Origin of the sequence: Gallalistipes aquisgranensis (assembly GCF_014982715.1) — a bacterium.
Lineage (GTDB): Bacteria > Bacteroidota > Bacteroidia > Bacteroidales > Rikenellaceae > Gallalistipes > Gallalistipes aquisgranensis.
Window position 1 is genome coordinate 807,402 of the sequence record NZ_JADCJY010000001.1, and the last position, 57,671, is coordinate 865,072.

General features: G+C 55.8%; 48 protein-coding genes (2 of these 48 cut by a window edge). 32 read left to right on the plus strand and 16 right to left on the minus strand.

Annotation, left to right across the window (positions count from 1 at the left end):
- The 5 genes from INF32_RS02910 to xpt form a co-directional block, all read right to left on the minus strand.
- Positions 1 to 654, minus strand: partial view of a DUF169 domain-containing protein gene (locus tag INF32_RS02910; protein WP_226388086.1) — the 5' portion only. The gene continues 63 nt to the left of window position 1, outside the view; only the first 654 of its 717 coding nucleotides appear in the window; it begins with the start codon at positions 652 to 654; the stop codon falls past the left edge of the window.
- A gap of 14 nt (positions 655 to 668) precedes the next feature.
- Positions 669 to 1,481, minus strand: a complete 813-nt coding sequence (locus INF32_RS02915) for an SDR family oxidoreductase (RefSeq protein ID WP_226386916.1) — start codon at positions 1,479 to 1,481, stop codon at positions 669 to 671.
- A gap of 12 nt (positions 1,482 to 1,493) precedes the next feature.
- Positions 1,494 to 3,614, minus strand: coding sequence for a B12-binding domain-containing radical SAM protein (locus tag INF32_RS02920; RefSeq protein ID WP_226386917.1), 2,121 nt, complete (start codon positions 3,612 to 3,614; stop codon positions 1,494 to 1,496).
- A gap of 3 nt (positions 3,615 to 3,617) precedes the next feature.
- On the minus strand, positions 3,618 to 4,388 hold the full coding sequence (locus INF32_RS02925; protein ID WP_226386918.1) for an MBL fold metallo-hydrolase: 771 nt from the start codon (positions 4,386 to 4,388) through the stop codon (positions 3,618 to 3,620).
- Between the two features lie 68 nt (positions 4,389 to 4,456).
- Positions 4,457 to 5,026: a xanthine phosphoribosyltransferase gene (gene xpt / locus INF32_RS02930; RefSeq protein ID WP_226386919.1), complete on the minus strand. Its 570-nt coding sequence runs from the start codon at positions 5,024 to 5,026 to the stop codon at positions 4,457 to 4,459.
- A 152-nt stretch (positions 5,027 to 5,178) separates the two neighbouring features.
- Here xpt and INF32_RS02935 point away from each other — a divergent pair, with 152 nt between their 5' ends.
- On the plus strand, positions 5,179 to 6,624 hold the full coding sequence (locus INF32_RS02935) for a DEAD/DEAH box helicase (RefSeq protein WP_226386920.1): 1,446 nt from the start codon (positions 5,179 to 5,181) through the stop codon (positions 6,622 to 6,624).
- 140 nt (positions 6,625 to 6,764) lie between these two features.
- Here INF32_RS02935 and INF32_RS02940 read toward each other — a convergent pair whose 3' ends face one another.
- Positions 6,765 to 8,315, minus strand: a complete 1,551-nt coding sequence (locus INF32_RS02940; protein ID WP_226386921.1) for a peptide MFS transporter — start codon at positions 8,313 to 8,315, stop codon at positions 6,765 to 6,767.
- 140 nt (positions 8,316 to 8,455) lie between these two features.
- Here INF32_RS02940 and INF32_RS02945 point away from each other — a divergent pair, with 140 nt between their 5' ends.
- From INF32_RS02945 to INF32_RS03000, 12 genes are all read left to right on the plus strand, one after another.
- A complete protein-coding gene (locus INF32_RS02945) occupies positions 8,456 to 10,486 on the plus strand; it encodes an alpha-amylase family glycosyl hydrolase (protein ID WP_226386922.1) in 2,031 nt (676 codons plus the stop codon).
- A 62-nt stretch (positions 10,487 to 10,548) separates the two neighbouring features.
- Entirely contained in the window at positions 10,549 to 10,941 is a 393-nt protein-coding gene (locus INF32_RS02950) for a hypothetical protein (protein WP_226386923.1), read from the plus strand.
- Positions 10,942 to 11,043: 102 nt separating this feature from the next.
- Complete coding sequence (locus INF32_RS02955; RefSeq protein ID WP_226386924.1) at positions 11,044 to 11,394, plus strand: NADH-quinone oxidoreductase subunit A; 351 nt, start codon at positions 11,044 to 11,046, stop codon at positions 11,392 to 11,394.
- The gene (locus tag INF32_RS02960; protein WP_226386925.1) at positions 11,385 to 11,972 is read left to right on the plus strand and encodes an NADH-quinone oxidoreductase subunit B; all 588 of its coding nucleotides are present in this window, start codon (positions 11,385 to 11,387) and stop codon (positions 11,970 to 11,972) included. Before INF32_RS02955 ends, INF32_RS02960 begins: the two co-directional genes overlap by 10 nt.
- A 134-nt stretch (positions 11,973 to 12,106) precedes the next feature.
- Positions 12,107 to 13,603, plus strand: a complete 1,497-nt coding sequence (locus INF32_RS02965) for an NADH-quinone oxidoreductase subunit D (protein WP_449528473.1) — start codon at positions 12,107 to 12,109, stop codon at positions 13,601 to 13,603.
- A gap of 200 nt (positions 13,604 to 13,803) precedes the next feature.
- Positions 13,804 to 14,880 (plus strand): NADH-quinone oxidoreductase subunit NuoH, encoded by a 1,077-nt coding sequence (nuoH, locus tag INF32_RS02970; protein ID WP_226386927.1) that lies wholly within the window; start codon positions 13,804 to 13,806, stop codon positions 14,878 to 14,880.
- A gap of 12 nt (positions 14,881 to 14,892) precedes the next feature.
- On the plus strand, positions 14,893 to 15,366 hold the full coding sequence (locus INF32_RS02975; RefSeq protein WP_226386928.1) for a 4Fe-4S binding protein: 474 nt from the start codon (positions 14,893 to 14,895) through the stop codon (positions 15,364 to 15,366).
- A gap of 2 nt (positions 15,367 to 15,368) precedes the next feature.
- On the plus strand, positions 15,369 to 15,878 hold the full coding sequence (locus INF32_RS02980; protein ID WP_226386929.1) for an NADH-quinone oxidoreductase subunit J family protein: 510 nt from the start codon (positions 15,369 to 15,371) through the stop codon (positions 15,876 to 15,878).
- 19 nt (positions 15,879 to 15,897) lie between these two features.
- Complete coding sequence (nuoK, locus tag INF32_RS02985) at positions 15,898 to 16,197, plus strand: NADH-quinone oxidoreductase subunit NuoK (RefSeq protein WP_226388087.1); 300 nt, start codon at positions 15,898 to 15,900, stop codon at positions 16,195 to 16,197.
- A 21-nt stretch (positions 16,198 to 16,218) separates the two neighbouring features.
- A complete protein-coding gene (gene nuoL / locus INF32_RS02990; RefSeq protein ID WP_226386930.1) occupies positions 16,219 to 18,126 on the plus strand; it encodes an NADH-quinone oxidoreductase subunit L in 1,908 nt (635 codons plus the stop codon).
- A 19-nt stretch (positions 18,127 to 18,145) separates the two neighbouring features.
- On the plus strand, positions 18,146 to 19,639 hold the full coding sequence (locus INF32_RS02995) for a complex I subunit 4 family protein (RefSeq protein ID WP_226386931.1): 1,494 nt from the start codon (positions 18,146 to 18,148) through the stop codon (positions 19,637 to 19,639).
- 7 nt (positions 19,640 to 19,646) lie between these two features.
- On the plus strand, positions 19,647 to 21,068 hold the full coding sequence (locus tag INF32_RS03000; RefSeq protein ID WP_226386932.1) for an NADH-quinone oxidoreductase subunit N: 1,422 nt from the start codon (positions 19,647 to 19,649) through the stop codon (positions 21,066 to 21,068).
- Positions 21,069 to 21,171: 103 nt separating this feature from the next.
- Here the strand turns inward: INF32_RS03000 and panB are convergent, their stop codons facing one another.
- Positions 21,172 to 21,987, minus strand: coding sequence for a 3-methyl-2-oxobutanoate hydroxymethyltransferase (gene panB, locus INF32_RS03005; protein ID WP_226386933.1), 816 nt, complete (start codon positions 21,985 to 21,987; stop codon positions 21,172 to 21,174).
- Positions 21,988 to 22,050: 63 nt separating this feature from the next.
- Positions 22,051 to 22,605: an RNA methyltransferase gene (locus INF32_RS03010; RefSeq protein WP_226386934.1), complete on the minus strand. Its 555-nt coding sequence runs from the start codon at positions 22,603 to 22,605 to the stop codon at positions 22,051 to 22,053.
- Positions 22,606 to 22,771: 166 nt separating this feature from the next.
- Between INF32_RS03010 and INF32_RS03015 the strand changes: the two genes are divergently transcribed.
- Both INF32_RS03015 and INF32_RS03020 read left to right on the plus strand, forming a co-directional pair.
- Positions 22,772 to 24,988 carry a sodium-translocating pyrophosphatase gene (locus tag INF32_RS03015; RefSeq protein ID WP_226386935.1) on the plus strand — a complete coding sequence of 739 codons (2,217 nt, stop codon included), beginning with the start codon at positions 22,772 to 22,774 and terminating at the stop codon, positions 24,986 to 24,988.
- Between the two features lie 117 nt (positions 24,989 to 25,105).
- Positions 25,106 to 26,155 (plus strand): hypothetical protein, encoded by a 1,050-nt coding sequence (locus INF32_RS03020; protein WP_226386936.1) that lies wholly within the window; start codon positions 25,106 to 25,108, stop codon positions 26,153 to 26,155.
- Between the two features lie 78 nt (positions 26,156 to 26,233).
- On the opposite strand, the gene INF32_RS03025 is transcribed toward INF32_RS03020, so the two are convergent.
- On the minus strand, positions 26,234 to 27,625 hold the full coding sequence (locus INF32_RS03025; protein WP_226386937.1) for a type III PLP-dependent enzyme domain-containing protein: 1,392 nt from the start codon (positions 27,623 to 27,625) through the stop codon (positions 26,234 to 26,236).
- 174 nt (positions 27,626 to 27,799) lie between these two features.
- Between INF32_RS03025 and INF32_RS03030 the strand changes: the two genes are divergently transcribed.
- The 8 genes from INF32_RS03030 to INF32_RS03065 all read left to right on the plus strand — a co-directional run bounded on the left by INF32_RS03030 (position 27,800) and on the right by INF32_RS03065 (position 35,521).
- Positions 27,800 to 28,603 carry a hypothetical protein gene (locus INF32_RS03030; protein WP_226386938.1) on the plus strand — a complete coding sequence of 268 codons (804 nt, stop codon included), beginning with the start codon at positions 27,800 to 27,802 and terminating at the stop codon, positions 28,601 to 28,603.
- Positions 28,604 to 28,701: 98 nt separating this feature from the next.
- Positions 28,702 to 29,913 carry a sigma-54 interaction domain-containing protein gene (locus INF32_RS03035; RefSeq protein WP_226386939.1) on the plus strand — a complete coding sequence of 404 codons (1,212 nt, stop codon included), beginning with the start codon at positions 28,702 to 28,704 and terminating at the stop codon, positions 29,911 to 29,913.
- Entirely contained in the window at positions 29,903 to 30,430 is a 528-nt protein-coding gene (locus INF32_RS03040) for an LptE family protein (protein ID WP_394368316.1), read from the plus strand. The genes INF32_RS03035 and INF32_RS03040 overlap by 11 nt, the downstream gene beginning before the upstream one ends.
- A 3-nt stretch (positions 30,431 to 30,433) precedes the next feature.
- A complete protein-coding gene (locus INF32_RS03045) occupies positions 30,434 to 30,919 on the plus strand; it encodes a hypothetical protein (protein ID WP_226386940.1) in 486 nt (161 codons plus the stop codon).
- 25 nt (positions 30,920 to 30,944) lie between these two features.
- The gene (secG, locus tag INF32_RS03050; RefSeq protein ID WP_226386941.1) at positions 30,945 to 31,307 is read left to right on the plus strand and encodes a preprotein translocase subunit SecG; all 363 of its coding nucleotides are present in this window, start codon (positions 30,945 to 30,947) and stop codon (positions 31,305 to 31,307) included.
- Between the two features lie 115 nt (positions 31,308 to 31,422).
- Positions 31,423 to 33,885, plus strand: a complete 2,463-nt coding sequence (locus INF32_RS03055; RefSeq protein ID WP_226386942.1) for a TonB-dependent receptor — start codon at positions 31,423 to 31,425, stop codon at positions 33,883 to 33,885.
- 3 nt (positions 33,886 to 33,888) lie between these two features.
- Positions 33,889 to 34,695: a DUF5689 domain-containing protein gene (locus INF32_RS03060; RefSeq protein WP_226386943.1), complete on the plus strand. Its 807-nt coding sequence runs from the start codon at positions 33,889 to 33,891 to the stop codon at positions 34,693 to 34,695.
- Positions 34,670 to 35,521 carry a DUF5689 domain-containing protein gene (locus tag INF32_RS03065; RefSeq protein ID WP_226386944.1) on the plus strand — a complete coding sequence of 284 codons (852 nt, stop codon included), beginning with the start codon at positions 34,670 to 34,672 and terminating at the stop codon, positions 35,519 to 35,521. The genes INF32_RS03060 and INF32_RS03065 overlap by 26 nt, the downstream gene beginning before the upstream one ends.
- 2 nt (positions 35,522 to 35,523) lie before the next feature.
- On the opposite strand, the gene obgE is transcribed toward INF32_RS03065, so the two are convergent.
- Positions 35,524 to 36,525, minus strand: a complete 1,002-nt coding sequence (obgE, locus tag INF32_RS03070) for a GTPase ObgE (protein WP_226386945.1) — start codon at positions 36,523 to 36,525, stop codon at positions 35,524 to 35,526.
- An 86-nt stretch (positions 36,526 to 36,611) separates the two neighbouring features.
- On the opposite strand from obgE, the gene INF32_RS03075 reads away from it, so the two are divergent.
- Positions 36,612 to 37,553, plus strand: a complete 942-nt coding sequence (locus INF32_RS03075) for a DNA/RNA non-specific endonuclease (protein ID WP_226386946.1) — start codon at positions 36,612 to 36,614, stop codon at positions 37,551 to 37,553.
- A gap of 15 nt (positions 37,554 to 37,568) precedes the next feature.
- Here INF32_RS03075 and INF32_RS03080 read toward each other — a convergent pair whose 3' ends face one another.
- Positions 37,569 to 40,040: a TonB-dependent receptor domain-containing protein gene (locus tag INF32_RS03080; RefSeq protein WP_226386947.1), complete on the minus strand. Its 2,472-nt coding sequence runs from the start codon at positions 40,038 to 40,040 to the stop codon at positions 37,569 to 37,571.
- Positions 40,041 to 40,188: 148 nt separating this feature from the next.
- Between INF32_RS03080 and era the strand changes: the two genes are divergently transcribed.
- Complete coding sequence (gene era / locus INF32_RS03085; RefSeq protein ID WP_226386948.1) at positions 40,189 to 41,070, plus strand: GTPase Era; 882 nt, start codon at positions 40,189 to 40,191, stop codon at positions 41,068 to 41,070.
- Here the strand turns inward: era and INF32_RS03090 are convergent.
- Positions 41,058 to 42,362: an MATE family efflux transporter gene (locus INF32_RS03090; protein WP_226386949.1), complete on the minus strand. Its 1,305-nt coding sequence runs from the start codon at positions 42,360 to 42,362 to the stop codon at positions 41,058 to 41,060. The two genes, era and INF32_RS03090, sit on opposite strands and share 13 nt — an antisense overlap.
- A 219-nt stretch (positions 42,363 to 42,581) precedes the next feature.
- Between INF32_RS03090 and rplM the strand changes: the two genes are divergently transcribed.
- From rplM to INF32_RS03115, 5 genes are all read left to right on the plus strand, one after another.
- Positions 42,582 to 43,037, plus strand: coding sequence for a 50S ribosomal protein L13 (gene rplM, locus INF32_RS03095; protein WP_226386950.1), 456 nt, complete (start codon positions 42,582 to 42,584; stop codon positions 43,035 to 43,037).
- Positions 43,038 to 43,042: 5 nt separating this feature from the next.
- Positions 43,043 to 43,429, plus strand: a complete 387-nt coding sequence (gene rpsI / locus INF32_RS03100; RefSeq protein ID WP_226388089.1) for a 30S ribosomal protein S9 — start codon at positions 43,043 to 43,045, stop codon at positions 43,427 to 43,429.
- Positions 43,430 to 43,592: 163 nt separating this feature from the next.
- Positions 43,593 to 44,456, plus strand: coding sequence for a 30S ribosomal protein S2 (gene rpsB, locus INF32_RS03105; protein WP_226386951.1), 864 nt, complete (start codon positions 43,593 to 43,595; stop codon positions 44,454 to 44,456).
- A 28-nt stretch (positions 44,457 to 44,484) separates the two neighbouring features.
- On the plus strand, positions 44,485 to 45,303 hold the full coding sequence (gene tsf, locus INF32_RS03110; RefSeq protein ID WP_226386952.1) for a translation elongation factor Ts: 819 nt from the start codon (positions 44,485 to 44,487) through the stop codon (positions 45,301 to 45,303).
- Positions 45,304 to 45,411: 108 nt separating this feature from the next.
- Positions 45,412 to 46,836 carry a glycoside hydrolase family 28 protein gene (locus tag INF32_RS03115; RefSeq protein WP_226386953.1) on the plus strand — a complete coding sequence of 475 codons (1,425 nt, stop codon included), beginning with the start codon at positions 45,412 to 45,414 and terminating at the stop codon, positions 46,834 to 46,836.
- A gap of 61 nt (positions 46,837 to 46,897) precedes the next feature.
- On the opposite strand, the gene INF32_RS03120 is transcribed toward INF32_RS03115, so the two are convergent.
- Positions 46,898 to 50,098 carry a UvrD-helicase domain-containing protein gene (locus INF32_RS03120; RefSeq protein WP_226386954.1) on the minus strand — a complete coding sequence of 1,067 codons (3,201 nt, stop codon included), beginning with the start codon at positions 50,096 to 50,098 and terminating at the stop codon, positions 46,898 to 46,900.
- Positions 50,099 to 50,191: 93 nt separating this feature from the next.
- On the opposite strand from INF32_RS03120, the gene INF32_RS03125 reads away from it, so the two are divergent.
- Positions 50,192 to 50,887 carry a GIN domain-containing protein gene (locus INF32_RS03125; RefSeq protein ID WP_226386955.1) on the plus strand — a complete coding sequence of 232 codons (696 nt, stop codon included), beginning with the start codon at positions 50,192 to 50,194 and terminating at the stop codon, positions 50,885 to 50,887.
- A 200-nt stretch (positions 50,888 to 51,087) separates the two neighbouring features.
- Complete coding sequence (locus tag INF32_RS03130) at positions 51,088 to 53,760, plus strand: PD-(D/E)XK nuclease family protein (protein ID WP_317172663.1); 2,673 nt, start codon at positions 51,088 to 51,090, stop codon at positions 53,758 to 53,760.
- Between the two features lie 43 nt (positions 53,761 to 53,803).
- Here the strand turns inward: INF32_RS03130 and INF32_RS03135 are convergent, their stop codons facing one another.
- The 3 genes from INF32_RS03135 to INF32_RS03145 form a co-directional block, all read right to left on the minus strand.
- Positions 53,804 to 55,990: a glutamine synthetase III family protein gene (locus tag INF32_RS03135; RefSeq protein WP_226386957.1), complete on the minus strand. Its 2,187-nt coding sequence runs from the start codon at positions 55,988 to 55,990 to the stop codon at positions 53,804 to 53,806.
- A 133-nt stretch (positions 55,991 to 56,123) separates the two neighbouring features.
- Positions 56,124 to 57,083, minus strand: a complete 960-nt coding sequence (locus tag INF32_RS03140) for a M23 family metallopeptidase (RefSeq protein ID WP_226386958.1) — start codon at positions 57,081 to 57,083, stop codon at positions 56,124 to 56,126.
- 4 nt (positions 57,084 to 57,087) lie between these two features.
- Positions 57,088 to 57,671, minus strand: partial view of a M23 family metallopeptidase gene (locus INF32_RS03145; protein WP_226386959.1) — the 3' portion only. 382 nt of this gene lie beyond the right edge of the window; the window shows 584 of its 966 coding nt (coding positions 383–966); the start codon falls outside the window, past its right edge; the stop codon is at positions 57,088 to 57,090.

The window sequence follows — 57,671 nt, forward strand, 5'->3', positions numbered from 1 at the left end:
CTCACGCATGGTTTCGTACATGCGGGCGAAGCGGCAGCGCGGAATAACGAAACCGAGTTCGTATTCACCGACATACGGACGCACCGACGGGTCGAAGAGCCCGAGGAATGTCCGTGAACCGTTCCTCCGATTCTCATATACGGCATTGGTTACGACCGAACAGCATCCGGAACCGAACAGGGCGGTCACGGCATCGGCATCATTATTATCGTAGAAAGCCCATGCACAAAGACCGGAGAGCATGTCGGGCGTGGCGAAGAAGAGCACTCCTTCCATGCCATCGAAACGGTCGGCCCCGTCTATGCGGATGAAGTTCAGATACCGCTTTTCTGTCCGCCGGACGTCGGCCTGCCGGATGAAATCGGCCACCATTTCCGGAGACCGTTTGTATTTTTCCTGCAACGACACGAATCCGGGTACCCGGTCCGGCATCGGTGAGAATCCCGTATAGAATTTTCCTCCGCCGCAGCCGATGGTTTCCGCGTTCAGACTGATCGGACGGCCGTCGCGTACCTCCCGCAGTCCCTTGAAAAAACAGCCTTCGATTTTCGGAGTTTCGGTGACGGGCGTGTCGTCGTACCGGAATATAATGGGCAGCGGAGCCAGCTCCCCGAAGGCTTCCCGGTAGTTGTCGATAAACGTGTCGATGCGCATCTCCATGACTTTCGTTACTTGAACGGCGAGTCGGGTTCCTTGGCCATGTGGTTGTAGAAAAGCCGGTCGAGGAGGGAGGGGGCGAACTTCTTGATGAGGGTCGTGGCCCGGCCGTCGAACTCCATCAGCACCGTCCGTTTGCGGCGGGCGATGCCCCGTACGATCCGGTGGGCCACCTCTTCCGCCGTCATCATCTTGCCCTCGTCGCGCGGCGATTCACCCTGGCTCTGTCCGTGGGCAGTCAGGGCTGAAAAGCGTACGTTCGAAGCGGTGAAACCGGGACAGGCGATCATCACGTGCAATCCTTTTTTGAGGTTTTCGATGCGCAGGGTCTCCAGAAAGCCGCACATGGCGAATTTCGACGCCGAGTAGCCTGTGCGGCCGGGAAGGCCGTGGATGCCGGCCACCGACGAAACGCCCACGATCGACCCTCGGGTGCGGAGCAGATAGGGCAGGGCGTATTTGGCGCAATGGACCGTTCCCCAGAAGTTGACGTCCATCAGCCGATGAAGTACGGATAGGTCTACCTCTTCGAACAGGGCCCGCATGGAGATTCCCGCATTGCAAATGAGAATGTCCACGCCGCCGAAGCGTTCCGCAGCCAGTTCTACCAGCCGCCGACAGTCTTCCTCCCGTGTGACGTCGGTTACGGTCCATGCGGTCCGTTCACCCGCAGGGTCGATCTCCCGGGCCAGTGCCTCGAGCTTTTCGCCGCTTCGCGCTCCCATGACGACCCGGGCTCCCCGCCGGGCGAATTCCCGGGCCAGCGCCAGCCCGATACCGGACGATGCTCCCGTGATGATGACTCTCTTTTCCTTGAAATCCATGTTTTTTCGTAATTATATCTGTAACAGGCCGAATCCCCGCAGGATGTCCCATTTTTTCGAATGGTACAGGATGGCGAACGGTTCGCTGCCGTATTCGGCATAGATTTTCTGCACGTCGGCGAACGTGACGGTTTCGTTCAGGTTGCCGCACAGGGCAGTGATACGCATGAGAAAGTCCGCGTCTGCGTCCGGCAGTTTCATCCTTTTCTGCCCGGCGGGGCCGTACGCTTCGATTCCCTCCTCCGTCCGTCGCAGGGGGCTTCCGATCCATACCAGCCGGGCCTTTTCGTCGAAAATGCGGCAGGCATCCGGACGGATCAGATGGTCGGTGATCAGGGTGGGTTCCACGGCGGTCGGCGGTACTTTCCCCGCGAACCATTTGTGGACCGGGCGTTCCAGCCCTTCGCCCGCCATGTAGCACGCCAGGGCCTCCCGAAGGCCGTCGCCTACCAGATTGATGTTGTATCCGCGGTTTTCCGCGAAATAGATTTCATTGTTGGCGAATGGGTTGAGACCCGTCCCTTTGCGCCGTACTCCGAACTTTTCCGGTTCCCGGCCCGAAGGGCTGTGCAGGGTCATGGCATAGCGGTGCCAGAAAGCCGAGTCGATCAGCTGTGCCCGGAACATCTGGCGAACCACTTCCAGCGAATCGACGCTCTCCTGCAGGGTCTGTGTGGGCAGTCCGTACATGAGGTAGGTGTGTACCATGATTCCCGCGTAGAAGAAATTACGCATGGCCAGCGTGGCTTGTCCGATCGTGATGCCCTTGTTTATCATGGTCAGCAGCCGGTCGGAGGCCACTTCCAGTCCTCCCGACACGGCAATGCATCCTGCCGCCGCCATCAGTTGGCACAAGTCGCCCGTGTAGGCGGCCTCGAACCGTATGTTCGTCCACCACGAGAACTTCGCTCCCCGGCGCAACAGTTCCAGCGACAGGTCCTTGAGCAGGCGGGGAGGGGCGGCCTCGTCCACGAAATGGAATCCGCGCGACCCGGTCTGGGCCGCCACCTGCTCCATCCAGTCGGCGATCTGTCCTGCGGATGCCGCATCGAAGCGGCCGATGTAGTCGAGCGACGTATCGCAGAAGGCGCATCGGGCCCAGTAACAGCCGTGGGCCAGCATCATCTTGTTCCAGCGGCCGTCGCTCCAGAGACGGTGCATCGGGTTGGTGACCTCGCAGAGTGAAAAGTATCTGTCATGGGGAAGCCCTCCGAAATCGGGACAGCCCCGTTCCCGGTGCGAAATCCGTCCTTCGCCCTCGTGGTATCCCTCCCGGGTGAAGGTGCGGATCGGCTCTCCGCCGGTCACGATCCGTTCCAGGGCCAGTTCCCCGTCGTCGAGCGAAACGTAATCGAAATAGTCGAACAGCGCCCTGTCCGTCAGGTTCCGCAACTCCGTGGAAGGGTAGCCTCCGCCCAGAATGGTGCTGATTTCGGGAAAGACACGTTTGATGTATTGGGCACACCGCAGTGCCGAAAGCAGGTTGCCCGGAAACGGCACCGTGAAACTTACGAAGCGGGGGCGCTCCCTTTCGATCCGTTCGTGCAGCAACTCGGTCATCCGCTTTTCGATGCGGTTGAGCGGCCGGGCCAGCTCTTCGGCCAGCGGTGCGAAATCGGGGATCGAAAGTGCGATCCGTTCTGCGTATTTGACGATCTCGAAGTGTTCCGATACGGTGGCCCGCAGGAAATCGGCTATGTCTTGCAGGTAAAGCGTACAGAGGTATTTGGCGCAGTCGACCTGTCCCATCGAACCGAAGGCGGCATCCAGGTCGGCCAGCGTTTCGAACCGTCCGGCCTGCGGCAGGAATTCGGCTCCGCAGATCAGGCCTGCCAGTGTCGGGTCCTGGCCCCGCAGGAAGGTCAGTACGGGACCGACCGTGGCGAGGTACCGTCCTCTCAGTGCGTGGATACGCACGAGATTCGGATCGTCGGCGAAGCGGGCCGGGTCGCATCCGTCGAATACTTCCCGCAGAAACGTTGCCGAAAAAATTTCGCCGATCAGTTCGATCGACAGGTCGTACTGTTCGGCCGCAATGCCTTGTCGGGTGAGGTAGCCTTTCAGATAGGCCGTGGCCGGGTAGGGTGCGTTGACCTGTACGAAGGGAGGGGTGACGAGCAGGATTTTGTCCATCGGCTATTCGATTGATTCCACGACCAGTCCGTCGTATGCGAAATGCGTGTTCGGAGGAAGTTCCCGGTCTATCTGGGCGAAGCGGCCCATTTGGTGCGACACGTGGGTGAGATAGGTCTGCCCGGGCGATACCAGCCAACTGACGTGGAGTGCCTCGTCGAGCGTGAAATGGGAAACATGATGTTCCCTGCGCAGGGCATTGATAACCAGGATTTCGACGCCTTTGATCTTTTCGATCTCTTCGGGGACGATGTGGTTGAAGTCGGTCAGATAGGCGATTCCTCCGATGCGGAAACCCAATACGGGGAGTTTGAAATGCAAACCCCGGATCGGGATCACTTCCGTGTCTTTCACCCGGAAAGGGCGTTCGTCGATCGTGATGAGGTTGATTTCCGGCACGCCCGGGTATTTGTACTCCGCGAATGCGTAATCGAAATCCTTTTTGACGGTGCGCTGTACGCGCTTTTCGGCGTAGATGTCCACGGCATGTCCCGACGTGTAGTTGAATGCCCGCACGTCGTCCAGTCCGCCGATATGGTCCTTGTGCTCGTGGGTCAGCAGGATACCGTCGATCCGTTTGACTCCTTCCCGCAGCATCTGCTGGCGGAAATCGGGTCCCGAGTCGATTACGAGAGTCGTGCCGCCGTGCTCCACCAGTGCGGCCGTCCGCAGCCGTTTGTCCCGGCTGTCTTCGGAGGAACACACCCAGCACCCGCACGAAATGACGGGTACTCCCTGCGAAGTCCCCGTCCCCAGAAAGGTCAGCTTCGTCATGTCTTTTTCGATATACGGTCCATCAAAGATAATTGATTTTTCCTCCGTGGCCAAACGGCTGTCCGGACCTATTCCCGAAAGCGGATTATACAGTCGTCGAGGCTTTCGATCACGGCCAGCGATTCGACCCGGACGCCCATGGCCTGCAAACGGTCCGAACCGCCCTGGAATGCCTTTTCGATGATGAACCCCATCCCTTCGAGCGCAGCGCCCGCCTGTCCGATCAGCTCCATTGCGCCCACGGCCGCATTGCCGTGCGCCAGAAAGTCGTCGATAAAGAGAATCCGGTCGTCCGGGGTGAGGAAATCCCGGCTGATGCAGATTTCGTAGTCGCGGTCCTTGGTGAAGGAGTGTACGGTGGTGGTCAGTGCGTTGCGCATGGTTTTCGGTGATTTTTTCTTGGCGAATACCACGGGCAGGTCCAGCAGGAAACCCACCATGATCGCCGGGGCGATGCCGCTGGCCTCTATGGTCATTATCTTGTTGGCCGGCCGGGAGGCGAACCGGCGTACGAATTCCACCGCTACGGCCTTCATCAACCCCGGGTCCATCTGGTGGTTGATGAAGCTGTCTACCTTGAGAATACCTCCTTCGAAGCAGCGTCCGTCCTGCAGAATCCGTTTTTTGAGTAGTTCCATTGCGTTTCGTTTTGGTCGGTAAAGGTAGTGAAAAACTCCGGTACGCCGTTCGTTTTTTGCCGTAAAGTAAAATATAGGTGCCGGGGTGGGGCGGATTGGTGTAAAATCGCTATCTTTGACAAATTTTTCGGATGAAATAGTAAAGATTTGCGATGAGATTCGACGAACTGGAATTCAACAAGGATATTCTGCAGGGGCTCGAGGCCATGAATTTTCAGGAGATGACCCCCGTGCAGGAGCATACCATTCCCGTGATCCTCGAAGGGCGGGACCTGATCGGATGCGCCCAGACCGGGACGGGGAAGACGGCTGCCTATACCCTGCCGTTGCTCGACCGGCTGATGAGCGAAGGAAATCCCGACAACCACGTGAAGGCCCTGGTGATAGTGCCGACCCGGGAGTTGGCCCAGCAGATCGACATGCAGATGGAGGGGTTCGCCTATTTTCTGCCGCTTTCCCATACCGTGGTGTACGGCGGGGGCGACGGCAAAGGCTGGGATTTGCAGAAAAAAGGGATGCTCTCCGGGGCTGAGGTGGTGATCGCCACGCCCGGCCGTCTGATCGCCCATATCCAGAACAGCGGGGTCGATCTTTCGCATGTGGGGTATCTGATTCTCGACGAGGCCGACCGGATGCTGGACATGGGCTTTTGCGACGATATCATGCACATCGTGCGGCAGTTGCCCGAGAAACGTCAGACGCTGATGTTCTCCGCCACGCTGCCCCCGAAAATCCGGGAGCTGGCAAAACAGATCCTCCACGCTCCGGCCGAGATCAATATCGCCGTTTCGAAGCCGAACGAGGCGATCGCCCAGTCGGCCTATATCTGTCACGAGAACCAGAAGATGGGTATTATCCGCGAGTTGTTCGCCAAGCCTACGGGAACCAAGACCATCATCTTCTCTTCTTCGAAAATGAAGGTGAAGGAGCTGGCGTTCACCCTCAAACGGATGAAGCTCAACGTGGCTCCGATGCACTCCGACCTCGAACAGTCGCAGCGGGAGGCCGTCATGCTCGATTTCAAGAACGGCAAGACCGACATTCTTGTGGCAACGGATGTGGTGGCCCGGGGAATCGACATCACGGACATAGGTCTGGTCATCAACTACGACGTACCTCACGATCCCGAGGACTATATCCACCGCATCGGCCGTACGGCGAGGGCCAGTGCCGAAGGGGCGGCCATCACGTTCGTGTGCGATGCCGAGCAGGGCAAGTTCCATCGCATCGAACGATTCATTGAACGGGAGATCGAAAAGACACCGCTTCCCGAGTCGGTCGGTAAGGGACCCGAGTACAATCCGGGTGCCGACGAAGGAGGACGCCGCGGACGGGGAGGGCGCAGCCGCTCGGGCGGAGGCCGTTCTTCGGGGCGCCGGGGTGACCGGCGTGGAGAGCGCCGCAGTGCAAAGCGGGAAGAGTCGCGGCCCGCAGACGCTTCGGGGACCGAAACGTCTGTACCGGTCTCCGTCCCTGTTGCGTCCGGCGGGACGCAGCAGGCTTCCGATACGACAGGGGAAGTTGTCAAAAAGAAACGCCGCCGTCCGTTCCGTCGCCGTCGCAAACCGAAGGCTCAGGGTGAAACGGAGCAGAACTGATTCATATTCCGGCGGCATGTGTCGCCGGAATTTTTGTCAATAGGGACGCGAACGGCGTGTGGAGGTAAGTTGTACAGACGGCGGAACGGATATGAAAAAGGGCGGTAGATAAACCGCCCCTTTTCATTGGATAATCCCTGTTATTTCGTGATCCTCTCCAGCCATTTGAGCATGGCGAGCATGGTGAACATCGAGATCAGACAGGCTGCCACGAAGACTACCCAAGTCGCCCAGATCGGAATATGCTCGTAAAGAATCGTCCCGATGAACAGGAGCTGGTTGCCGATGGCGGTCGCTCCCAGCCAGCAGCCCTGCATGATGCCCTGGTACTGGGGCGGGGCCACTTTCGAAACGAACGAGAGCCCCAGCGGACTGATGAACAGTTCGGCGACGGTGAGGATGAAATAGGTGCCGATCAGCAACAGGGGCGTAACGCGGGCTGCGTCGGGCAGGCCGCCCATCGCCTTGACTTCAGCGGAGGTGGGCAGGCCGAACGATCCCAGAGCCATGACGATGAATGCGCAGGCGGCGATACCCATGCCGATGGCGATCTTCTTCGGGGTCGAGGGTTCTTTGCCCCGGGCCCGGAGCCAGCCGAAAAGGCCGATCACGATCGGCGTCAGGAAAACGACGAAGAAAGGATTGATCGACTGGAATATCTCCGCTCCGACCAGCCGGGTGAAGCCCAGGTTGATGTCGATCGCGCTGAGATTGGTGTAGTCATTGGCGAAGAAGGTGAGCGTGATGCCGTTCTGATGGAACGAGAACCAGAAGAAAATCACCACGGCGAATACCGAGAAAAGCGCGTAAAGGCGCTGTTTGATCTCTTTGGCATCCATCGGGGCGATGGTCTCGGCCGCGGAAGCTCCGCCATCCTTTTTCGGAGCGGCCTTCAGGGCCGGATCGGGGAAGCGACGTTTGTTGACGATGTAGATCGTCAGGGAGATCAGCATGGCTACGATGGCGGCTCCGAAAGCGTAGTGGAACCCGGTGTTGAACACGTCGAGGTAGTTGTTGACGAAAGCGCCCATATCGGCGGGAGCCGTTCCTCCGCTCACCTCGGCGGCCAGTCCCTGGAGACGTTCGGTGGCTTCGGGCGACAGATTGCCCTTCAGAAATCCGTGGCAGAGAGCGGGCAGGTCGGAATTGTAGGCCAGGTGGTGCAGTTTCAGCCACCAGTTGCGCACGCCGATGGCGACGAACGGAGCGAAGAAACCGCCGATGTTGATGAACATGTAAAATATCTGGAAACCGGTATCCCGTTTGGCCGAGTATTCGTTGTTGTCGTACATCTGGCCTACGAGTGCCTGCAGGTTGCCTTTGAACAGGCCGTTTCCGAAAGCGATCACGAGCAGTCCGCCGCAGGTCATGGCCAGGTAGAGGGCCAGGCTGGGAACCGGCGTGGGGGTCGGGATGGCGATCAGGAAATAGCCGACGGTCATCAGCACCAGTCCCCAAAGGATCGTCCCCTTGTAGTTGCGGGTTTTGTCCGCGATGATACCCCCGACCAGGGCCAGCAGGTAGATCAGGGCGTAAAATACGGAATAGATTACGGCGGCGGGCGTCTTTTCCAGCCCGAATTTCGCCGTGAGGAACAGCGAAAGGATCGCCATCATGATGTAGAAGCCGAACCGTTCGCCCATGTTGGCCAAAGCGGCGGCGATCAGTCCCTTGGGGTGTCCTTTAAACATACAGAAGCGGTGTTTTGTTCAGGTTAATAAATGGTGATTTTTATACTTGTGTCCACAAAAGTAGGATAATTTTTTACTTTTTTGTCGGTTGACGCTAAATTTTGATTAACTTTCCTTGCCTAATTGATGATTGATCTCTCATGGAAAACAACGATACGGAATTACGCATGGTAAAGGACGATCCGTGGCTGGAGCCCGTGGCCGGGGAGTTGGGGTACCGCCGCAGGCTCTATCTCGACCGCCTGGCGGAGATGGAGCGCGGAGCCGGATCGCTGGTGGATTTCGCCAACGGATACCGTTGGTTCGGTTTCCAGCGGGACGATGCGGCAAAAGGGTGGTGGTTCCGCGAATGGCTGCCGGGTGCGCAGGACGTCTACCTGTTCGGTGAGTTCAACGGCTGGCAGCGTACGGAGGTGCCGCTGGAAAAGGGCGCGGACGGAGTGTGGACGGTTTTCCTGTCCGATGAAAAATACGCAGGGAGGCTGGTACACGGCAGTCTGGTCAAGATGCTGGTGCATGGCGACAACGGCTGGCTGGAGCGGATTCCGTCCTATATCCGCCGGGTGGTGCAGGACGAGCGGACGAAGGATTTCTGCGGGCAGTTCTGGAATCCGGAACCTTTCGATTGGGGCGGTGACGATTTCGATATTTCGAAAAACGGCAGTCTGCTGATTTACGAGGCCCATGTAGGCATGGCCCAGGAGGAGGAGCGAGTCGGAACCTACCGGGAGTTCGCCCGCAACGTACTGCCCCGAATCAAGAAACTGGGGTACAATACCGTGCAACTGATGGCCGTGGCCGAGCATCCTTATTACGGCAGTTTCGGTTATCATGTCTCCAGCTTTTTCGCTGCATCTTCGCGGTTCGGCACTCCGGAAGACCTCAAGGCGCTGATAAAGAAGGCGCACGGCATGGGGCTCGCCGTCATTATGGATCTGGTACAGGCCCACTATGTGAAAAACGTCAACGAAGGGCTCAATGAACTGGACGGTACGGATCATCTCTATTCGCCGCCGGGAGAGGCGGGCAACCAGCCTTACTGGGACTCGAAACTGTTCGACTACGGGAAGGGGCAGGTGCAGCATTTCCTGCTTTCGAACGTGAAATATTGGCTGGACGAGTTTCATTTCGACGGTTTCCGTTTCGACGGGGTGACTTCCATGATCTACTACCATCACGGGTACACGGAGTTCGATAGCCGAGAGAAGTATTTCGACGGTTCGGTGAACCGCGATGCGCTGACCTATCTGACGCTGGCCAACCGGCTGGTGCACGATTTCCGCCCGCAGGCCGTGACCATCGCCGAGGATGTGAGCGGCATGCCGGGCATGTGTATCCCGATTCCCGACGGCGGCGTGGGATTCGATTACCGGCTGGGAATGGCGGTCCCCGATTTCTGGATACGGCTGCTCAAAGAGGTTCCGGACGAGGAGTGGAACATCTGGGAGATATGGAACATCCTGACCGACCGTTTGCCCCAGGTGAAGACGGTGGCTTACGCCGAGTCGCACGACCAGGCGCTGGTGGGAGATAAGACCATAGCCTTCCGGTTGATGGACAAGGAGATGTACACGGATATGAACCGGGCCTGCCGGAATATCGTCGTCGAGCGGGGAATGGCCCTGCACAAGATGATCCGGCTGGTGACGATTTCACTGGGCGGGCAGGCTTATCTGAATTTCATGGGCAACGAATTCGGACATCCGGAGTGGATCGACTTTCCCCGGGAAGGCAACGGGTGGAGCTATGCCCATGCCCGCAGGTTATGGAGTCTGGCGGAAAACCCTTTTCTCCGGTACAGCTATCTGAACGAGTTCGACCGGGCCATGCTCCGGATGGTGAAACGCTATGGTGTGCTGGACGACGGTTATGCCTACAACCGGTTGATGGACGGCGAGAATAAGACGATGGCGTTCAGCCACGGGGACCTGCTGTTCGTTTTCAACTGGCATCCGGACCGCAGCCTGCCCGACTATGCGGTGCCGGTGCCCGAGCCCGGAAAATATAGGGTGGTGCTCTCGACCGACTCGGAAAAGTTCGGAGGATCGGGACGGCAGGACGAGTCAGTCGCACACTTTTCCTATCCCGTGACGGATGCGGAGGGACACATAAGTCATTTGATGAAAATCTATAATATTTGCAGAACAGCGACGGTTTTTAAAAAAATGTAAAAAATCTTAAACGGTTTTCGGTTTTTCGTTAAAGATTCGTTACATTTGTGGCCTCGAAATCTATGAAGAAGGCCGTTGTATATTATGTGCTGACCGTTTTGTCGCTGCTGCTGACCGTCTCTCACCTGCAGGGGGTGCGGATCGGCGGGTCGTATGTTCCCGTATCGGAAGTGGACGCCGTATCCGTTCTGTTCCAGCAGAATTTACCGGGAGCCGGGGCAGTCGTCTTTTCGACGCTGTTGCGCGGTAACGACCTGGAAAATTCCTCGGGGACGGCTGCTCCTACGGCCCCTGTCGTAGCTTTCGGTGTCCGTTTTCCTGTCTGGGCGGCGCGCAGTCTTTGTCATGTATCCGACGAGGATGAAGACGCTTTCCGCGTATCGGATGCGTCCGCAGTGTCGGATGTCGTCCGGACATTGCGCTATGTTTACGCGTTGGGGGAGATTATCATTTAGCCTGTACCGTTTCCTGTGCCGTTTCCGTTATCGGGAACGGTGTCGTTTTTATGGTGGGATAGGAATTTGAAATACATTAAAATAAATTAGGAATTAAGTAGTATGAATCTGACACTGTTTGTCGTCGTTCTGATTACGGCCATCGCACTGGTTGCGATCGCGCTCGGAATCGCCCGATTGATCTCGCCCCGCTCGTTCAATAAACAGAAGGGCGAGGCGTACGAGTGCGGTATTCCGACGCGGGGACGTTCGTGGATGCAGTTCAAGGTGGGGTATTACCTGTTCGCCATCCTCTTCCTGATGTTCGACGTGGAGGCCGTGTTCCTCTTTCCCTGGGCGGTGATCGTGCAGGATGTGGGAGTGATGGGGCTCGTGAACGTCATTTTCTTTATCGTGATTCTTGCGTTGGGCCTTGCCTACGCATGGAAGAAAGGAGCGCTGGAATGGAAATAGCGAAGCCCAAAATCAAGTCGATGAAGTACGAGGACTTCAACGACAACGAATATCTGGAGGAACTCCGCAAGGGCGGTGTGGATGTGATGATCGGCAAGTTGGACGAACTCATCAATTGGGGCCGGTCCAATTCGGTGTGGCCCCTCACCTTCGCAACGAGTTGTTGCGGTATCGAGTTCATGGCGGTCGGTGCGGCCCGTTACGACTTCGCCCGGTTCGGGTTCGAGGTGACGCGGGCCAGTCCGCGCCAGGCCGATGTGATCGTGGTGGCCGGAACCATCGTGCACAAGATGGCTCCGGTGCTCAAGCGTCTGTACGATCAGATGGCCGAGCCGAAATACGTGATAGCGATGGGCGGGTGCGCCATTTCGGGCGGTCCGTTCAAGAAGTCCTATCATGTGGTGCGCGGTGTGGATACGATTATTCCCGTGGATGTCTATGTGCCGGGTTGTCCTCCGCGGCCCGAGGCACTGTTGTACGGGATGATGCAGTTGCAGCGTAAAATAAAAGTGGAGCGTTTCTTCGGCGTTGTGAACCACAAACAGCCCAAGAGCGAAAACCCCGATAACGAGAAATAAAGATGGAGAAGATCAAAAACAGAATCCTCGAAGAGGTTCCCGATGCGGTCGTCGTTTCGGAAACGCCTCTGACGGTCTCCGTTCCGCCTTTGGCGTTTCACGCTCTGGCGCGGAGACTGCATGACGACGGGGATATGCGGTTCGACTATCTGGTCTGCATGACGGGTGTCGACGAAGGCGATGCGCTGGGGGTGGTCTATCACCTGCGTTCGACCGTACACGGTCATGAACTCGTGCTGAGGACTTCGGCTGCGGAACGGGAGAATCCCGAACTGGCCAGCGTTTCGGATATTTGGGCCACGGCCAATCTGAACGAGCGCGAGGTATTCGACTTTTTCGGCATCCACTTCATCAATCACCCCGACATGCGCCGGTTGTTCCTGCGAAACGACTGGGTGGGATATCCCCTCCGAAAGGATTACGACGCCAGCGAGACGGTCAATCCCGTGCGGCTGGAGAGCGAGGAGACACTGGATGTGGCCCCTGCTTACGAAGCGGGGCGGGAAGGCGAGGTGGAGGAGACGGAGCACGTGCTCTTCGAAGAGGGGGAATATGTGGTGAACATCGGCCCCCAGCATCCGGCTACCCACGGGGTTCTTCGGTTCCGCGTGCAGCTCGACGGCGAGATCGTGCGCAAGGTGGACGTGAACTGCGGATATATTCACCGCGGTATCGAAAAAATGTGCGAAAGCCTCACCTATCCGCAGACCCTGGCCCTGACCGACCGGCTCGACTACCTTTCGGCGCATCAGAACCGTCATGCGCTCTGCCTTTGCATCGAAGATGCGCTGCAGATCGAAGTGCCGGAACGGGTGAAGTACATCCGTACGATCATGGACGAACTGACGCGCCTGCAGTCGCACCTGCTCTTCTGGTCGACCTTCTGTATGGACCTCGGTGCACTGACGGCGTTCTTCTACGGATTCCGCGACCGGGAGAAGATTCTGGACATGTTCGAGGAGACCTGCGGCGGCCGACTGATCATGAATTACAATGTGATCGGCGGGGTGATGCAGGACATTCATCCCAATCTGGTGCATCGGATCAAGGATTTCATCAAATATCTGCCGCCGATGCTGAAAGAGTATCATGAGGTGTTTACCGGTAATGTCATCGCCCAGCAACGGATGAAGGGAATCGGACTGCTGAGCAGGGAGGATGCCATCTCCTATGGAGTGACCGGGCCCTCGGGACGTGCGTCGGGCTGGGCCTGCGATGTGCGGAAACTGCATCCTTACGGCGTGTACGATAAGGTCGATTTCCGGGAGATTGTCCGGGAGGACGGTGATGTGTTCGGCCGGTACATGGTGCGCATGGAGGAGATCCTGCAGTCGCTGCACATTCTGGAGCAACTGGTGGACAATATTCCCGCAGGGGATTTCGCCGTGAAGACCAAGCCCATTATCCGGTTGCCGGAAGGAAACTATTTCCGCAGTGTGGAGGCCAGCCGGGGAGAGTTCGGGGTCTATATCGAGAGCCGTGGGGACAAATTCCCGTATCGTCTGAAGTTCCGTTCGCCGGGTCTGCCGCTCGTTTCGGTCGTGGACTCCCTGGCGCGGGACGGAAAGATCGCCGACCTCATTGCTGTCGGAGGTTCGCTCGATTACGTCGTTCCCGACATCGACCGTTGACGGCGGCTGAACAGGTTTATTAGAAAAAGACAGAGTGGCCGGCTTGTCTTCCCCGGTCCGTTATGATCCCCACAAGGGGGAGAGGGATGCGCGGGAAGGAGGCTATGCCGCTGAATACATAAAACGGGTCTTTCCCCGCCGGTCTGCGGGAGTCGCGGATCGGAAAGGACGGAAGACTGTAAACCACAACGAAAAATTTTATGTTTGATTTCGCAGTTGTAACAGAGTGGGTCGACGGGTTGCTCAGATCGTGGCTGCCCGAGTCGTGGGCGCTGCTGGCGGAGTTCTTCCTGATCGGGCTCTGCCTGTTGCTGGCCTATGCCGTGATCGCACTGGTGCTGATCTATGCCGAGCGGAAGATATGCGCTTTTTTCCAGTGCCGTCTCGGGCCTAACCGTGTCGGGCCGAAAGGAACGGTCCAAAGTGTGGCCGATATGTTCAAGATGCTCATCAAGGAACTGATCCAGGTGCGCCATGTAGACAACTTTCTTTTCAATCTGGCCCCTTATATCGTCATCATCTCTTCGGTGCTGGCGTTCGGATGCATTCCCTATGCGAAAGGGCTGGAGATCATCGACTTCAATGTGGGTATCTTCTTCCTTTTGGCGGTTTCTTCGATCGGCATCGTGGGCATTCTGCTGGCCGGATGGTCGAGCAACAACAAGTATTCGCTGATCGGCGCCATGCGGAGCGGGGCCCAGATGATCAGTTACGAACTTTCGATCGGGCTGTCGATTCTCACGATGGTGGTGTTTTCGGGCAGCATGCAGCTTTCGACGATCGTGGAGAGCCAGGCCGACGGTTGGTTTCTTTTCCGGGGACACATTCCGGCCTTTATCGCTTTCGTAGTCTATCTGATCGCCGGTACGGCCGAGACCAACCGGGGGCCCTTCGACCTGCCGGAAGCCGATTCGGAACTGACGGCCGGATACCATACGGAGTATTCGGGCATGCACTTCGGGTTCTTCTATCTGGCCGAGTATCTCAATATGTTCATCGTCGCTTCCGTTGCGACCACGCTGTTCCTGGGAGGCTGGATGCCGTTGCATATTCCCGGCTGGGAAGGGTTCAACGCCGCGATGGACTGGATTCCGTCGATCTTCTGGTTCGTCGGCAAGGTGGCCGTGATCATCTTTATCATCATGTGGTTCAAATGGACGTTCCCCCGTTTGAGGATCGACCAGCTGCTGCGGCTTGAGTGGAAATACCTGTTGCCGCTGAACCTGTGCAACCTGCTGCTGATGGTGGTCGTGGTCGTGTTTAATCTGCATTTTTAAGGAGGGAGAGCCATGAGTAATAGTTTCACACGTTATATTTCGTCGTTCGGCCGAGGCCTCTGGTCGCTGCTCAAGGGAATGCGGCGTACAATCATCATCTTTTTCCGGAAGAAAACCACAGAGTGCTATCCCGAGAACCGGGCCACGCTGGTCATTTCGGAGCGTTTCCGGGGCGAACTGGTCATGCCCCACGACGAGAACAACCAGCATAAGTGCGTGGCCTGCGGTATCTGCGAGATGAACTGCCCGAACGATACGATCCGTATCGAATCGGAAATCGTGGAGGATGAGAACGGAAAGAAAACCAAAGTGCTGCGCCGCTACAACTACGATCTGGGAAGCTGTCTGTTCTGCCAACTCTGCGTGCGGGGATGCCCCCATGGTGCGATAGAGTTCCGCAATACGTTCGAACATGCCGTTTTCACCCGGGGAAAGCTGGTCAAACAGCTCAACCGGGAGGGCTCAACTGTCGTTAAAAAGAAATAGCCATGGAAATATCACTTCAGGAAATCGTATTTTTTATACTGGCGGCAGTCATCGTGGTCTGCTCCGTGCTGGCCGTGACGACCAAGCGGATTCTCCGTTCGGCGACGCATCTGCTGTTCGTGCTGTTTGCGACGGCGGGCATCTATTTCCAGCTCAACTACTCTTTTTGGGGAGCGGTCCAGCTGACGGTCTATGCCGGAGGTATCATCGTGCTGTATGTCTTTTCGATTCTGCTGACCAGTCCGGAAGGCGACCATGCAGAGAAGCTCAAACGGGGTAAATTCTTCGCCGGGCTGGTGGCTGCATTGGCGGGTGCCGCGATCTGCATCTTCCTGACCGTGACCCATCCGTTCGGCGCCTACCGTATCGCCGGAGGGGAAGTGCCGATGAAGGAGATCGGCCACGCGCTGATGGGGACCGGGCGTTATCAGTATCTGTTGCCGTTCGAACTGATCAGCGTACTGCTGCTGGCCTGCATCGTCGGAGGAATCATGATCGCAAGAAAACGTTAGGAGTATGGAAGAGATAAGAATGGAATATTATCTGATAGTCAGTACGCTGATGCTGTTTATCGGAATCTATGGTTTCATCACGCGGCGCAACCTGCTGGCCGTGCTGATCTCGGTGGAGCTGATGCTCAATTCGGTGGACATCAATTTCGCGGTGTTCAACCGCTATCTGTTTCCCGAGCATTTGGAGGGCCTGTTCTTCACCTTGTTCGCCATCGGTGTGTCTGCGGCGGAAACGGCGGTGGCCATCGCCATCATCATCAATATTTACCGCAACATCCGGAGCATCCAGACGCGGGAACTCAATACCATGAAACACTAACGGTTAAAAACGGACAGAATTATGGAATATACGCTTTTGATACTGCTCTTACCGCTGGTGACTTTCTTCGTACTGGGACTGGCGGGTACGCGGCTCAGACCCTGCACGGCAGGTCTGGTCGGAACCTTCTCGCTGGCCGTATCTGCCCTGCTGTCCTATGTGACGGCATGGGAATATTTTTCCGCTCCGCGGGTAGACGGGATTTATCCTGCGGTCGTTCCCGTGAATTTCGAATGGCTTCAGTTCACCCGGAATTTACATATCGACCTCGGTATTCTGCTGGACCCGATTTCAGTGATGATGCTGGTGGTTATCACCACCGTTTCGCTGATGGTGCATATTTACAGCATGGGATACATGAAGGGGGAGCGCGGATTTCAACGCTATTACGCTTTCCTTTCGCTGTTTTCTTTCTCGATGCTGGGGCTGGTCGTGGCGACCAATATTTTCCAGATGTATATTTTCTGGGAGTTGGTCGGTGTCTCCTCTTACCTGCTGATCGGGTTCTACTATACGAAACCCGAAGCGATCGCCGCATCCAAGAAGGCTTTTATCGTAACCCGGTTCGCCGATCTGGGATTTTTGATCGGCATTCTCGTGTTGTCGTTCTATACGAAGACTTTCAGTTTCGACCTGCTTACGTCGGGTGATTCGTCGATTTTCGCAGGAGCTGCCGGTACGACTTTCCTCGGCGCTTCCGTCATCAGTTGGGCCATGGCACTGATTTTTATCGGCGGTGCCGGCAAGTCGGCCATGTTCCCGCTGCATATCTGGCTGCCGGATGCCATGGAGGGTCCGACGCCGGTGTCGGCCCTGATCCATGCCGCCACGATGGTGGTAGCCGGAGTCTATCTGGTGGCGCGTCTTTTCCCGGTTTACTATTTCGAGGCGCCGGACGTGTTGGTGGCCATCGCCGTAATCGGTGCGTTCACGTCGCTCTATGCGGCCGTAGTGGCTTGTGTGCAGACCGACATCAAACGGGTGCTGGCCTTCTCGACCATTTCGCAGATCGGCTTCATGATGGTGGCGCTCGGCGTGTCGGGTATGGAGGGACACGAGGGGCTCGGCTATATGGCTTCGATGTTCCACCTCTTCACCCATGCTATGTTCAAGGCGCTGCTGTTCCTCGGGGCGGGGGCCATTATCCATGCGGTGCACAGTAATGAAATGAACCGTATGGGCGGTTTGCGGAAGCAGTTGCCCGTAACGCACTTCACGTTTCTGATCGCCTGTCTGGCCATTGCGGGTATCCCTCCCTTCTCCGGATTTTTCAGCAAGGACGAGATTCTTTCGGCCGCATTCATGTTCAGCCCGTGGATGGGGTGGACGATGAGCGTGATCGCAGGGCTCACCGCCTTCTATATGTTCCGGCTCTACTATAATATTTTCTGGGGCCGGCCGGCCGTGCACGAACATGCTCCGCATGAGGCTCCTGCCGATATGACCGTGCCGTTGGTCGTGTTGGCGGCGGTTACCTGTGTGGCGGGTTTCATTCCTTTCGGACACTTCGTGACGGCCGACGGGCTGGTGTACGACATTCATCTGAACTGGACGGTGGCCGGTACGAGCATCGTGATCGCCTGTCTGGGCATCGCCGTCGCCACCGTGCTCTACATGAAAGGGACGAATCCCGTGCCTGCACGGTTGGCTGAACGTTTCAAGGGATTCTATACGGCTGCCTATCACCGCTTCTATTTGGACGAGGTATGGATGTTCGTGACGAAGCGGATTATTTTCGGCTGTATTTCCCGGCCCCTGGCGTGGTTCGACCGTCATGTGATAGACGGTGCGATGAACGGTATGGCGCTGGTGACGCAGAAGGTATCGTGGGCGATCCGCGGATTGCAGTCGGGTCAGGTTCAGCAGTATGCCTTCATTTTCCTGCTGGGTACGCTGATCGTCGTGCTGCTGTTGTTGCTGTATGTGTAAAAAATAATAGTAATCGGATATGAATTTTCTGTCATTGTTTGTGCTCATTCCGCTGCTGATGATGCTGGGTTTGTGGGTGTCGGCGGATATGAAGCAGATTCGGGCCGTGATGGTGGCCGGGGCGGGATTGCTGCTCGCGCTGTCGCTGGGGCTGCTGGCCGCTTTCCTTTCGGAACGGGCCGCGGGTAATACGGCCGAAATGCTCTACATGGCCGATGTGATGTGGTTCGCCCCGCTCAATATCCACTATGCGGTGGGTGTGGACGGCATCTCCGTCGCCATGCTGTTGCTTTCGTCGGTCATCGTCTTTACGGGCGTATTCGCTTCGTGGAACATGAATCCCATGCCGAAAGAGTTTTTCCTCTGGTTCTGCCTGCTGTCGGTGGGGGTTTTCGGATTCTTTATCTCGATCGACCTCTTCACGATGTTCATGTTCTACGAAATAGCGCTGATCCCAATGTATCTGCTGATCGGCGTGTGGGGGACCGGACGCAAGGAGTATTCGGCCATGAAGCTGACTCTGATGCTGATGGGGGGATCGGCCCTGTTGCTGGTCGGTATACTCGGAATCTATTTCCATTCGGCGCCGGAAGGCGGGACCTATACGATGAATATTCTGGAAATCGCCGAAGGCCAGATGCCTATGGGGGCCCAGAGGCTCTTCTTTCCCCTCACGTTCGTCGGGTTCGGCGTGTTGGGAGCGCTTTTCCCGTTCCATACCTGGTCGCCCGACGGCCACGCTTCGGCGCCCACTTCCGTGTCGATGCTTCATGCCGGCGTGCTGATGAAACTGGGCGGCTACGGCTGTTTCCGGGTGGCGATTTTCCTGATGCCCGAAGCGGCCCACGAACTGTCGTGGATATTCATTATCCTGACCGGTATCAGTGTGGTGTACGGAGCTTTTTCGGCCTGTGTGCAGACCGACCTCAAGTATATCAACGCCTACTCGTCGGTGAGCCATTGCGGTCTGGTGCTCTTCGCCATTCTGATGCTCAATCAGACGGCCATGACGGGGGCCGTGCTTCAGATGCTCTCGCACGGATTGATGACGGCGCTTTTCTTTGCGCTGATCGGTATGATCTACGGCCGGACGCACACGCGTGACATCCGGGAGATGAGCGGACTGATGAAGGTGATGCCATTCCTGAGCGTCTGCTACGTGATCGCCGGTCTGGCATCGCTGGGACTGCCCGGTCTGAGCGGTTTCGTGGCAGAGATGACCGTATTTGTGGGTGCTTTCCAGGATGCGGATACATTCCACCGGGTATTTACTGTGATCGCCTGCACGTCGATCGTGATCACGGCGGTCTATATCCTGAGGGTTGTCGGTAAACTGCTGTACGGCACGGTGGTCAATAAGGACCATCTGGCGCTCACCGATGCCGCGTGGTACGAACGGCTTTCCGTGATTACGCTGATCGTCTGCATCGCCGTGATCGGTATGGCTCCCCTGTGGATTTCCGATATGATCCACGGAAGCCTGGGGCCCATTGTCGAACAATTAACCAAATAGGAGAACGATGGACTATTCGAATTTCTTATATATGCGGGAGGAACTTTCCCTGGTCGCCGTAATGGTGATTCTCCTGCTGTACGATCTGTTCGCTCCGGCCCGCAGCCAGCGGCGGTTCCAGTTGGTGGCCTGCCTCTTGTTCGGGGTGCATACGGTGTTGAATCTCTTTCCGCAGGAGGAGGCGACGGCTTTCGGAGGTATGTATGTCTACCGGCCGATGCTGACCGTTTTGAAAAGCATTCTCAACGTGGGGGTGTTGATCGTTTTCCTTCAGGCGCACGCATGGCTCGAAAGCGAAAAGGCGGTGATTCGCCGCGGGGAGTTTTACTTCCTGACGCTCTCCACGCTGTTGGGTATGTATTTCATGATGTCGGCCGGCGATTTCCTGCTCTTCTTCATCGGGCTGGAAACCGCGTCGATTCCGATGGCTACGCTCGTGGCATTCGATAAATACAAACGTAAATCGGCCGAGGCCGGTGCCAAGTATATCCTGTCGGCGGTCTTCGCGTCGGCCCTGTCGCTTTACGGTATTTCGCTGATTTACGGGACGACCGGAAGCCTCTATTTCGACGAAGTGGCGGCGAATATTACGGGCAGCCCCCTGCAGATCATGGCTTTCGTCTTCTTCATCGTGGGGATGTGTTTCAAGATTTCGCTCGTGCCTTTCCATCTGTGGACGGCCGACGTGTACGAAGGGGCTCCGACCAGTGTGACCTCCTATCTTTCGGTCATTTCGAAGGGTTCGGCCGTGTTCGTGCTGATGGTCATTCTGATGAAGGTGTTCGGAAATATCCTGACCGAGTGGAGGGGGATGCTCTACGGTGTGATCGTACTGACGATCACGGTGGCCAACGTGTTCGCTATCCGGCAGAAGAACCTCAAGCGCTTTCTCGCTTTTTCCTCCATTTCACAGGCGGGTTATCTCATGTTGGGCGTCATCAGTGCCAATGCGCTGGGAATGACTTCGCTGGTGTACTATGTGCTGGTATATATGGTCTCCAACCTCGGCGCTTTCGGCGTGATCTCCGTCATCGAACAGAAGACGGGCAAGGTCACCATGGACGATTACGACGGCCTTTACAGGACGCATCCCTATTTGAGTGTCGTCATGACCCTGTCGCTTTTCTCTTTGGCAGGAATTCCTCCTTTCGCGGGTTTTTTCAGCAAGTTCTTCATCTTTGCTGCTGCGGCCGGCGAAGGATATTATATTCTGGTGTTGATCGCCCTGCTCAATACGATCATATCCCTCTACTACTATCTGCTGGTGGTCAAGGCCATGTTCATCAATCCGTCGGAGAGCCCGATCGCACCGTTCCGGTCGGACAACTATACGCGGGTGAGCCTCGTGGCCTGCTGTGCCGGGATTATCCTGCTGGGTATTCTGAGTGTCGTATATCAGCAGATTTCGTCTTTCAGCTTCGGTATGTGACGAGATGTGATTCTTCCATAATAAAAGGGCTTCGGAAGAAGCCCTTTTATTATGGAATATGTTCAGGTACAAGGGGATTCAGTTCAGCCTCCTCCTTTCCCGATCAGTACTGTTCTTTTTCGTTGGGGAAGTCGCCGCTTTTCACATCGGCGATGTAACGGGTGAAGGCATCCGACATGATCCCGTGCAGGTCCGCGTAACGGCGCAGGAAACGGGGGGAGAATTCGTTGGTGATGCCCAGCATGTCGTGGACGACTAGTACCTGGCCGTCCACACCCGGACCGGCTCCGATGCCGATAATGGGAATATGCAGTTCCGATGCTACGCGCCGTCCCAGTTCCGCCGGTATTTTTTCCAGTACGATGCCGAAACATCCGGCCTCTTCCAGTAGGTGGGCGTCGCGGACCAGCTTGTCCGCTTCCGCTTTCTCTTTGGCCCGTACGGAATAGGTGCCGTATTTGTGAATCGACTGGGGCGTGAGGCCCAAATGTCCCATGATGGGAATGCCGGCGCTGAGAATACGCTGGACGGATTCGAGAATCTCTTCGCCCCCCTCCATTTTTACGGCGTCGGCTTCGGTCTCCTTCATGATCCGGATGGCCGAGGCGAGCGCCTCTTTCGAGTTGCCCTGGTAGGTGCCGAAAGGAAGATCGACCACGATCAGTGCCCGGGAGACGGCACGGGTGACCGAACGGGCGTGGTAAATCATCTGGTCGAGGGTGATGGGCACCGTAGTCTCGTGGCCTGCCATGACGTTGGCGGCGGAGTCTCCCACCAGAATCACGTCGATTCCGGCCTCGTCCAGAATACGGGCCATCGAATAGTCGTAGGCGGTGAGCATGGATATTTTTTCGCCGCGTTGTTTCATCTCCGAGAGACGATAGGTCGTAACGGCCCGGACATTGCCTTGTGTTGACATAACGTTTTCGTTTGATTGGGTTTGATCCGGCAAAGGTATAAGAGATTTCGGATTAAGCCAATTTTATTTCCCGATATTCAGTCCGGCCTGTAACAGCGGGTCGGAGAAAAACTGCCAGAGTACTACCCCGGCCGAGACGGAGACGTTGAGCGAATGTTTCGTGCCGGCCTGCGGGATTTCCAGCCCGAAATCGCATCGGTCGGCTACCTCTTGCGCCACGCCGAACACTTCGTTGCCGAATACAAGGGCGTACTTCATGCCTGGTTCGGCCCGGAATTTGTCGAGCATGACCGCTCCTTCCACCTGCTCCACGGCTCCGATGCGGTAACCCTCGTTCCGGAGTCGCTCCACAGCCTCGGACGTTGTCGGGAAGTAACTCCATGGCACCGTGTTTTCCGCTCCGAGTGCCGTCTTGTGTATTTCTTTGGACGGGGGCGTGGCCGTGATGCCGCACAGTACGATACGCTCTGCGGCGAATGCGTCGCAGGTGCGGAAAAAAGAGCCTACATTGTTCAGACTCCGGATGTTGTCCAGTACGACGGTGACGGGCAGTTTGGGCATGCGGGCGAACTCTTCGGGTGAGGGCCGTCCCAGCGCCTCGTTGGAAATCTTCTGCATGACGGATCGAAGGTCGTTTTGTTGATAAATTTTTGCGCAAATGTAGCGCAAAATTTAGATAAAATGGTAACTTTGACCAATTTCGTTTTTTTGAAAAACGGAATCCGCCCGACAATGAGAACCTGAAAGAAAAACTGAAATTCACTAACTAAAACAACTATTGATTATGGGTCAAATTCCTGCAATTTTCTGGCTGGTGCCTGCCGCCTCCCTGATCGCTCTGGGATTCGCCCTCTACTTTTTTCTTCGGATGAAAAAGGAGAGTGAGGGTACGGAGCGGATGAAGGAGATCGCGGCCTATGTGCGCCGGGGTGCGATGGCTTACCTGAAACAACAGTACAAGGTGGTGTTCATCGTCTTTATCGTGCTTTGTCTCTTTTTCGCGTTTCTCGCCTATGGACTGGGCGTGCAGAACCCGTGGGTGCCGTTCGCCTTCCTGACGGGAGGTTTCTTCTCGGCGCTGGCCGGATTCTTCGGTATGAAGACGGCCACCTATGCTTCGGCCCGTACGGCTCATGCGGCAAGCAAGTCGCTGAACCAGGGTTTGAAAGTGGCTTTCCGCAGCGGTGCCGTGATGGGGCTTGTGGTCGTGGGGCTCGGGCTGCTCGACATTTCGCTCTGGTATCTGGTGCTCGATCATTTTGTGGATGCCACCGGGTCCCAGAAACTGGTGGTGATTACTACCACGATGCTGACTTTCGGTATGGGAGCCTCGACGCAGGCGCTGTTTGCCCGTGTGGGCGGCGGTATCTATACGAAGGCTGCCGACGTGGGTGCCGATCTCGTGGGCAAGGTGGAGGCCGGGATTCCGGAGGATGACCCTCGCAATCCGGCGACCATCGCCGATAACGTGGGCGACAATGTGGGAGACGTGGCCGGAATGGGGGCCGACCTGTACGAAAGCTATTGCGGTTCGATTTTGGCGACGGCCGCGCTGGGTGCGGCCGCCTTCGTGACCGCAGGTGGCGAGTTGCAGATGAAAGCCGTGCTGGCTCCGATGCTGATCGCCGCTGTGGGTATCCTCCTTTCGATTATCGGAATTTTCCTTGTGAGGACGAAGGAGAACGCTACGATGAAACAGTTGCTCGGGGCGCTCGGCCTGGGTGTGAATACGAGTTCGGTGCTGATCGCGATCGCCACTTTCGGCATCCTGTATGCCTTGCAGATTCCCAACTGGGGCTGGATATCGTGCTCGGTGGTCGTTGGGCTGGTAGCCGGTATCATCATCGGCCAGTCGACGGAGTACTACACCTCGCAGTCCTATAAGCCGACCCGGAAAGTAGCCGAGAGTTCCGAGACGGGGCCCGCCACCGTTATCATTTCGGGTATCGGGCTGGGAATGATCTCGACGGCTATTCCGGTCATCACGATCGGGGTTGCCATCATTCTTTCCTATCTGTGCGCCATTCGGTTCGATGTGGCCAACATGATTTCCGCATCCAACCTGGGTCTCGGCCTCTACGGAATCGGGATCGCCGCCGTGGGCATGCTTTCCACGCTGGGTATCACTCTGGCTACGGACGCCTATGGACCGATCGCCGACAATGCCGGCGGCAATGCCGAGATGAGCGGGCTGGGCGAGGAGGTCCGCAAACGTACCGATGCGCTCGATGCGCTGGGCAATACGACGGCCGCTACTGGCAAGGGTTTTGCCATCGGTTCGGCCGCCTTGACGGCGCTGGCCCTGTTGGCCTCCTATATCGAAGAGATCAAGATCGGTCTGCTGCATATCGGCCAGGAAGTACTGACTTTTGCGGACGGAGCGACGAAAGCCGTCGCCGACTGCAACATCATCGACTTCATGGAGTATTACCAGATTTCGCTCATCAATCCCAAGGTGCTGATCGGCGTCTTCGTGGGGTCGATGATGGCGTTCCTGTTTTGCGGTCTTACGATGAATGCCGTGGGACGTGCTGCCCAGAAGATGGTGGCCGAGGTGCGCCGCCAGTTCCGCGAGATCAAGGGAATTCTGGAGGGTAAGGCTACGCCTGACTATGCCCGTTGCGTGGAGATTTCGACCAAGGGGGCCCAGCACGAAATGCTGGTTCCCTCGATTCTGGCTATCCTGGCTCCCGTGGTGACGGGGCTCGTGTTCGGTGTGGCCGGAGTGATGGGACTGTTGGTCGGCGGCTTGGGTGCCGGATTCGTGCTGGCCGTTTTTATGGCCAATTCGGGTGGCGCCTGGGATAATGCCAAGAAGTATATCGAAGAGGGTAATCTGGGCGGCAAGGGATCGGCCAACCATAAGGCGACCGTAGTGGGCGATACCGTGGGAGACCCGTTCAAGGATACGTCGGGCCCTTCGCTCAACATCCTGATCAAACTGATGAGCATGGTAGCCATCGTGATGGCCGGGTTGACCGTGGCGTTCAGCCTTTTCTGACGGAGGCACCCGAGACGAATGAGCGGAACGACCGGAAGGTTGTTCCGCTTTTTTTGCTTTATTATCCGATATATTTGTACCTTTGCCGACATGAATTCAGGAGCTAAATCTATCGACATGAAAACTGTATCCATAGTGATATTTTGTACGCTGGCCCTTTTCGTTTTCACCGATGCGTCCGCCCAGCGGTTTCTGTGGAATGCCCGTTTCGACAGCCAGTTCGACAACCGGGAATACAAGAGCGAGATAAACTGGCCGCAGACGCTGTTCGGGGCCCGGCTGACGCCCGAGATCGGTATCGGCTGGGGAAACGGAAACGGAATGATGATCGGGGTCGATCTGATGGCCGATTTCGGAGCTAAAACCTTCAACACCGATCCCGAACTGTTGTTTTACTACCAGTACGATTCGAAGAGGTTCAAGGCCTATGCTGGCGTTTTTCCCCGCCATAAATTGATGGGAGGGTATTCGAATGCCTTTTTCAGCGATTCGGTGAGGTTTTACGATGCCAATCTCGACGGATTGCTCCTGCAGTATGTTGGCGGCCGGGGATATGTGGAGGTGGCGTGCGACTGGAACAGCATGCTTTCGCAGACTACGCGCGAAAAGTTCATGCTTTTCTCTTCGGGAAGGGTGAACACCCCTGTGTTTTACGCCGGTTACAACGTGTCGATGTATCACCATGCGGGAACGGTCGATGAAGACGGTGTGGTGGATAACGTATTGCTCAATCCCTATATCGGCGTGGATCTGACGCGGAAACTGCCGCTCGATTCACTCTACCTCCAGGCCGGGTGGATGCAGGCATTTCAGAACGACCGGAAATACGTGGGCGAATATGTCTCGCCCCACGGAGTGCAGATCGAACTGAGGGTCGAGAAGTGGAAATTCGGTGTTTTCAATACGGCCTATATCGGCAAGAATCTGATGCCGTATTACGATGCGCCTTATTTCGATTACGGGCACGGCCTCTATTTCGGGGAGCCGTTCTACCGCACCAATTCCAATATTTACGATCGTCTGGAACTTTACTGGCATCCGATCCGCAAGGAGAGCATGAATCTCCGGGTGGCCTCGATCCACCATTATGACGGTAAAAAATGGGGCTGGCAGCAGATGGTTACCTTTTGGGTCAATATCAACGAAAAAATGTTCCGTAAGAGATAATCGGAGGAATGGAGCCCGATGGTCTGCAAAGAAAAAGTCGCCCTGTCTGGGCGACTTTTTCTTTGTTCCGTTAATGTGTCAGTATCCGAGAATCCGCATCATGGAGCGGTAGCTTTGCTCTTTGGCGAAAAGCCGGGTGTAGTATTCGTTATCGCCCTTTTCCCGGTCGATGATGATGTGTTTCGGAGCAGGGGTCAGACAGTGCTGAATGCCTCCGAACCCGCCGAGCGACTCTTGGTAGGCTCCCGTGTGGAAGAAGCCCACGTATAACGGGTCGCCGTTGAGTTTGGGAAGGAAGATCGCATTGGCGTGCGATTCCCCGCTGTAGAAATCTTCGCTGTCGCAGGTCAGACCTCCGAGGAACACCCGCTGGTATTCCTTGTCCCAGTTGTTGATCGCCAGCATGATATAACGCTGGTTGATACCCCATGTGTCGGGCAGGGTAGTCATGAAGGAGCTGTCGATCATGTACCAGCACTCGCGGTCGTTCTGTTGTTTCTGGTTGATGATCGAGAAAAGAGTCGCGCCGCTCTCGCCCACGGTGAACGATCCGAACTCGGTGAATATGTTGGGCTCGGGAATGTCCATCTGGTTGCAGAAGGTTTTGATCTGAGCCACGATCTCCTCGGTCATGTACTCATAGTCGTAATCGAACGCGAGTGAATTCTTGATCGGAAATCCCCCTCCGATGTTGAGCGAATCGAGTTGCGGACAGATCTTTTTGAGTTCGCAGTAGACATTCAGGCATTTTACCAGTTCGTTCCAGTAGTAGGCCGTGTCCTTGATGCCCGTATTGATGAAAAAATGGAGCATCTTCAGTTCGAACTGCTTGTTGTTCTTTATCTTGCTTTTGTAGTAATCCACTATGTCGTTGTAGCGGATACCCAGGCGAGAGGTGTAGAAGTCGAACTTGGGTTCCTCCTCCGAGGCGATCCGGATGCCGATCTTGCATTTGTGGTTGAGTATGTCGGCGAACAGGTCGATCTCTTCCTTGTTGTCCAGAATGGGGATCGTGTTTTCGAAGCCGTTGTTGATCAGTCCGGCGATGTTTTCCACATACTGGGGACGTTTGAATCCGTTGCAGATGATATAACGGTCCTTGTCGATGATGCCGCCGTCGTACAGGGCGTTTATGATGTGGATGTCGTAGGCCGACGAGGTCTCCAGATGGATGTCGTTGCGCAGCGCCTCCTCCAGGATGAAGGAGAAATGCGAACTTTTCGTGCAGTAACAGTAGTTGTAGCTGCCCTTGTAGTCCACTTTGGCCATGGCCACGTTGAACATTCGTTTGGCTCGGTTGATCTGGGACGAGATTTTCGGCAGATAGGTGATCTTCAGCGGGGTGCCGTACTGCTTAATGATGTCCATCAGAGGAACATCGTTGAAATTCAGTTCATTGTCCACTACCGAGAACTCGTCCTGCGGAAATTCGAAAGTCTGTTCGATCAGATCGATGTACTTGTTTTTCATGCGGCATGTAGAGTTTTTGTCCATCCGGCTCAGCTACTTTGGCGAATTTTGTGTCAAGTAGCTCGGTTACTTCTCTTCCGGAAACGGCGATGCAAGGTAGGTAAATATTTTCAATTTGGTAAGGAGTTTGTTCGAAAAATGCGTATTTTTGAGCAAAATAAACAGCGAGAAGAGATGATTAACGAACTTGTCGCCGCGTACCTGCAGGGAAACAAGCGGCTGGTGATTCCCGGGCTGGGAGCTTTTATCCGGAAAGACGGCTCGGGAGAGGTGGTTTTCGTAGAGTTCCTGAAAAAGGACGACGGCATATTGGTCGGGTTGCTGGAGGGACAGTACGGTCTCTCGCGGGCCGAGGCGGGCGAAGCGATCGCACAGTATGCGGAGAATGTAAGGCAGCATATCGCCCGGGGCGGACGTTTCGTCGTGGGCGGGGTAGGGGCCCTGCATGCCGGTTCCAACTCCCTGCTCGAACTGGATTACGATCCGTCGGCGGACGACCGGATATCCGAATCCCCGCATCCCGTTTCGGAGAGGGAGCGGAATACGTTTGAAAGGAGTGCTCCGGAAGCGGTGCAGGATACCGAAGTTTCCCGGCCGTCCGCTGTCGTTCCGGGAGGGGCTGCGGCGGAATCTTCCCGTCCGCAGGAGGCAGTGAAATCTGTGCCGAAAGCGAATGACCGGACGGGGAATGGCAAAGCCGGGAATGTAGGGGACGGAACCACCCGGAACAGACCTGTTGCGACAGCGGCACCGGTCGGACTTTCGGCGCGAAAGGATACGGAGCGCCGTTCATCGGCCAGGCCGGCCGTGGCGGGAAAGAGAAAGAAAAGAGCCGACGTGATTATGATTGTCGCCATTCTGGCTGCGCTGATGGCGCTCGGGGTCATGGTGTACAGTATGTTCGCACAGACGAATCCGGAGGTGAACCTGCTGGAGGTGGTGATGCCGGTGCAGGATACGGTTCCGGCCGGAAAATAGAAAAACCCAGTACGGAAGATATTCCGGGTATTGGGAGGAATGGCGGAAAATTTCTATCTTTATCCCGCTAAAACAACGAAGAGAGGAGACTGACCCGTATGGATATTCTGTCTGTAAAACAACGTTTCGGGATCATCGGGAACAACGAAGCCCTGAACAGGGCGCTGGAAGTGGCTGTCCGGGTGGCGACGACCGATCTGTCCGTGTTGGTCACGGGCGAGAGCGGAGTGGGGAAGGAGTTCTTTCCGCAGGTGATCCACGCTTACAGCGCGCGCAAACACAATAAATACATAGCTGTCAACTGCGGGGCCATCCCCGAAGGGACGATCGACTCCGAGTTGTTCGGCCACGAGAAGGGGGCCTTTACGGGGGCTACGGAAGCGCGTAAGGGCTATTTCGAGGAGGCGGACGGAGGAACGATTTTTCTGGATGAGGTGGCCGAGTTGCCCCATTCCACGCAGGTTCGCCTGCTGCGTGTGTTGCAGACGGGCGAATTTATCCGGGTCGGTTCGTCGAAAAGTCAGAAAACCAATGTCCGGGTCGTGGCGGCGACGAATGTCAACCTGCAGGAGGCCATTGCGTCGGGCCGTTTCCGCGAAGACCTTTATTACCGGCTCAATACGGTGCCGATTCTGGTTCCCGCGCTGCGGGAGAGGCGGGAGGATATTTTCCTGTTGTTCCGGAAGTTCGCATCGGATGTGGCGCTTCAGTATCGCATGCCGGTCATTTCGCTCGACGAGGGAGCCCGCCGTCTGCTGGAAAGCTACTCCTGGCCGGGGAATATCCGTCAGCTTAAGAACGTGGCCGAACAGATTTCAGCCGTGGAGGAGTCGCGGAGCATTACGGAGGCTATTCTGGCCAAGTATCTGCCTCAGTCGGGTGTGTCTTCGGTGCCGGTGGTCGTCGGCGGGGCATCGCCGGATCGCAGCGACGAGCGTGAATTGCTCTACAAGGTGCTTTTCGACATGCGGGGCGACATGAACGAGATGAAGCGGATGCTGGCCGAACTGATCCGCGAACAGCACGGAACCGGAGAATATAAGAAGGATATTGCCGGATACCTGGCCCCGACGAACAATTATCCGGCTGTTCCTGCCGTTTCTGCTGCGGTGGGCGAACCCGTTTACGCCGATACCGAGGAGGTGACCGACGAGCCGCAGGAGATGACCAAGGAGCGGGCCCAGCGCGAGGCCATCCTGAAAGCGCTGAGGCATCATAACGGTCGCCGAAAGGAGGCAGCGAAGGAGCTGTTTATTTCGGAGCGGACGCTTTACCGGAAAATCAAAGAGTTAGGAATAGATGAATATTAGAAGAGTTTCGTATGCCGCCATGCTGGCGCTTTTTGCTGCGCTCGCGTTTTCTGCCTGTAAAATAAAGTACTCTCTTTCGGGGGCCTCCATTCCTCCCGATGCCAAGACCGTGAGTATCGCTTATTTCCCGAACAATGCCCCGATGGTGGCTCCCATTCTGAGTTCCACGTTGACGGATGCATTGCAGGACCGTTTTTCGCGTCAGACGAGGCTGACGCTGGTACGCGAAGGCGGGGATTTGAGTTTCGAGGGCGAGATCACCAATTACACTTCGACGCCGGCCTCGATCACTGCGTCCGGGGAAGATGCCGTGGCGGCGATGAACCGGCTGACGATTACGGTCCGCGTGCGGTTCGTCAATACGCTTGACCCGAAACAGAATTACGACCGGACTTTCTCCGCCTTTTCGGATTACAGCAGCAACAGTCTGTTGCAGTCCGTGGAGTCTCAGCTGATTCCCGAGATCGTGGACATGCTGGTCGAGGATATTTTCAACGCAGCGGTATCCAACTGGTAGACGATGGAAGAGTTCAAAGCCTGTATGCGGAATGCGTTGTCCGGAACGCCGGATGCGGAGTGGCTGAAAAAGACGGTGGACCAGTGGCCTTGGTTCACCACGGCCAGGGTGCTGCTCTCTGCGGCCGAAAGGACGGCGGACCCCGTGCTCAATCTGCCTTTGATGTGCCGGCCGGCTCCCGTGCCTTTTCTTAAAGAGTTGACAGGCGATGAGTTTCTGCGGCGAAGCACGGGTGAGATCATTGACGAATTCCTGAAAAAAGGGGAATATCGGATCGTTCCGAAGGAAGGGATGCCAGAACCGGGACCGGAGGAGGACGAGCGGGTGGACGACGACGAACTGGTGACCGAGGAGCTGGCGGAAATCTACCTCGCGCAGGGACTTTGTGACGAGGCGGTCGGGATATATCGCAAATTAAGTTTGTTATATCCGGAAAAAAGTGTTTATTTTGCCGAAATTATCGGCAGAATCGGTAATAAAACAGAGTAATCGAACATTAAACTTAAATAGAGGTATGTATATTTTTTGCATTGTATTGATTCTGATCGCGAGTGTCCTGATCATTCTGGCCGTACTGGCGCAGAATCCCAAGAGCGGAATGGCCGCAAACTTCGGTGCCTCCAACCAGGTGATGGGTGTGCGTCAGACCTCCGATTTTCTGGAGAAATTCACCTGGACGCTGGCTATTTCGATCGTCGTACTGAGCCTCGTGGCTACGATGACGATGCCCGCCGCCAATATAGCTTCGAGCAAAGGCGGTTTGGAAAAGGCTATCGAGCAGTCTGCCGAAGGGAACGAAAATTTCATGCCCAATCAGTTGGGCGTGCCCGCCGAGCCGGCCGAAACTCCCGCTCCGGAATCGACTCCGGCCGAGTAGTCTCCGACGGACCGATATAAATTGCAGGGAATATGCGTGATAGCGTATTCTCTGCAATTTTTTTGTATATTTGCGAAATATAAATTGATATGTAATATAGCAAAATTCCTGCGTTTTGAAACTCCGTGACGGTTTGCTGATACTCTTTTCGGGCGCATCGGGTGTGTTGTTTGGCCAGCCGATGACTTCCGACGGGGAGTACGGCGGATTCAGGGACGGGGAATATGTCTCTCCCATCAGGTTCGATCCTTCCCTGTTCGATATTCCGTTGGAGGGATCGTACGATGTTTTTTCGCGCACGGCAACTTTCGAGTTTTCCGCTGTCCGTTACCGGCGCAGGGGTTATGATTTTACTTCCGATGCCTGTTTCCTGAACGGAATCGACCTCTTCGAACCGCTTTCGGGACGGATGAACTATCATGTACTGGGGGCGGTGCGTCGGACCAACTGCATGGAAAGTTATGTTTCCGGTATGGCGGTGGGGGAGGAAAGCCCGGGTGCGCTGTGCGGCACCGCGCTCTGTTCGGTCGTTCCCTCCGAGGTGCGTACCGGCACTTCTGCCGCCGTCTTCTCTTCGGACAGACGCTACCGTCTGGGGGTGAAAGCAGCCAGTGTCGGGGCCCTTTCTCCGGTAGGATGGTTTTATTCCGTGGCCGTGATGCGGCGCTGGGGCCGCGACGGACATATCCGGGGTGTCTTTACCGATGAGACGATGCTCTCTGCCGCTTTGGAAAAGAGATGGAAGAACCGTCATTCCCTGTCACTGTTCGGATTGGTGGCCCCCGGATCGCAGGGGTTGCGGTCGGCGGCGGCACAGGAGTGTTTCTCCCTGACGGGAAACCGCCTCTACAACCCCTCCTGGGGTTATTACGAAGGAGAGGAATTCAATTCGAGAGTGAGGAAAAGCCTGCAGCCTTTGGCGATGCTCGTCTACCGTTGGAGACCGGACGGGAGGATGGAACTCGACGTGTCGCTGGCCTCGCTCACGGGACGCAGCAGTTACAGCGGTCTCAGCTGGTTCGATGCGCAGAACCCCTATCCCGATTATTACCGGGGGATGCCCGGATTCTATTCCGACCGGGGGATCGGCGAACTGGTCGAGGAGCGATGGCTGGCCGGGGACAGCCGTTATACGCAGTTGAACTGGGACGAAATGGTCTATCAGAACAAGGCGGCGCACGGTCCGGCCACGTATGTGCTGGAGGATCGGGTGGAACGGAGACGCAACCTGCAGATGGCTGCCGTGCTGACCCGACGTTTCAGCGACCGGCTTTCCGCCGCGGTCGTGCTCCGGCTGAGGCGTGACCATACGCTGAATTTCAAGGAGGCGGCCGATCTGCTCGGGGCGGGCTGGTTCGAAGATGTGGACCAGCATCTGATCGACGACGAGTTTTACGGTGATCAGCGCATGAACGATGTGCGGACGCCGGGGCGGAGAGTGACCCGCGGTCAGCGTTTCGGATATTGTTACGACTTGCACCTCTCCCGTTACGAGGTTGCGGCTCGTGTAGCCTACCGTGATCGCCGGTTTCGGCTCGGAGCGGGTGCGGAGGTGACTTCGGAACGCTTTTATCGTACGGGACGTTACGAGAAGGAACTTTATCCGGGAGAGGCTTCTTTCGGGGATTCACGCCGGCTCGGCTTTTCCTGTTATACGGTCAAACTCTCTGCGGGATACTCTTTCTCCCCGCGACACGGGGTCGATCTGGTGCTGATGGCGGCGGAGCAGGCCCCGGCGGCCGACCGGGTATTTCTCTCCCCGATGTACAACAACCATACGGTGTCCGATCCGACGACGATGGGAATATCGGGCGGGGAGTTTTCGTACCGGTTGACTTTGCCGGCCGTGCGACTGAAGCTGACGGGTTTCTATACGAAAACCCGTCGGGAAACGGACGTTTACCGCTATTACGACGATCTGACCTCTCAGTTCTGCGATATGAGTCTGAGCGGGATGGATAAACTGTTCTATGGGGTCGAATTGGGTGCCGAGGTCCGGCTCGCCTCCCGTCTTTACCTGAATCTTGCGGCTTCGGCCGGAGAATACCGTTACGATTCCGATCCTCTCGTGCAGGTAGTGGCCGATGCGGACCATAGCGATGTGGTGACCGGCGGCCGGAGCCTGCTTTCGGATTACCGGATCGGAGATTCCCCCCAGCGAGTGGCATGTGCCCGGCTTCATTATAATGGGGCCCGCGGTTGGCTTGCCACACTTTCTGTTAGCTGGATGGGCGACCGTTATGTCGCTCCCAATCCCCTGCGCCGGATGCCTCGTGTGCTGGCGGTATGCACTTCGCCCGAAATGTTCGCCGCCTTTGCCGGTCAGGAACGGCTGCCTTCCGCGGCTTCGGTCAATCTGTTCGTGTGGAAGAGTTTCCGGATCGGGCGGCATACGCTGACCTGCATGGCTTCGATAGACAATTTGCTTGGTCGTAATGATATGGTGTACAGTGCGTATGAGCCCATGCGGATTCTGAAAACCGGAACGGTGACGAACCGTAGCTATCAGCCTTTCGTGTCGCGTTACTTGTACGCTTACGGGCGGACGTATTATGCTTCGGTCGGTTATAAATTTTAGACGATGAGGTTGAAGTATTGGTTCATAGCGGTTTCGGCGATGCTATTGGGGGCCTGCGGGTACGATAAATTGGAAATCGGTCCGGAGGAGAACGACGGTGACCGTACGCTGCCCAATTTGCGGATCGGCGATCTGAGAGGGTTCTACAAGGGGAAACCGCTCCGGGTAAACCGGAATATCGTGGTAGCCGGATATGTGACGGCGACCGATCGTTCCCGCAATTTTTACCGTACGTTCCTTATCGAGGACGAAACCGGAGCCGTGGAAATACGGGCAGGGCTCTACGATCTGCACAACATCTATCACGAGGGACAGCGGGTCGTCGTTCGTGCCGAGGGGCTGACGCTGGGTGCCGACCGGGAGGTGATGCAGTTGGGATTGGCCGCTCCTGCGGGATCGTCGTGGCAGATCGGGTATTTCGGACACCGGTTGGTGATGGACCGTTATATCTCCAGAGACAGCGTCATCCGTGCACCCGATCCGCTTCCGGTCGGTTTGTCCGGTCTTTCCTGTGATCTTTGCGGACGGCTGGTGCGGATCGAAAACCTTACGGCCGATACGCCGGGAGAGAGTTGGGGCGGAGGCCTTTCCTCCGTCGGAACTCCTCAGACCGGGTATCGCTGTTTCAGGGATGCGGCCGGCGATTCGATTTACGTGGAGACCAGCGGGTATGCCTCTTTTGCGGACCATGCGGTACCCGAAGGGAAGCTCTCCGTAACGGGGATTCTCTTTCGGGGCAAAAGGTTTGGAAATGATTGTTATATGTTGAAATTCAGAGAAGAGAATGATGTGGAAACAAGTCGTGATTAGTCTGGCGCTGGCGCTGGCGGCCGCCTGTTCGGGAGGACCGCATCTGACCTATGAGGAGAACGGCGGTGGGAACGGTGCGGACGGAGGGGATTCGGGCGGAGGCGGTTCGGAACCTCCTGTCACGGGTGTCGTTTCGGTGGATTACCTCAAATCGCTGTACGGTGGAGCGCCGAAGAATGTCGCCGAAGAGATTTCCATCCGGGGCCGTGTGATCGAAAACGATTTCTCGGGGAATTTCTATAAAATGCTGGTCGTGGGGGACGGAACGGCGAATATCGAGATTCGTGCGGACAGCAGGGAGTTGTTCCGGTCCTATCCCCGAGGTTCGGTCGTTACGGTCCATTGCAACGGGTTGATGCTGGCGGCTGACGGAGGAATGGTCCGTTTGGGAGCGAAACCGAAAGAGGGGAGTACACTATACGATATGGACGCCATCGGGGTGGAGGAGCTTCCCTGGCGGATACAGAAAGAGGACGAGCCCCTGCAGGAGGTGCTGCCGGACGATACGCTGACCATATCGGGGCTTTCTTCTTACTGGCTGGGGCGGCTGGTCGGTTTCGAAGAGGTGCAGTTTGTCGACGAGGAGGTCGGTGCGTTCTGGACGGAAAACGGTACGGATACCGATCGGCATCTGGTAGACCGGAGAGGAGATACGCTTGCGGTGCGTACCGGCCGCTATGCCGATTTCGCAGGCTCGAAACTTCCCGAAGGAAGCGGTTATATCGAGGGCATCCTGGAATATTTCAACGGAAAATACCAGTTGAGAATGGGCAATGACGCCTATGCCGTGCTGTGGTCGCCCCGGTTCGAGGTGACAGTGCGGTAGGGTCAGGCGTTCTCCTTTTGCAGGGCCTCCCAGAGCATGTCTTTCAGTTTCTGTATATTGTAGCCGCTGACCGACGAGATGAACAGCGAGGGAATCCCTGCCGGGAGTTCGTGTTCCATTTCGCGCATCATCTGTTCGTCCAGCATGTCGCTTTTCGTAATGGCCAGCAGGCGTTGTTTGTCCAGCAGTTCCGGGTTGTACTGGGCCAGTTCGCCCAGCAGAATGTCGTAATCTTTCCGGATGTCGGACGAATCGGCCGCAATCATGAACAGAAGAATCGAGTTGCGCTCGATATGGCGCAGGAACCGGGTGCCGATGCCTTTCCCTTCATGTGCCCCTTCGATGATGCCGGGGATGTCGGCCATGACGAACGATTTGTATCCCCGGTACTCGACGATGCCCAGGTTAGGTTCCAGCGTGGTGAAGGCATAGTCGGCGATTTTGGGCTTGGCGGCCGATACCACCGACAGCAGAGTGGATTTGCCCGCATTGGGAAAACCGACCAGGCCGACGTCCGCCAGGATTTTCAGCTCCAGAATGAATGAACCCTCTCGTCCCTCCTCGCCCGGTTGGGCATAGCGCGGTGCCTGGTTGGTGGCGCTTTTGAAATGCCAGTTGCCCAATCCCCCGCGGCCGCCTTTGAGCAGGACGGCCTGCTCTCCGTCTTCGGTCACCTCGCAGACGATTTCTCCCGTGTCCGCATCGCGGGCCACGGTGCCCAGCGGAACGTCCACGACGATGCTCTTGCCGTCTTTACCGCTGCTGCGGGCACCCGATCCTCCTTCGCCGTTCTCGGCGAACAGATGTCGTTGGTATTTGAGATGGATCAGCGTCCAGAACTGTTTGTTGCCCCGGAGAATGATGCTGCCTCCCGTACCGCCGTCGCCGCCGTCGGGCCCTCCGAAAGCGACGAATTTTTCACGCCGGAAATGGGCGGAACCGGCTCCGCCGTTTCCGGACCGACAGAAAATTTTCACGTAATCGACAAAGTTGGATGAGGCCATAGTCTCCTGTATAATTTTATTTCCATGCATTCGGCTTACAAAGGTAGTAAATTTTTTACCTTTGTCAATCCAACTCTCCCCTGTATATGAAGAAGAGAAAGATCTCCCGAAAGGATGCCTGGCGGATTGTTCTGTTGCTCATACTCGTCATTCTGCTGCTGGGCTGGTTCTCCCGTCGGAAGATGCCGCTTCCCGGCGCTGCGGCGAAACATGCGGTTTCCTCTGTGGCCGGGCAGACCGCCAGCTACGACAAGAAGGAGGGTGGAAGTGGACGTTCCCTCCGGACATCCGGGCCGACTGTCATAGCACGGGCAACAAACGTGCCGGGTCGGTTGGAACTTCCGACTGTGGAGGACTCCACCTTTTTTCTGGAAGATGCCGAAGGGCGCTATGCCATGCTTTACGACACGCTCTACCGCCAGGCCGCCTGGGTCGCCTACCGTCTTACCCGCAGGGAGGCGGAATATAAGGGAACGGAGCGGTCGAATCGCTTCGTTCCCGATCCGAAGGTGAAGGAACGCGGTTGGCCTACGGCCGTCGCTTCCGATTACACCCGCAGCGGATATGACCGGGGACATCTGCTCCCTTCGGCCGACCGGGACGACGACAGCCGGGAGAATGCGGCGACGTTTTATCTCTCGAACATTTCCCCCCAGCGTCCTGCGCTCAATCGCCGGATATGGAAAAAACTGGAGGAACAGGTACGGCGCTGGGCCGTCTCGTTCGATACGGTCTATGTGGTGACGGGAGGAGTTCTTACCTCGGGAATCGACCGTATAAAGGGCGGGGTGGGAGTTCCCGGACATTTTTTCAAGGTCCTGTTGGTTCGTTGCGGCGGACAGTACCGCTGTGCCGGGTTTCTGATTCCCAACCGTACGGAAATTCCGGGAGGCTATTCCGACTATCAGGTGCCGGTGGATGAAATCGAAAATCTCACGGGGTACGATTTCTTTCCGTCGCTGCCCGACAGTATCGAAAATCGGATCGAGGCCGGAGCGGACCGCTCGTTCTGGCGAATCGCCGGATAAAGGTTTTCCCTCGTACTACATACCTCCTGACGAAGAGGCCGCCTGCTCCTGTTGGGACCCTGTGTCGATCCTGTCGTCGTTCTTGATGCCGCGCGATGTTTTCTTGACCCGCGTGTTCAACTTGCCGAAGCGGTAGTTGACTCCGAAGCTGATGCGTCTCGACTGCATGCGGAATTCGCTGTACTGTCGGATCGAACTGTCCTCTGTGCGGTTGTCGAACTTCCTGAATTTGTTGAACGGTTCTTGCATACTGAGCGTGACGTCCAGTTTCTTCTTGAACAGTTTCTGTATCAGGCTGACTCCCGTGAAATAGAAGGACGAGTTGCGTCCCTGGAGGGAGACGGGCATCGAGAACATTCCTGCGTTGGCCCGGAAATTGGCGTCTTTCCACAGACCCACGCCGATGCCGAGAAAACCGCCCCAATTGAATCCCTCGTTACTCAGATCGCGGGATTTCGACTCGATCACCGAATAATTCAGGTTGGCATTGACGAAGACGTTGAGCCTCGTCTGCAGCCGATAGGAGTAGGAACCGTTGATACCGTACATCTGCCGGCGTCCGATATTTTCGTAGGTGGTGGCCGTTACCCCTTCGTCGAGCACCTCCTTGATCTCGGAGATCGTGTTGTTGGAAAACGAACCGTTCACGCCGAGAAACAGGTTCCACGATGTGTTGAAAATCGAGTAGTTGGCCGAAAAGGAGTGAGAAATGACCGCTTCGAGGTTCGGGTTTCCGTAACGGATATTCATCGGGTCGCTTTCGTTCACGTATGGATTCAGCTGCCGGATGTCCGGGCGTTGCAGCCGTTGCGTATAGGAGACCCGGAGCGATTGCGAAGGTTTGATTGCGTATGAGAGATTCACATAGGGAATGACGTCGAACTGTCTGTTGTCGAATTTCAGCGGGCCGTCGGACGTTTTGGCCATACCGTCGTTGATGGTCCCTTCCAGTCGGAAACCCGCTTTCGCGCTGAACTTTTTCAGTTTGAAAAGGTAACCGCCGTATAGTCCGAAAATATGCTGCGTGTAATCGAGGTTGTTGTTGCCGTCGTCGTAGGGCTGCCATCCCGTCGCCTCGTCGTACATGCGGAGAATGTCGGAATTGTTGTCGTTCAGCCGGACGATGTATTTGACGCCCGTTTCGATCTGGTGTTTCTCCGTGATCGGATTGTAGTAGTCGACCTGTACGGTGTGTTCGTTCAGCGAAGCCCGGTCTCGGGAGGATTCCTGATAGGTCTGGTAATCCACGATCCCCTCGATGTCGTTGGTGTAATCGGTCCTGTTGGGGTTGGTGTTCAGCAGATAGGAGATGGTCAGCGTGTGTTCCGGCTTGCGGAAGGTGTGCTGGTAGTCGAGACTGGCGGAGATGCTGCTGAATCCGTTTTTCGACCGGTTGTCGTTGGTGTACTGTCGGATGATGTCGCCGTTTCCGTCCCAGTACCGGGTATCCGAAAACGAATTGTTCCGGTGCTTTCCGTCGAATCCGGAGACGGAGAGCGTCAGCAGGTTCAGCGTGTCGATTTCATAGCTGGCCTCGATACCGAGATTCTGCATGAAGCGGTAGCCTTCGCCGTTGCCTGCCACCAGCGACCGTCCCGGGTCGGGAAGAAAGTAGTCGGTCTCTATCCGGTTCGTGGTCTCCGGGGTGCCGTGGCGTCCGGCCATATAGCGGGCCGAAAAGTTCAGTTTGCCGATCTGGGCCGAGATGAAGGCGTTGCCGGAGTAGCTGTTGAAGGAGGAGATGCCGGCTCCCACGCTGCCGCTGAAACCGTTGGTCGTTTTTTTCGTGGTGATGATATTGATGATGCCGGCGGCTCCCTCCGCTTCGTATTTGGTGGAAGGATTGGTGATGACCTGAATGTCCTTGATCGTTCCGGCGGGCATGCTGCTGATGACGTCGCTGAGATTGTTGGAAAACATCGGCGAATTCTTGCCGTTGACCAGCACCTTGAAATTGGTCTGTCCGTTCAGTCTCACGTTGTTTTCGGCATCGACGCTGATTTGCGGAACTTTCCTGAGAATGTCCGCCAGCGTGCTGGTAGTGGCTTCCGGATCGGCCTCCACGCTGTAAGTGATCTTATCGGCATCGCTTTTGATGAGGGGTTTTTGGACGGCTACCGTGACTTCGTCGATCGCCACTCCCTGTACCAGGCGGAAAACGCCGGCGTCGATCTTCGTTTTGTCGGCCGGAAGCGTGATGTTGCGTGTTACGGGCGTATAGCCCAGCGATTGGGCGGTGAGCAGGAAGGTCCCGTCCCGTTTGACGGTGAGGGTGAAGCGTCCCGCTGCGTCGGCTGCGGCTGCGGTCACCACGCGGGAACTGTCGTCCGTTACGGCGATGGTGGCGTATTCGATGCCTTTGCCGGAGAGCGAATCGACGATTCGGCCGGTGACGGTGTGCGTGACGGTCTGTGCCGTCGATCCGAGTGCTGCCAGCAGGGTGAAGCAGGAAAGGAAAAATGGTGCGAAGCGTCGCTTGAAGAACATCGGTGTCGTTATTGGGTTATAGTATAATAAAAAGCGTCCCAAGATAGGCAAATATTCCCAATAACGGAGAATTATGATCTTAAAAAAACGATCCGGTGCGATGCGCGACCGATAATGTAGTATATTTGTCCCTAAAACATGGAATGTTATGCATAAAGCTGGTTTTGTCAATATCATAGGGAATCCCAACGTGGGAAAATCCACCCTGATGAACGCACTGGTCGGGGAGCGTCTTTCGATTATCACGTCGAAGGCCCAGACCACGCGCCACCGGATTATGGGAATCGTAAACGGAGAGGATTTCCAGATCGTCTATTCCGATACGCCCGGCATTCTCAAGCCCCATTACAGACTTCAGGAGTCCATGATGAAGTTCGTGACGGGGGCCTTACGCGACGCCGACATCATTCTGTATGTGACCGATACCGTGGAGAGGTGCGACGAGGCTTCCGGTGAAATCGTCGAGAAGATCGGCCACAGCGGAATCAAGACGATCGTGGTAATCAACAAGATCGACCTCACGACGCCCGAGGGCCTCGAAAGGCTGGTGGACGAGTGGAAACACCGGCTGCCCGGGGCGGAGATCGTTCCGGTTTCCGCACTCAACAATTTCAATATCGGAGGGCTGTTCGATCTGATCGTGAAAGATCTGCCCGAAGGGGAGCCGTACTATCCGAAAGATACGCTGACGGACAAGACCTTGCGCTTTTTCGCCTCGGAGATCATCCGTGAGAAGATATTTCTCAATTATGAGAAGGAGATTCCGTACAGTGTGGAGATCGCCATCGACGAATACAAGGAAGAGCCCGGAATCGACCGGATCGCCGCTACGGTCTATGTGGCCCGGGAGTCGCAGAAAGGCATTCTGATCGGGCACAAGGGGGCGATGCTCAAGAAGGTGGGTACGCAGGCCCGTGAAGAACTGGAGAAGTTTCTGGGGAAGAAAGTGTTTCTGCAACTGTTCGTCAAAGTGAACGATAACTGGCGCAACGACGAACGGCAGTTGAAACGTTTCGGTTACGAAGAATAGGCGTACAGAATCCGCAGCCGGTCGGTCATCCACCACTGGATCGCTCCCCGAGAGACCATGAAAAGGATGAAGGCGAGCCAAAGGGCATTGTTGCCCCACGGTCCGGCCAATCCGTAATAGACCCCGAAAAAGACGGCCAGCGACAGGAACATGGCGTTGCGCAGGATGCGTGTGCGAGTGGCTCCGAGCAGGATACCGTCCATCAGGAACGGTGCGAAGCCCGTGAGCGGAACCAGTACGACCCACACGACGTAGCGTCCGGCGCTTTCGATGACCTCCTGCGAGTTGGTGAACAGGGAGAGGATGCCGCGCCAGCCGGCCATGTAGATCGCCACGTAGGCCAGTGCGACGCCGAGGCTCCAGTAGAACAGGTTACGGATACAGTGTCGCAGGGCAGTTGTATTGCGGGCTCCGACGAATTTTCCGACCAGTGATTCGGCCGCGTAGGCCAGACCGTCCGACATGTAGCTGAACAGGGTGAAGAGTTGCATCAGCAGCGTATTGACCGCCAGTAGCGTGTCGCCCATGCCGGATGAGGCCGATGTGAAGAAGGTATATACGGCCACGATGCAGGCCGTCCGCAGGAAAATGTCCTTGTTGATGTCGAAGAATTTAAGCATCGGTTTGATCTTCAGGCTGCGGCGCAGATCGGTGAACCGGGCGAACCGGCGGTAGTAGACCGCCCAGAGGCCCCAGGAAAGAAGCAGGCCGCCGTATTGGGCCACGACCGTGCCCCATGCGATGCCGGCTACACCCATATCGTACCCATAGACGAACCAAAGGCTGAATACGACGTTGATGACGTTGATGGCGATGGAAACCGCCATCGGGAGCTTTGAGTTCTGCATGCCGATGAACCAGCCGTGGATGGCGTAGAGCGATACGGTGGCGGGTGCGGCCCAGATGCGGGCGAAGAAATATTCGGCGGCCATGGCCTGCACGGTTTCGCTGCCGTGCATCAGGCCGAGGGAGAGGTTTCCGACCCATTTTTGGAAGACCAGCAGCAACAACCCCATGCCCAGAGCGACGGCGGCAGAGCGGGTCAGGATGTGGGTACATTCGGCGAGGTTGCGGGCTCCGAGAGCCTGGGCTGTCAGTCCGCTGGTTCCCATGCGGATGAAGGCGCAGTTCCAGTAGATGAAATTGAAGATGGCCGTCCCGATCGCCAGCGCGCCGATGGCGGCGCTGCTCTCCATGCGTCCGGCGATGGCCAGGTCGATCATCCCCAGCAGCGGAATGGAGATGTTGGAAATGACGTTGGGGATGGCCAGATTCAGAATGCGTTTGTTCATGGTGCCGGATTCTGGGCGCAAAGATAGGCGAAAAATGCGAAAGGTCGTTCCCCTCCCCGGCGGAAACCTCTGTGGACGGGGTGGAAAAGATGAATTATTCAAGGGTTTTTGCTGGGATATGAGTGGTATTTCAAATAATTTGCCTATCTTTGCAGGCCCGTTATAATACGGGTATTGGATCACATTCATAACAAGTATTAATTTTAAACGTAAAACACAGTGGAGTCATTAAGCTACAAGACAATCTCCGCCAACGCAGCGACCGTCACCAAAGAGTGGGTGCTGATCGACGCCAACGGCGAGGTATTGGGACGTCTTGCTTCTCAGGTGGCCAAAATCCTGCGCGGCAAGAACAAGCCGAGTTTCACTCCCAATGTCGACTGCGGCGATAACGTGATCGTTATCAATGCCGACAAGGTGAAACTGACCGGCAACAAGATGACCGAAAAGGTCTATGTACGGCATACGGGCTATCCGGGAGGACAGCGCTTTGCCACCCCTGCGGACTATCTGAAGAGAAAGCCCGAATTCGTTATTGAGAAGGCCGTGAAAGGCATGCTGCCCAAGAATCGTCTGGGTGCGGCCGTTCTGCGGAATCTGAAGGTTTATGCCGGCGCCGAGCATCCTCACGCCGCTCAGAACCCCAAAACAATCAAATTAAACGAGATTAAGTAATGAGTATGGAAGTTGTAAATGCCGTTGGCCGAAGAAAAGCTGCTGTGGCACGCGTCTATGTAAAACCCGGTAAAGGTAGCATTACGATCAACCAGAAGCCTCTGGAAACCTACTTCCCGCTGGAAATTTTCCAGTACGTGGTAAAGCAGCCCCTGCTGGTGCTGAATGCCACGGAAAATTATGACATCACCATCACGCTCGATGGCGGTGGCATCAAGGGACAGGCCGAAGCTGCCCGCCTGGGTATTGCACGCGCCCTCTGCGAGATCGATGCCGAGGTTCGTCCGGTGCTCAAGAAGAACGGGTTCATGACTCGTGACCCGCGCGAGGTTGAGCGTAAGAAACCCGGTCAGCCCGGAGCCCGCAGAAAGTTCCAGTTCAGCAAGCGTTAATACGTCCGACGACTGCACGGAACCGGTGCAAATCGAGGGGACTGCCCCGAGGGCGCTACCTCACGATTGCCGTTCCGCGGAAAACCGGAGGGATTGTCAAGGACACTACCGCTTCGGTTGATGCAAAGAGAATTAAAAACAGAACAAAAGAAAACAACTCACAATGCCGAGAACTGATTTTAATCAATTACTGGAGGCCGGCGTTCATTTCGGCCACCTCAAAAGAAAATGGAATCCCAAGATGGCTCCCTATATCTTTATGGAGAAGAACGGGATTCACATCATCGACCTGCACAAGACCGTTGTGAAGGTCGATGAGGCTGCCGCAGCCCTCAAACAGATTGCCAAATCGGGTCGCCGCGTACTTTTCGTGGCTACCAAGAAGCAGGCGAAGGATGTGGTCGCCGAAACGGTCGCCGCTGTCAACATGCCGTACGTTACGGAGCGTTGGCCGGGCGGTATGCTTACAAACTTCCCCACTATACGGAAGGCCGTCAAGAAAATGGCTACCATCGACAAGATGACCAACGACGGTACTTTCGACAATTTTTCGAAACGTGAAAAGCTCCAGATCGCACGTCAGCGTGCCAAACTGGAGAAAAACCTCGGTTCCATCGCCGACCTGACCCGTCTGCCCGCCGCCCTGTTCGTCGTGGACGTGCAGAAGGAGGCCAATGCCGTGAAGGAGGCCAAGCGGTTGAACATTCCCGTCTTTGCAATGGTTGATACTTGTTGTGATCCAACCGACATTGATTATGTCATCCCTGCAAACGACGATGCGACCAAATCCATCGCTGTGATTCTGGAGGCTGTAACCGCAGCTATCGCAGAGGGTCTGACCGAGCGTAAGCTCGAGAAGGAGAAAGAAGCTGCCGAGGCTCCTGCAAAGGAGGAGAAAGAAGCCAAACCCCGTATCCGCAAGGCCGTGAAGGCCAATGTGGAGGCTGAGGTTGCAGCCGAGGCACCCAAAGCCGAAGAGGCTGTGGCTGAAGTGGCAGAACCCGCTGCGGAAACGGCAGCCGAATAATCCGATAACATTAAAGAAAGGAATAACGATGGAAATTAAAGTTGCAGATGTTGCCAAGCTCCGCAAGATGACCGGAGCCGGTATGATGGACTGCAAAAAGGCGCTGATGGAGGCCAATGGCGATTACGACCGGGCCCAGGAGATTATTCGTGAGAAAGGTAAACTGGTCGCCAGCAAGCGTGCCGACCGTTCTGCTACGGAAGGTGTGGTCGTTGCCAAGGTGGTGGGTCAGAAAGCCTATATGCTCTGTCTGGCTTGTGAAACCGATTTTGTCGCTAAAAATGCCGAGTTCGGTGCTTCGGCCGAGGCTATTCTGGAGGTGGCCGTGGCGAATGATGCCGCTGACATGGATGCGCTGCTCGCCTTGAAAATGGGGGATGTGACTGTGGCCGATGCCGTTACCGAAAAATCGGGACAGACCGGAGAGAAGGTGGAGCTGCCTTTTTATGGGAAGATCGAGGCCCCTATGGTTGCCGCATATGTGCATATGAACAAGAAGTTGGGGGCTTTGGTCGGTTTTAACAAGGAGGTTCCCGAAGAGGTTGCCCACGATGTGGCCATGCAGGCTACGGCGATGGCCCCCGTGTCGATCAGCCGCGAGGACTGTCCTGCCGACGTGATCGAGAAGGAACGCCATATCGGTCGCGAACAGGCTCGCCTGGACGGTAAGCCGGAGGCTATGCTGGACAAGATCGCCGAAGGCAAACTGAACAAGTTCTTCGCCGAATCGACGTTGCTGGAACAGGCTTTCGTCAAGAACCCGAAACAGAACGTGGGTGCCTATATCAAGGCCGCCGTATCCGACGCAACGGTAGTCGCTTACAAGCGTTTTTCGTTGAACGACTAAGTTCAGAAACTTTTATATACCAAGAAGGTTCCGCACTTTTTCGGTGCGGAACTTTTTTTATGTGCAGGAATTTTTTATTTTTACTTAAATTTTTGAAAAAGGAAAAGTATGCGATTGTCTTGGGTTGGAATGGTGTTCGCGGCTTTGATCGGTACGAATCAAGTCGTTGCGGAAGTATCCCGGGAGGGACAGAAGATGAAAAGGTGTGCCGTTTCCGTGGATACGATCCGGGTGGAGGCTCCGTTCGATATGCCTTTGCTGGAAGTGCCAGTTTTTCCCGATTCGGATTTTGTGATTACTGCATACGGGGCCCAAGAAGGCGGTTCTGCCGATTGCACACGGGCGATAGCCGATGCTGTCGCAGCCTGTCACGAGGCCGGAGGTGGACGTGTCGTCGTTCCGGCCGGCCGGTGGCTGACCGGGCCGGTACATCTGAAAAGCTATGTCGATCTGCATATAGAAGAGGGGGCAACCCTTGTGTTCAAGGGCGATCCGGAGAGTTATCTGCCCGCCGTCCGCTCCAGTTGGGAAGGCATGGAGTGCTATAATTACTCCCCGCTGATTTATGCGTTTGAATGTACCGATGTCGCCGTGACGGGCCGGGGAACCCTCTCTCCGGTCATGGACGTCTGGGCGAAATGGTTCACCCGGCCGGCGGCCCATATGGCGGCATTGAAAGAACTCTATACGATGGCGGCCGAGGGTGTTCCCGTGGAACGACGCCAGATGGCGCGGGGGGAGAATAATATGCGCCCACACTTCCTGCAGTTCAACCGTTGCAGGCGGGTGTTGGTGGAAGATGTGAAGATTCGGAACAGTCCTTTCTGGACGATCCATTTGCTTCTGTGCGATGGTGCGGTCGTGCGACGGGTGGATATCCGGGCTCATGGACACAACAATGACGGAGTCGATCCGGAGATGAGCCGGAACGTGTTGATAGAACACTGCATATTCGATCAGGGAGACGATGCGATCGCAATCAAATCGGGGGCCGACCGGGACGGCCGCCGGCTGAATACGCCTACAGAGAATCTGGTGATGCGTCATTGTACGATGCGTAACGGACATCAGTTGGTGGCGATCGGAAGCGAACTTTCGGGAGGCATCCGCAATGTTTACGTGCATGACTGCGTATTCGAAAACGAGCCGGATGACCGTCCCCAAAATCTGATGTTTATCAAAACCAATGTCCGGCGCGGCGGATACGTGGAGAATGTCTGGTTGGAAAATATTACGGCCAACAGTACCCGGTACGGCGTTTTGGGGATTGATACCGATGTGTTGTACCAGTGGCGCGATCTGGTGCCTACGTATGAGGAGGTCCTGACGAGGATCGAAGGCATCCATGTCCGGAATATTCGCTTGGGGGAGTGTGCCGTGCCGTTCAGGCTGTTGGGGGATGCCCGGCTGCCGATCCGCGATGTGGAGATCGAGAACGTGGTGGTAGGAAAGGTAACCGGGGAACCGCGTGTTTATAAGAATGCAGAGAATGTCCGGGAAAAGAATATCTCGATCGGAGGGAGCGCAAAATAGAAGTGTCTGAATGGTGCCGGGACCGTTAGCCCGAAAGAAAAACCGTAGTGTCGGACCGCTTCTATTCCTCTTCGGAAATTTGTTCTACGTCTTCCAGAGAGACATACCATATGTATCCCCTTATGTCGTTGTAGCCCATTGATCGCAGAAGGTGCATATAGCTTCTGATCTGGCGTTTATGGGCAGCGCTGCGCAGCAATCCGAATTTGTAATCCACGACGACGGCTTCTTTTCCCCGGATCATGACCCGGTCCGGACGCCGGGGGAACGGCGTTCCCGGAACGATAATCTCGTTCTCGTTGCGAACGGTTTCCCAGGAAGAGTCGAACCATCTGCGGACGATTTCGTTATGGAAGGCCTGTTCGATGGTTTCCTTTAGCGTGGTGGCTTCGGCGGCGGTCAATGTACCGTTGTCGAGCATGTTTTTCAATTCCGTTTCGATGTCTTGTTCCGTTCCTGCCTTTTCGAAAATACGGTGCATCAGGATGCCGTAGTTGCGCGGGGAGAGGGGCGGAATCTCTCCTTCTTCTCCGAGGTAGCGCTGCATGGGCATTCGCAGGCGGACTTTTGCTTCCGTTTCCCGGGAGGGATACCGGGCTGCCGAGTGCTGTTCCGTCCGTATGTTGTCTGTATGTACGATCGGTGTGCCGAACTCGATTCGGGTGCCAGCCTCCGTGTTGGATACCTTTCCGGACAGGTCGCCCAGCGATGCGGTCTCTCCCGACAGGGCGATCGAATCCAGAATCAGTGCGCTGATTTTTTTCGAACCGCTTAGGGACGGATTTTTTTTCGCTTCGGGCATCATGATATGAAGTTCCTCTTCGGCCCGGGTCGTAGCTACGTAAAATGTGTTGATGTTATCGATGTGGGACAGGACCATTTCGTTGAAATATTCTTCCGCGAAAAACGACTCTCCCATCTCTTTTTTGAACCCGACCGGAATTCGTCCGGCGGCTTCGAAAGGTGTACCGGCACAGTCGGCCCACAGGATCGTCCGGCTTTTGGGGTTCATCTCCCAGTTGCAGTAGGGGATCAGAACGGCTTTGTATTGCAATCCTTTGGCTTTGTGGACCGTGATGATCGTTATGGCCGAACGGCTTTGGGGCATGTGGACCGATTGGGAGGCCCCGGTGTCGTCCCACCATTTGAGAAACAGGGGCAGATCGGCGATCGTGGAGGTGCTGAAAGCGATCATCTGTTCGTGCAGCGCCTGGATGTAGGCGATGTCCTCCCTTTTTTCGGCCAGCCTGTAACGGATCAGGATTTTTTCGAATGCCTCCTGCGGAGACCGGATGCGCAGCGACCGGAGAAATTCCGCCTCCTCAGCAGGAAGAGGATGACTGAAGGGCAGGTTAAGCCAACGCCGATAGACTGCCTGTCGGATCGCATCGTCCGGATTGACGGCCAGCCTCAGGCAGGCGACGATGAATCCGGCTACAGGGGCTGCTCCGATCGTAAGCGCTTCGGCCGTGACGACATTATAGCTGTACGGTGAATTCGGGTGGCGGCTCTTGTAGTCGAGCAGCAGGTTGGCGATTTTTACGCCTTCGGCATTGTAGCGTACCAGAATGGCGATATCGCTGGGTGCATATCCCCGGGCCTGCAGTTCTTCGATCCGTCCGATGACGGGCGGAAACGTTTCCGTATCCTCGTTTTCATCGTGTCTGTATTGGGTGAGAGTGATATATCCCTTCCATGCTTTGTCCCGGGGTTTTTGCGCGTGACCCGCATACGCTTTGCGAAGCATGCCGGACAGTCGGTTGTGGCACTTCACGGGAATGACACCTTTTTCCCCAGCTTCGTCCAACAAGGCGTCGAGCCGGTCGTTGTCGAGTGTGACGCAACCTTCGACGATCCGGTTGTTGAACTCCACGATGCTGCGCAGACTTCGGTAATTCGTGGTCAGATCGTACCGGGATACCGAGCCGAACTGCCGGTCTATATCCTGTGCCAGTATCTGCCAGTCACCGCCCCGCCAGCGGTAGATGGACTGCTTGACATCGCCCACCAACAAAACGGGAGAGGCGTCGGACTGGGAGACGGCATTTTGGAGCAGAGGGACGAAATTTTCCCATTGCATGGCCGAGGTATCCTGGAATTCGTCGATCATGAAGCGGGAAAAATGGTTGCCGGCCTTTTCGAAAATAAACGGAGTGTCGTTTCCGGCGATCAGTTTGTGCAGGATCGTATTTGTTTCCGAAATGGGCATGATGTTTTCCTTGTTGCACAGTTCTGCGATCTTTTCCGACAGATCGGCGAGAAGAGCGAAGTTCCGGTAGTTCTCCCGGAGCAGACCGCAACTGGAGAGAAAACGGGCGTTTTCGTCCCACAGGCGGCAAAGTTCTTCCAGCAAAGGTCTCAGCCTGGGGATCAGCGCGATGATATCCGCCTTGTGCGGAGAGGTTTTCGCATACCATTTTTCATCCGCACCGAGTGCGTCCGCCACCCGCTTGCCGTAGGGGCCGATCGTCCCCGCGGCCGTTTTGACGAAGTAACTGGTGAATCCGGTCCGTCCCGAGGCGAAGTCGGTCGGGTCAAGACCACCCTCTCCGATGATTTCGAGTGCCTGTCGTGCCATACGCCGCATCCGGTCCGCGACGGCATGGGCCTGGGAGGTGGCTTTGCGGACGATCTCACCCAGTTTCTCTTTCGAAGCCGTCGCATTTTCCCCGTGGCGGGTCAGTGCGCGGTAATTCTCCTTGAACAGCTCTTTCCCCAAGCGTACGAGCTCCGTCTTGATGTCCCACTTCTTGTTCTCCTGTATCTTTTCCTCCACGAAATCGACGATCCATTTTTTCAGGGCGTCGTTCACCGAAATATCCTCGATCAGATTGTCGGCTGCTTTGCCCAGCAGGTTGTCGGTCTGGAGTTCCAGATTGAAATTCAGGTCCACCCCCAGTTCCTTGATGAAAGAACGGATGATGCGCTGGAAGAATTTGTCGATCGTAAGGATGGCGAAATGGCTGTAATCATGCAGGATGCGGGTGCGGGCCGTGTGGGCCCGTTCACGTATCTGGACGGGAGTGAGCTCCAGTTCGCGTTGCAGGTCGTCCCGGTAGGGAGAGGTCTCGCCTTCGGCCAGGAGATTGATTTCGCTCAGGATGCGCTGTTTCATCTCCTCCGTTGCCTTGTTGGTGAAAGTTACGGCCAGGATATGCCGGTAGAGATATGGCTCCTCGATTACACTTCGGACATACTCGTAGGCAAGCCGGTAGGTTTTTCCGGAACCTGCCGAGGCTTTTACTATTTGGACGCTTCCCATCTTTTCCCGTGGAGATTGAAGTGATAAAGTTAGAGAAAATATGCGGATTTCGCCAAATAATTTGTATCTTCGGGGTGATTAAAACAAGAGAGTATGAAGAAGATTTTTGCAGCGGTCGCAGCGATCCTCTGTTCGGCCGGGGCGGTTTTCGCCCAGCAGACGATCCGGAGCGACAAGGTTTCCTGGTTCAATACTGTGAGTCTCACCGGAAAACTGGCTGTCGAACTGATTCCTTCGGACACGAATCGAATCAACATCGAGTTGAAAGATACGGATATTACCAAGTTGGAGTGGGGGGTGACGGACAGTGTCCTGACGGTTAAACTGCGTCCGGGAGGTGTATCGCCCAAAGGCAGTGCGGTCGTTGTGATTCACTATCGTGTGCTCGACGATCTGCGGGTCAACGGTGCGGAAGTGAAGACGCAGGATACGCTTGCCGGAGGAATGATGTCGATCGACCTGTCCGGCGGAGCCAAGCTGACGGCTACGGTGAAGTGCCAGGACCTGGACCTGAAGCTGTCGGGAAATTCGGCAGCCCAGATGGATGGGTATGCCAAGTATTTCACCCTGCGCGCGGCTCTTCGCAGTAAGGCCGATGCCCGGAATCTGGATGCCCAGAGCGTGACCGTGCAGGCGTACTCCAATTCGGAACTCTATGTGGATGCGATGGAGCGTCTGGTGGCCGAGACAGGGACGGGCGGTACCGTGTTCTATACGGGGAAGCCGCAGATCGTCAAGCTTTCCACCAAGATGGGCGGCAATATACACGACATAGACGGAAAAAGGTAGGTACTGCCGCTCGAAGGCGGAATATGGAAAGTTTTATCGGGCAGGTAGCTGAGAGTCTTTATACAAGGTACGGGGACGGATTGTCGTCCCTGTATATTTTGTTTCCCAGCCGTCGGGCCCGTCTTTTTTTTGCCGATGCGCTTTCGAAATTGACTTCCCGGCCTTTGTGGCAGCCGCGTTATACTTCGATCGACGAATTGATGGAGGAGATTTCCGGATTGCGGGCGGGCGACCCTGTGCGGTTGGTGACGGAGCTCTACAAGATATACCGGACGCACCATGAGGAGACGTTCGATTCGTTCTATTTCTGGGGAGAGATGTTGCTTTCGGATTTCGATCAGGTCGATAAGTATTTGATCGATGCGGACATGCTTTTCAGCAATATTTCTGATCTGAAGGTGTTGGAGAGCGATTTTTCCTATCTTTCCGAAGAACAGATACGGATTATTTCCCGTTTTTGGAAAAGTTTCGGGCTGGAAGACGAGTTCTCTCCCGAAAAACAGCAGTTCGTTCGGATTTGGCGCAGTCTCGCACCGATTTATCATGCCTATAATGATCGTCTTTCTTCGCTCTCGCTGGCCTATACGGGCATGATGCACCGGCGGGCGGCGGAGCTAATCCGTGAGGGACGTGTTCTTTCCCCGGCAGAGCCGAGAAGATATGTGATTGCCGGGTTCAACGCCTTGTCGGAATGTGAGAAAATCCTGTTTGACTATCTGAAAAATACGGCATCGGTCGATTTCTTCTGGGATTATGACGACTACTATCTGAAAGACCCCGATCAGGAGGCGGGGTTGTTCCAGCGGGAAAACCTGCGGCGTTATCCTTCGGCCGATCTGTCGGTGAATGACAGAAACGCGTTTTCGTCGCGGAAAGAGGTTGTGGCCGTTTCGGCTCCTTCGGATAGTCTTCAATGCAAATATGTGTACGATTTCCTGGAAGAGACGGCCCGGATCGAGGGGCGAACGCCCGACAAGGAGACGGCTGTGGTGCTGACGGATGAGAATCTGCTGGTGCCGGTGCTGTATTCGATTCCCGAATCGGTAGAGAATGTGAATATTACGATGGGGTACCCTCTTCGCCAGACGTTGGCTTACTCTTTCGTGGAACGGCTCGTCGAGTTGCAGAGCCGGGTTCGGTGGCGCGGCGGACGAGTACTTTTCTATCATGCCGATGTGACGGGTTTGCTGACACATCCTTTCGTTGCGTGTGGGGAATACGAACGGACTGCCCGTGAGATAGCCGCAGAGGTGTTGCGGAAACAGCAGGTGTACGTGGCCGGGAACAAATTTCCGCAGGGGGGAATATTGGCGGATATCTTCTCTCCGGCCGAAGGATGGCAGGCGTTACAGGAATATCTGCTGCGGATTCTCTCGTCGGTCGCCCGTTTGCCTTACGAGGGGGAGGACGCGGCATTGCGACTGGAATATTTTTCTCTGATTGCGGATCAGTTGCATAAACTTCGCAATTCGTTGGAACAATGCGATCTGGATTTGTCCGTACCGATTTTCACTTCGTTACTCCGGCGTATGCTGCAAAAAATGACGGTTCCCTACGAAGGGGAGCCTTTGTCGGGAGTACAGGTTATGGGTATTCTGGAGACGCGGAATCTGGATTTCGAGCATGTGGTGATCCTTTCGGTGAATGACGATACTTTTCCCGGAAACCGTGCTGTTTCGTCGTCGTTCATTCCCTATAATCTGCGCCTGGCCTACGGTTTGCCGACACCAATGCACCACGAGGGCGTGTATGCCTACTATTTTTACCGGTTGTTGCAGCGGGCCCGGAGGGTACATCTGGTCTATTGTTCCCGGAGCGACGATAAACGGACGGGGGAGCCCAGCCGCTATATTTATCAACTGAAATATGAGTCGCCTCACCGGGTGGAGGAACGAAAGATGACGGTGGATGTGAATCTCGCACCTCCGGAACCGATCGTTGTGGAGAAGCGGGGCGACGTGGCGCGGACCCTGGATGAGTTTTTGACGGCAGGGGGGCGGACTCTGTCTCCCACCTCTTTTTATACCTACCTTGAATGTCCGGTCAAGTTCTATTTCCATGCCGTGGCCCGGCTTCGCAAGGAGGAGGAGTTGACAGAGGAGATCGATTCACCCATGTTCGGAACCATTTTGCACCGAGCCATGGAGTTGTTGTATCGCCCGTTGGTGGGTATGGACAATCCGGGGCCGGAAATCCGTGCCTTGATCCGTTCTGCGAAAGTGGACGATGCGGTGAATCGTGCCGTGTGCGAAATGTTCCTGAAGGATGAACGGGCCGATCCGGAAGAGTTCGGCGGAGGGGTATTGTTGGTGCGGGACATCGTTGCCAGATATATCAACGGCTGTCTGCTGCCCTACGATGCCGGCCGGGGCGATTTCACGGTAGTGCAACTGGAACGCCGGATCGAGGCCTCTTTCCCGTTCGGGAACGGGGCGAAAGTCTGTTTCTCCGGATTGGCCGACCGGATCGACCGTGCCCGCAACGGATTGGTGCGCGTTGTGGATTACAAGACCGGGGCGCCTCATATCGAGTTCAACGGTGTGGATGCGCTTTTCTCGAAGCGGAGGGAGGAACGGAGTTCCGCTGTATTGCAGACTCTGTTGTACGCTATGATGCTCAACCGGTCGGAGGGTGCGGATGTTCAGCCTTCGCTCTATTATATCCGGAATCTGAACGCGGAGCATTATTCGCCCTTGTTGCAGGACAAGTCGCTGGGGCGACCGGTCGAACGGTATTCCGACTATCGTCAGGAGTTCGAGATGCGGCTGAAACGTGTATTGGAAGAATTGTTCGATCGAGACATACCGTTTCGGCAGTGTGACGATCCCGTGTGCTGCACATGGTGCGACTTCCGGGAAATATGTCGAAGATAAATAAGAAATCCGGCCTTCCCAAAGGCCGGATTTCTGTTTCGCATCAGTTGATCGACATCAACTCCCTGTATTTGGGCAGGGGCCAGAGTTGATCGTCCACGATCAGTTCCAATTTGTCGATATGATACCGGATATTTTCGATAAACGGTCGGATTTCGGTTTCGTATCCGATGGCCCGTTCCGCAATGTTGTCCACATTGTTCCATTTTTTGCGCGCCTCGACCATTTCGAAAGAGTGTTCCCGGATATATTTCACATGTTCTGCGATCTGGCGAATGGTCTTGATCTCTTCGGCTGCCAGGTTTTCGAATTCTTTCGGAAATATCTCCTTGATGCCTTTTACATTTTCGATCAGTACATTCTGGTATTTGATAGCAGTCGGGATAATGTGGTTCGCCGCCAAGTCGGCCAGAACGCGAGATTCGATCTGAACCTTTTTTACGAACGTTTCGTTCTTGATTTCATACCGGGCTTGCAACTCGGTTTTGTTCAGCACCTTGTGGCGTTCGAACAGGGCGATGCTTTCGGGCGAGAGATATTCTTTAAAGGCAAGAGGTACATTGCCGATTCCGCGCAGTCCCCGTTTGGCGGCCTCTTCCTGCCATTCGCGGCTGTATCCGTTGCCCTCGAAGCGGATTTTTTTCGATTCGATGATGTATTTGCGAATGATCTGCAGAATTGCTTCGTCCTTTTTGACGTTCTTCTCGATCAGTGCGTCCACTTCGTTTTTGAACCGTATCAGCTGTTCGGTGACGGCCGTATTGATGACGATCAGGGGCAGGGCACAATTCGACGAAGAGCCTGTGGCGCGGAATTCGAAACGGTTGCCTGTGAAGGCGAACGGTGAAGTCCGGTTGCGGTCCGTGTTGTCGACGAGGATTTCCGGAATCTTGCCGATGTCGAGTTTGATCTCTGTTTTTTCGTCCGGAGATAGTTTCTTGTCGCTGATACGGGCCTCTATCTGATCGAGGATGGCGTTCATGGTCGATCCTGCGAATACCGAAAGCACCGAGGGAGGCGCTTCGTGGCCGCCCAGGCGGTGGGAGTTGGTTTCGCTGGCTATCGAGGCCATCATCAGGGTTCCGTAGTCGTGTGCTGCCTTCATCGCATTGACGAAAAAGGCGAGGAACTGGATGTTGGTTTTCGGCGTTTTACCCGGAGAGAGGAGATTGACACCCGTATTGGTGGCCAGCGACCAGTTGCAATGTTTGCCCGAACCGTTGACGCCCATAAACGGCTTTTCGTGGAAAAGCACTTTCAGTTTGTGTTTGGCGGCCGTTTTACGCATGACGGTCATCAGCAGGGTGTTGTGATCTACGGCTATGTTGGCCTCCTCGAACATGGGGGCGCACTCGAACTGATTGGGAGCCACTTCGTTATGTCTTGTTTTGAGCGGAATACCCAGTCGGTAAGCCTGTTCTTCGAATTCTTTCATGAAACTGATGACCCGCTCGGGAATTGCACCCCAGTAATGGTCGTCGAGTTGCTGGTCTTTGGCTGCCGTGTGCCCCATCAGGGTGCGTCCGGTCTGGGCCAGATCCGGACGGGCATTGAAGAGCGCTTCATCCACCAGGAAGTATTCCTGCTCCCAACCCAGGGTGGTCACTACCTTCGTGACGTCCTTGTCGAAATACTGGCAAACGTCTACGGCGGCCCGGTCAAGTGCGGCGAGCGATTTGAGCAGCGGGGTTTTAAAATCGAGCGCTTCCCCCGTGTAGGCGACGAAAATGCTGGGAATGCACAACGTCCGGTCTATCAGGAATGCGGGCGATGTGGGGTCCCAGGCGCTGTATCCGCGCGCTTCGAAGGTGTTGCGCAAGCCGCCGTTGGGAAAACTCGACGCATCGGGTTCCTGCTGTACGAGCAGTTCTCCCCGGAATGTCTCGAATGAACCTCCGCCCCACAGCGGTTCGAAAAAGGCATCGTGTTTCTCTGCCGTGGAGTCGTTCAGCGGCTGGAACCAGTGGGTGTAGTGTGTGGCGCCCCGCTCCATGGCCCATGCCTTCATCCCGACCGCCACCTGGTTGGCTACTTTCCTGTCGAGGCGACGGTTCTCTTCGATCGCCGTGTTGACACTGTCGAAAACGTCTTTGGGCAGGTATTGCCGCATTTTCTCCCGGTCGAAGACGTCGATGCCGAAATAATCGGAAATTTTCTTGTCGGATAATTTGGTTTCGATCAGCTCCCGTCTGGATATTTCGTCGAGGGCTTTGAAACGGAGTGTAGCCATATCGTGAATCTTGTTTTGAAATGCGACACAAAGATAGGAAATTATTCGGGCCCTCCTAAAACGAATGGGGGTTATTTGTCTGGGAAAGTCATTTTTCCCCGAAAACCCCCTTCGTTTTCCGTTTTGCCTTCCCTTAGTCGAAAGATTGCATGCCGGATTGGGCGATCCGCATCATTTTCTGATATTGGGCGGGGGAGAGTTCCAGAAAGAAGTAATGGATCGGATCGACCCGCATGCCGTTGTGGCGGATTTCATAGTGAAGGTGGGGGGCCAACGACAGTCCTGTATTGCCGGACAGGGCGATGATGTCCCCTCGGCGAACGTTTTGCCCTTTACGGACGTTGATTTTGCTCAGATGACGGTATTCCGTTTCGTATCCGTTCCCGTGGTCGAGAATCACCGTCAGGCCCGAAGAACTGCGGCGTCGGATGACATCCTTCACCCGCCCGTCGGCCGTGGCGAAAACGCGCGATCCTTCTGGAATGGTGTAATCCACTCCCTGATGGGAGGTCAGGCTTTTGTAGAAGGGGTGAATCCGCAGGCCGTACGAAGCGGTCAGCAATGTCAGTTCTTTGTTGATGACGGGCTGGATGGCCGGGATATGATTGGTGCCGTCCCGGTTTGCGGCTATTTTTCGTTCCAGCGTTTCGTAGGAATTTTTCAGGGAGGAGACATGTTTGGCCAGTTTTCCGCTTTTGGCGAAAAATGCGTCGCCGAGCTCCTTGTTGTTCTTCTCCAGTAAATTTTCGTAATCGACCCAGCGCTTGGCTCCGTATTGTTCATCCAGCTCGTAGGGTTCCGCTTCGAACAGTATCTTGAATACGTTCCGATCGCGTTCGATTACATTCCCGAGCACTTTCTCCACGGAGTCGTAGCGTAGATTGAGCGCTTCGTATTCTTCCTTCAGTTTTCGGGTAGACTCTTTCATGCGGTATTCGACCGGCGTGTCGAAAAAGAAAGAGAAGCCTATGTAGAACAGTACGGCAATTCCTATCCAGCCGAACAGGTGGATTACCACGCGGATCACGTTCTGGCGGAAATGGCGCCGCCGGTCGAACCAGGGGGGGCGTATGGTCGTTTTTGCTTGTTTCATACTGTCAGTCCGCTTCGTATGTGGTGGCTTTGGCCTCTTCTATGATCCGTTCGAAGTCCTCTTCGCTCATATCCCGTCGGAAATAGTTGATCGGATCCACGTGGCGTCCCATGTAGATGACTTCATAGTGCAGATGAGGCCCTGTGGAGCGTCCGGTGCTTCCCACTTCGCCGATCTTTTCGCCCCGTTTGACCTGCTGGCCCGGAATGACATCTATCCTGCTCAGGTGTGCGTAACGGGTCTTGTAACCGAAACCGTGGTCGATCAGGATTTGCTTACCGTATCCCCGGCCGCCCCGGTTGTCCGTGACGACCCCGTTTCCCGTGGCGTACACCGGGTCTCCCGTACGGGCTCCGAGGTCGATGCCCTCGTGCATGATGAAACGGTGCAGGATCGGGTGGTTGCGTCCCCCGAACGCACCGATGCTGCCTCGCAGATTACGCCGGTCTATGGGCCAGATGGCTGGGATGGCTGTAGCCATCTTCTCCTTGTCTTTGGAGAGAATCTGCAACTGGTCGAGCGATTTGGACTCCAGGTACAGCAACCGGGTCATGGCGTCGAGGTCCTTCCATGTATCGACCATCAGCG

What these genes read in the sequence shown, in the direction of transcription:
- INF32_RS03030 (WP_226386938.1), top strand. Translation starts at nt 27,800, where the DNA reads ATGATTAACGAACTTGTCGCCGCGTACCTGCAGGGAAACAAGCGGCTG.
- tsf (WP_226386952.1), top strand. Translation starts at nt 44,485, where the DNA reads ATGGAAATTAAAGTTGCAGATGTTGCCAAGCTCCGCAAGATGACCGGA.
- INF32_RS03140 (WP_226386958.1), bottom strand. Translation starts at nt 57,083, where the DNA reads ATGAAACAAGCAAAAACGACCATACGCCCCCCCTGGTTCGACCGGCGG.
- INF32_RS03060 (WP_226386943.1), top strand. Translation starts at nt 33,889, where the DNA reads ATGAGGTTGAAGTATTGGTTCATAGCGGTTTCGGCGATGCTATTGGGG.
- INF32_RS03115 (WP_226386953.1), top strand. Translation starts at nt 45,412, where the DNA reads ATGCGATTGTCTTGGGTTGGAATGGTGTTCGCGGCTTTGATCGGTACG.
- INF32_RS03040 (WP_394368316.1), top strand. Translation starts at nt 29,903, where the DNA reads ATGAATATTAGAAGAGTTTCGTATGCCGCCATGCTGGCGCTTTTTGCT.
- INF32_RS02925 (WP_226386918.1), bottom strand. Translation starts at nt 4,388, where the DNA reads ATGACGAAGCTGACCTTTCTGGGGACGGGGACTTCGCAGGGAGTACCC.
- INF32_RS02935 (WP_226386920.1), top strand. Translation starts at nt 5,179, where the DNA reads ATGAGATTCGACGAACTGGAATTCAACAAGGATATTCTGCAGGGGCTC.
- INF32_RS02940 (WP_226386921.1), bottom strand. Translation starts at nt 8,315, where the DNA reads ATGTTTAAAGGACACCCCAAGGGACTGATCGCCGCCGCTTTGGCCAAC.
- INF32_RS03120 (WP_226386954.1), bottom strand. Translation starts at nt 50,098, where the DNA reads ATGGGAAGCGTCCAAATAGTAAAAGCCTCGGCAGGTTCCGGAAAAACC.
- INF32_RS03010 (WP_226386934.1), bottom strand. Translation starts at nt 22,605, where the DNA reads ATGCAGAAGATTTCCAACGAGGCGCTGGGACGGCCCTCACCCGAAGAG.
- INF32_RS02945 (WP_226386922.1), top strand. Translation starts at nt 8,456, where the DNA reads ATGGAAAACAACGATACGGAATTACGCATGGTAAAGGACGATCCGTGG.
- secG (WP_226386941.1), top strand. Translation starts at nt 30,945, where the DNA reads ATGTATATTTTTTGCATTGTATTGATTCTGATCGCGAGTGTCCTGATC.
- nuoK (WP_226388087.1), top strand. Translation starts at nt 15,898, where the DNA reads ATGGAATATTATCTGATAGTCAGTACGCTGATGCTGTTTATCGGAATC.
- INF32_RS03075 (WP_226386946.1), top strand. Translation starts at nt 36,612, where the DNA reads ATGAAGAAGAGAAAGATCTCCCGAAAGGATGCCTGGCGGATTGTTCTG.
- INF32_RS03090 (WP_226386949.1), bottom strand. Translation starts at nt 42,362, where the DNA reads ATGAACAAACGCATTCTGAATCTGGCCATCCCCAACGTCATTTCCAAC.
- era (WP_226386948.1), top strand. Translation starts at nt 40,189, where the DNA reads ATGCATAAAGCTGGTTTTGTCAATATCATAGGGAATCCCAACGTGGGA.
- INF32_RS03025 (WP_226386937.1), bottom strand. Translation starts at nt 27,625, where the DNA reads ATGAAAAACAAGTACATCGATCTGATCGAACAGACTTTCGAATTTCCG.
- INF32_RS02950 (WP_226386923.1), top strand. Translation starts at nt 10,549, where the DNA reads ATGAAGAAGGCCGTTGTATATTATGTGCTGACCGTTTTGTCGCTGCTG.
- panB (WP_226386933.1), bottom strand. Translation starts at nt 21,987, where the DNA reads ATGTCAACACAAGGCAATGTCCGGGCCGTTACGACCTATCGTCTCTCG.
- nuoL (WP_226386930.1), top strand. Translation starts at nt 16,219, where the DNA reads ATGGAATATACGCTTTTGATACTGCTCTTACCGCTGGTGACTTTCTTC.
- INF32_RS03035 (WP_226386939.1), top strand. Translation starts at nt 28,702, where the DNA reads ATGGATATTCTGTCTGTAAAACAACGTTTCGGGATCATCGGGAACAAC.
- INF32_RS02965 (WP_449528473.1), top strand. Translation starts at nt 12,107, where the DNA reads ATGCGGTTCGACTATCTGGTCTGCATGACGGGTGTCGACGAAGGCGAT.
- rpsI (WP_226388089.1), top strand. Translation starts at nt 43,043, where the DNA reads ATGGAAGTTGTAAATGCCGTTGGCCGAAGAAAAGCTGCTGTGGCACGC.
- INF32_RS03020 (WP_226386936.1), top strand. Translation starts at nt 25,106, where the DNA reads ATGAAAACTGTATCCATAGTGATATTTTGTACGCTGGCCCTTTTCGTT.
- INF32_RS02975 (WP_226386928.1), top strand. Translation starts at nt 14,893, where the DNA reads ATGAGTAATAGTTTCACACGTTATATTTCGTCGTTCGGCCGAGGCCTC.
- nuoH (WP_226386927.1), top strand. Translation starts at nt 13,804, where the DNA reads ATGTTTGATTTCGCAGTTGTAACAGAGTGGGTCGACGGGTTGCTCAGA.
- INF32_RS03135 (WP_226386957.1), bottom strand. Translation starts at nt 55,990, where the DNA reads ATGGCTACACTCCGTTTCAAAGCCCTCGACGAAATATCCAGACGGGAG.
- obgE (WP_226386945.1), bottom strand. Translation starts at nt 36,525, where the DNA reads ATGGCCTCATCCAACTTTGTCGATTACGTGAAAATTTTCTGTCGGTCC.
- INF32_RS03065 (WP_226386944.1), top strand. Translation starts at nt 34,670, where the DNA reads ATGATGTGGAAACAAGTCGTGATTAGTCTGGCGCTGGCGCTGGCGGCC.
- xpt (WP_226386919.1), bottom strand. Translation starts at nt 5,026, where the DNA reads ATGGAACTACTCAAAAAACGGATTCTGCAGGACGGACGCTGCTTCGAA.
- INF32_RS03130 (WP_317172663.1), top strand. Translation starts at nt 51,088, where the DNA reads ATGGAGGAGATTTCCGGATTGCGGGCGGGCGACCCTGTGCGGTTGGTG.
- INF32_RS03080 (WP_226386947.1), bottom strand. Translation starts at nt 40,040, where the DNA reads ATGTTCTTCAAGCGACGCTTCGCACCATTTTTCCTTTCCTGCTTCACC.
- INF32_RS03015 (WP_226386935.1), top strand. Translation starts at nt 22,772, where the DNA reads ATGGGTCAAATTCCTGCAATTTTCTGGCTGGTGCCTGCCGCCTCCCTG.
- INF32_RS02995 (WP_226386931.1), top strand. Translation starts at nt 18,146, where the DNA reads ATGAATTTTCTGTCATTGTTTGTGCTCATTCCGCTGCTGATGATGCTG.
- INF32_RS02920 (WP_226386917.1), bottom strand. Translation starts at nt 3,614, where the DNA reads ATGGACAAAATCCTGCTCGTCACCCCTCCCTTCGTACAGGTCAACGCA.
- INF32_RS02960 (WP_226386925.1), top strand. Translation starts at nt 11,385, where the DNA reads ATGGAAATAGCGAAGCCCAAAATCAAGTCGATGAAGTACGAGGACTTC.
- INF32_RS02980 (WP_226386929.1), top strand. Translation starts at nt 15,369, where the DNA reads ATGGAAATATCACTTCAGGAAATCGTATTTTTTATACTGGCGGCAGTC.
- INF32_RS02915 (WP_226386916.1), bottom strand. Translation starts at nt 1,481, where the DNA reads ATGGATTTCAAGGAAAAGAGAGTCATCATCACGGGAGCATCGTCCGGT.
- INF32_RS03000 (WP_226386932.1), top strand. Translation starts at nt 19,647, where the DNA reads ATGGACTATTCGAATTTCTTATATATGCGGGAGGAACTTTCCCTGGTC.
- rpsB (WP_226386951.1), top strand. Translation starts at nt 43,593, where the DNA reads ATGCCGAGAACTGATTTTAATCAATTACTGGAGGCCGGCGTTCATTTC.
- INF32_RS03045 (WP_226386940.1), top strand. Translation starts at nt 30,434, where the DNA reads ATGGAAGAGTTCAAAGCCTGTATGCGGAATGCGTTGTCCGGAACGCCG.
- INF32_RS03125 (WP_226386955.1), top strand. Translation starts at nt 50,192, where the DNA reads ATGAAGAAGATTTTTGCAGCGGTCGCAGCGATCCTCTGTTCGGCCGGG.
- INF32_RS02955 (WP_226386924.1), top strand. Translation starts at nt 11,044, where the DNA reads ATGAATCTGACACTGTTTGTCGTCGTTCTGATTACGGCCATCGCACTG.